Annotated in this window: 44 protein-coding genes (1 of these 44 cut by a window edge); 24 read left to right on the top strand and 20 right to left on the bottom strand. The window is 58.5% G+C overall.

Features of this window, described 5'->3' with window-relative positions:
• Together ACTD9P_RS02260 and ACTD9P_RS02265 are read left to right on the top strand one after the other, a co-directional pair.
• Positions 1-30, top strand: the 3' portion of a protein-coding gene (locus ACTD9P_RS02260) for a TIGR02647 family protein (RefSeq protein WP_438866505.1). The gene continues 219 nt to the left of window position 1, outside the view; 30 of the gene's 249 nt are visible here — the last part of the coding sequence; its start codon lies beyond the left edge, outside the window; the stop codon is at positions 28-30.
• Positions 31-198: 168 nt separating this feature from the next.
• Positions 199-3039, top strand: coding sequence for a class I adenylate cyclase (locus ACTD9P_RS02265; RefSeq protein WP_438866506.1), 2841 nt, complete (start codon positions 199-201; stop codon positions 3037-3039).
• 11 nt (positions 3040-3050) lie between these two features.
• Here ACTD9P_RS02265 and rnk read toward each other — a convergent pair whose 3' ends face one another.
• The 3 genes from rnk to cyaY form a co-directional block, all read right to left on the bottom strand.
• Positions 3051-3461: a nucleoside diphosphate kinase regulator gene (gene rnk, locus ACTD9P_RS02270; RefSeq protein WP_438866507.1), complete on the bottom strand. Its 411-nt coding sequence runs from the start codon at positions 3459-3461 to the stop codon at positions 3051-3053.
• A gap of 131 nt (positions 3462-3592) precedes the next feature.
• A complete protein-coding gene (locus tag ACTD9P_RS02275; protein WP_438866508.1) occupies positions 3593-3811 on the bottom strand; it encodes a DUF1289 domain-containing protein in 219 nt (72 codons plus the stop codon).
• A gap of 2 nt (positions 3812-3813) precedes the next feature.
• The gene (gene cyaY, locus ACTD9P_RS02280; RefSeq protein ID WP_219270018.1) at positions 3814-4146 is read right to left on the bottom strand and encodes an iron donor protein CyaY; all 333 of its coding nucleotides are present in this window, start codon (positions 4144-4146) and stop codon (positions 3814-3816) included.
• A gap of 239 nt (positions 4147-4385) precedes the next feature.
• On the opposite strand from cyaY, the gene lptM reads away from it, so the two are divergent.
• Genes lptM through ACTD9P_RS02310 form a run of 6 tightly spaced genes read left to right on the top strand, consistent with a single transcriptional unit; the run spans position 4386 to position 8974 of the window.
• Positions 4386-4553: an LPS translocon maturation chaperone LptM gene (gene lptM / locus ACTD9P_RS02285; RefSeq protein WP_017134995.1), complete on the top strand. Its 168-nt coding sequence runs from the start codon at positions 4386-4388 to the stop codon at positions 4551-4553.
• A 9-nt stretch (positions 4554-4562) separates the two neighbouring features.
• Positions 4563-5810, top strand: a complete 1248-nt coding sequence (gene lysA / locus ACTD9P_RS02290; protein ID WP_200433110.1) for a diaminopimelate decarboxylase — start codon at positions 4563-4565, stop codon at positions 5808-5810.
• Between the two features lie 3 nt (positions 5811-5813).
• Complete coding sequence (gene dapF / locus ACTD9P_RS02295; RefSeq protein WP_200433111.1) at positions 5814-6644, top strand: diaminopimelate epimerase; 831 nt, start codon at positions 5814-5816, stop codon at positions 6642-6644.
• 13 nt (positions 6645-6657) lie between these two features.
• Entirely contained in the window at positions 6658-7374 is a 717-nt protein-coding gene (locus tag ACTD9P_RS02300; RefSeq protein ID WP_056860805.1) for a DUF484 family protein, read from the top strand.
• Between the two features lie 2 nt (positions 7375-7376).
• Positions 7377-8276: a tyrosine recombinase XerC gene (gene xerC, locus ACTD9P_RS02305; protein ID WP_438866509.1), complete on the top strand. Its 900-nt coding sequence runs from the start codon at positions 7377-7379 to the stop codon at positions 8274-8276.
• Positions 8273-8974 carry an HAD family hydrolase gene (locus ACTD9P_RS02310; protein ID WP_438866510.1) on the top strand — a complete coding sequence of 234 codons (702 nt, stop codon included), beginning with the start codon at positions 8273-8275 and terminating at the stop codon, positions 8972-8974. Before xerC ends, ACTD9P_RS02310 begins: the two co-directional genes overlap by 4 nt.
• Before the next feature lie 125 nt (positions 8975-9099).
• Here the strand turns inward: ACTD9P_RS02310 and sutA are convergent, their stop codons facing one another.
• From sutA to glnK, 4 genes are all read right to left on the bottom strand, one after another.
• Positions 9100-9426 carry a dormancy-specific transcriptional regulator SutA gene (gene sutA / locus ACTD9P_RS02315; RefSeq protein ID WP_003208791.1) on the bottom strand — a complete coding sequence of 109 codons (327 nt, stop codon included), beginning with the start codon at positions 9424-9426 and terminating at the stop codon, positions 9100-9102.
• Positions 9427-9527: 101 nt separating this feature from the next.
• Positions 9528-9953, bottom strand: coding sequence for a secondary thiamine-phosphate synthase enzyme YjbQ (locus ACTD9P_RS02320; protein WP_200433115.1), 426 nt, complete (start codon positions 9951-9953; stop codon positions 9528-9530).
• A 209-nt stretch (positions 9954-10162) separates the two neighbouring features.
• On the bottom strand, positions 10163-11503 hold the full coding sequence (locus ACTD9P_RS02325; RefSeq protein WP_438866511.1) for an ammonium transporter: 1341 nt from the start codon (positions 11501-11503) through the stop codon (positions 10163-10165).
• 35 nt (positions 11504-11538) lie between these two features.
• Positions 11539-11877, bottom strand: a complete 339-nt coding sequence (gene glnK, locus ACTD9P_RS02330) for a P-II family nitrogen regulator (RefSeq protein WP_002555808.1) — start codon at positions 11875-11877, stop codon at positions 11539-11541.
• Between the two features lie 422 nt (positions 11878-12299).
• Between glnK and ACTD9P_RS02335 the strand changes: the two genes are divergently transcribed.
• The 5 genes from ACTD9P_RS02335 (at position 12300) to ACTD9P_RS02355 (ending at position 18836) form a co-directional block, all read left to right on the top strand.
• A complete protein-coding gene (locus ACTD9P_RS02335; RefSeq protein ID WP_438866512.1) occupies positions 12300-12563 on the top strand; it encodes an accessory factor UbiK family protein in 264 nt (87 codons plus the stop codon).
• A 371-nt stretch (positions 12564-12934) separates the two neighbouring features.
• Positions 12935-13468 (top strand): BRO-N domain-containing protein, encoded by a 534-nt coding sequence (locus ACTD9P_RS02340; RefSeq protein ID WP_438866513.1) that lies wholly within the window; start codon positions 12935-12937, stop codon positions 13466-13468.
• A gap of 171 nt (positions 13469-13639) precedes the next feature.
• On the top strand, positions 13640-14617 hold the full coding sequence (locus tag ACTD9P_RS02345) for an AAA family ATPase (protein ID WP_438866514.1): 978 nt from the start codon (positions 13640-13642) through the stop codon (positions 14615-14617).
• A 21-nt stretch (positions 14618-14638) separates the two neighbouring features.
• Positions 14639-17050, top strand: a complete 2412-nt coding sequence (locus ACTD9P_RS02350; protein ID WP_438866515.1) for a S8 family peptidase — start codon at positions 14639-14641, stop codon at positions 17048-17050.
• 289 nt (positions 17051-17339) lie between these two features.
• The gene (locus ACTD9P_RS02355) at positions 17340-18836 is read left to right on the top strand and encodes a YifB family Mg chelatase-like AAA ATPase (protein WP_438866517.1); all 1497 of its coding nucleotides are present in this window, start codon (positions 17340-17342) and stop codon (positions 18834-18836) included.
• 3 nt (positions 18837-18839) lie between these two features.
• Here the strand turns inward: ACTD9P_RS02355 and ACTD9P_RS02360 are convergent, their stop codons facing one another.
• Entirely contained in the window at positions 18840-19418 is a 579-nt protein-coding gene (locus ACTD9P_RS02360; protein WP_138813329.1) for a TetR/AcrR family transcriptional regulator, read from the bottom strand.
• Positions 19419-19530: 112 nt separating this feature from the next.
• On the opposite strand from ACTD9P_RS02360, the gene ACTD9P_RS02365 reads away from it, so the two are divergent.
• The gene (locus ACTD9P_RS02365; RefSeq protein ID WP_200432390.1) at positions 19531-20445 is read left to right on the top strand and encodes an ABC transporter six-transmembrane domain-containing protein; all 915 of its coding nucleotides are present in this window, start codon (positions 19531-19533) and stop codon (positions 20443-20445) included.
• Positions 20446-20448: 3 nt separating this feature from the next.
• Here the strand turns inward: ACTD9P_RS02365 and ACTD9P_RS02370 are convergent, their stop codons facing one another.
• Entirely contained in the window at positions 20449-22425 is a 1977-nt protein-coding gene (locus ACTD9P_RS02370; protein ID WP_438866518.1) for a methyl-accepting chemotaxis protein, read from the bottom strand.
• 166 nt (positions 22426-22591) lie between these two features.
• Positions 22592-23512 (bottom strand): LysR substrate-binding domain-containing protein, encoded by a 921-nt coding sequence (locus ACTD9P_RS02375; RefSeq protein ID WP_438866519.1) that lies wholly within the window; start codon positions 23510-23512, stop codon positions 22592-22594.
• Between the two features lie 136 nt (positions 23513-23648).
• Here ACTD9P_RS02375 and ACTD9P_RS02380 point away from each other — a divergent pair, with 136 nt between their 5' ends.
• Positions 23649-25052: a NorM family multidrug efflux MATE transporter gene (locus tag ACTD9P_RS02380; RefSeq protein WP_438866520.1), complete on the top strand. Its 1404-nt coding sequence runs from the start codon at positions 23649-23651 to the stop codon at positions 25050-25052.
• 20 nt (positions 25053-25072) lie between these two features.
• Here the strand turns inward: ACTD9P_RS02380 and ACTD9P_RS02385 are convergent, their stop codons facing one another.
• Complete coding sequence (locus ACTD9P_RS02385; RefSeq protein WP_438866521.1) at positions 25073-26737, bottom strand: putative bifunctional diguanylate cyclase/phosphodiesterase; 1665 nt, start codon at positions 26735-26737, stop codon at positions 25073-25075.
• Between the two features lie 255 nt (positions 26738-26992).
• Here ACTD9P_RS02385 and rep point away from each other — a divergent pair, with 255 nt between their 5' ends.
• Together rep and ACTD9P_RS02395 are read left to right on the top strand one after the other, a co-directional pair.
• A complete protein-coding gene (rep, locus tag ACTD9P_RS02390; RefSeq protein WP_438866522.1) occupies positions 26993-29002 on the top strand; it encodes a DNA helicase Rep in 2010 nt (669 codons plus the stop codon).
• 58 nt (positions 29003-29060) lie between these two features.
• Positions 29061-29633 carry a xanthine phosphoribosyltransferase gene (locus ACTD9P_RS02395; RefSeq protein ID WP_003195447.1) on the top strand — a complete coding sequence of 191 codons (573 nt, stop codon included), beginning with the start codon at positions 29061-29063 and terminating at the stop codon, positions 29631-29633.
• A gap of 149 nt (positions 29634-29782) precedes the next feature.
• Here the strand turns inward: ACTD9P_RS02395 and ACTD9P_RS02400 are convergent, their stop codons facing one another.
• On the bottom strand, positions 29783-31705 hold the full coding sequence (locus ACTD9P_RS02400) for an acetyl-CoA hydrolase/transferase C-terminal domain-containing protein (protein WP_438866523.1): 1923 nt from the start codon (positions 31703-31705) through the stop codon (positions 29783-29785).
• A 328-nt stretch (positions 31706-32033) separates the two neighbouring features.
• Here ACTD9P_RS02400 and ACTD9P_RS02405 point away from each other — a divergent pair, with 328 nt between their 5' ends.
• The 3 genes from ACTD9P_RS02405 (at position 32034) to ACTD9P_RS02415 (ending at position 34509) form a co-directional block, all read left to right on the top strand.
• Positions 32034-33368: a saccharopine dehydrogenase NADP-binding domain-containing protein gene (locus ACTD9P_RS02405; RefSeq protein WP_438866524.1), complete on the top strand. Its 1335-nt coding sequence runs from the start codon at positions 32034-32036 to the stop codon at positions 33366-33368.
• A gap of 194 nt (positions 33369-33562) precedes the next feature.
• Positions 33563-34156, top strand: coding sequence for a hypothetical protein (locus ACTD9P_RS02410; RefSeq protein WP_438866525.1), 594 nt, complete (start codon positions 33563-33565; stop codon positions 34154-34156).
• A complete protein-coding gene (locus ACTD9P_RS02415; RefSeq protein ID WP_438866526.1) occupies positions 34153-34509 on the top strand; it encodes a hypothetical protein in 357 nt (118 codons plus the stop codon). The genes ACTD9P_RS02410 and ACTD9P_RS02415 overlap by 4 nt, the downstream gene beginning before the upstream one ends.
• Before the next feature lie 74 nt (positions 34510-34583).
• Here ACTD9P_RS02415 and ACTD9P_RS02420 read toward each other — a convergent pair whose 3' ends face one another.
• The 5 genes from ACTD9P_RS02420 to dadA form a co-directional block, all read right to left on the bottom strand.
• A complete protein-coding gene (locus tag ACTD9P_RS02420) occupies positions 34584-35000 on the bottom strand; it encodes a c-type cytochrome (RefSeq protein WP_285684959.1) in 417 nt (138 codons plus the stop codon).
• A gap of 181 nt (positions 35001-35181) precedes the next feature.
• On the bottom strand, positions 35182-35730 hold the full coding sequence (locus ACTD9P_RS02425; RefSeq protein WP_017135864.1) for a cupin domain-containing protein: 549 nt from the start codon (positions 35728-35730) through the stop codon (positions 35182-35184).
• Between the two features lie 116 nt (positions 35731-35846).
• On the bottom strand, positions 35847-36920 hold the full coding sequence (alr, locus tag ACTD9P_RS02430) for an alanine racemase (RefSeq protein WP_438866527.1): 1074 nt from the start codon (positions 36918-36920) through the stop codon (positions 35847-35849).
• 79 nt (positions 36921-36999) lie between these two features.
• On the bottom strand, positions 37000-37353 hold the full coding sequence (locus ACTD9P_RS02435) for a RidA family protein (protein WP_438866528.1): 354 nt from the start codon (positions 37351-37353) through the stop codon (positions 37000-37002).
• Positions 37325-38629, bottom strand: a complete 1305-nt coding sequence (dadA, locus tag ACTD9P_RS02440) for a D-amino acid dehydrogenase (protein WP_438866529.1) — start codon at positions 38627-38629, stop codon at positions 37325-37327. Before dadA ends, ACTD9P_RS02435 begins: the two co-directional genes overlap by 29 nt.
• Positions 38630-38785: 156 nt before the next feature.
• Here dadA and ACTD9P_RS02445 point away from each other — a divergent pair, with 156 nt between their 5' ends.
• Entirely contained in the window at positions 38786-39274 is a 489-nt protein-coding gene (locus ACTD9P_RS02445; protein WP_003176896.1) for an Lrp/AsnC ligand binding domain-containing protein, read from the top strand.
• 131 nt (positions 39275-39405) lie between these two features.
• Here the strand turns inward: ACTD9P_RS02445 and ACTD9P_RS02450 are convergent, their stop codons facing one another.
• The gene (locus tag ACTD9P_RS02450; protein ID WP_438866530.1) at positions 39406-39759 is read right to left on the bottom strand and encodes a YkgJ family cysteine cluster protein; all 354 of its coding nucleotides are present in this window, start codon (positions 39757-39759) and stop codon (positions 39406-39408) included.
• A gap of 115 nt (positions 39760-39874) precedes the next feature.
• Here ACTD9P_RS02450 and ACTD9P_RS02455 point away from each other — a divergent pair, with 115 nt between their 5' ends.
• Positions 39875-41167, top strand: a complete 1293-nt coding sequence (locus tag ACTD9P_RS02455) for an NAD(P)/FAD-dependent oxidoreductase (RefSeq protein ID WP_438866531.1) — start codon at positions 39875-39877, stop codon at positions 41165-41167.
• On the opposite strand, the gene ACTD9P_RS02460 is transcribed toward ACTD9P_RS02455, so the two are convergent.
• Positions 41168-41392 (bottom strand): DUF1127 domain-containing protein, encoded by a 225-nt coding sequence (locus ACTD9P_RS02460; protein ID WP_438866538.1) that lies wholly within the window; start codon positions 41390-41392, stop codon positions 41168-41170.
• Positions 41393-41558: 166 nt separating this feature from the next.
• On the opposite strand from ACTD9P_RS02460, the gene ACTD9P_RS02465 reads away from it, so the two are divergent.
• The gene (locus ACTD9P_RS02465; protein WP_438866532.1) at positions 41559-42983 is read left to right on the top strand and encodes an aminotransferase-like domain-containing protein; all 1425 of its coding nucleotides are present in this window, start codon (positions 41559-41561) and stop codon (positions 42981-42983) included.
• Positions 42984-43041: 58 nt separating this feature from the next.
• Positions 43042-44613, top strand: coding sequence for a phospholipase D family protein (locus tag ACTD9P_RS02470; RefSeq protein WP_438866533.1), 1572 nt, complete (start codon positions 43042-43044; stop codon positions 44611-44613).
• Positions 44614-44737: 124 nt separating this feature from the next.
• On the opposite strand, the gene ACTD9P_RS02475 is transcribed toward ACTD9P_RS02470, so the two are convergent.
• Positions 44738-45880 (bottom strand): MFS transporter, encoded by a 1143-nt coding sequence (locus ACTD9P_RS02475; RefSeq protein WP_058421142.1) that lies wholly within the window; start codon positions 45878-45880, stop codon positions 44738-44740.
• Between the last annotated feature and the right edge of the window lie 111 nt (positions 45881-45991).

Below are 45991 nucleotides of genomic sequence, written 5' to 3' on the forward strand. Positions count from 1 at the left end.
ATTCTGACGACCAGCAAAGAAGCCGCCTGACACCTCGTATCGCCCACGGGATCCTCTTTTCACGGATTCCGCGGGCATTTCTGCGCCTGGGATAAAATTCTGGCGCCAAAAACAAAATCGCGCTAAACCTCCTACGCTACTGGCTGTAAACTCCTACACGGCCGCCCATGTCGGGCTCTGCGAGCCAACGACTCAGACATGACCCGCACCCATGAAATCCGCCCCGACCTGGACGAAGGCATCGACCGCAAGGTGCTGGCCCAGTTGCGTGCGCGCTTCATGGCCCTCAATGCAGGCCGCATGGCGCGAGCCGTCGAAGGGCTGACGCCGCGCCAACAGAGCGTGCTGACCCTGCTGCCGTTGTTTTTCCACGTCAACCACCCGTTGTTGCCCGGCTATGTCTCCAGCAGCACGCCGGCAGGGTTGTCGAGTTTCGAACCCGACGCCCAGGCTCTGACGGAAGCCCAGCGCCTGACCCGCTCGTTCTCCTACAAACCGCGCCATGGCAACCCGCCGCAGCCGATCCATGGCCTGTTCCTGATGGGCAGCCTTGGCACCTTGGCCCAGGCGGACCAGAGCGACATGGACGTGTGGGTCTGCCACGCGCCAGACCTTGGCGAGAACGAACTGGCCGAGCTGCGCAAAAAGTGCCAGTTGCTGGAAGCCTGGGCGCTGACCATGGGCGCCGAGGCGCATTTCTTCCTGATCGAGCCGACGCGCTTTGTGTTAGGCGAGCGCGACACCCAACTGAGTTCCGACGACTGCGGCACTACCCAGCATTACCTGTTGCTGGATGAGTTCTACCGCACCGCCATCTGGCTCGCCGGGCGCACGCCCATCTGGTGGCTGGCGCCGGTCTATGAAGAAACCCGCTACGCCGAATTCACCCACGCGCTGATCTCCAAACGTTTTATCCGCGCCGATGAAACCCTCGACCTCGGCCACCTGGCGCACATCCCGCCAGGCGAATTTATCGGCGCCGGATTGTGGCAACTGTTCAAGGGCATCGAGTCGCCGTACAAATCGGTGCTCAAGCTGCTGCTGACCGAGGTGTACGCCAGCGAACACCCCAACGTGCACTGCCTGAGCCTGCGCTTCAAACGTGCGGTGTTCGCCAACCAGATGGACCTGGACGAGCTGGACCCGTACATCGTGGTTTACCGCCGCATCGAGGAATACCTCAAGGCGCGCAATGAGCCCGAACGCCTGGAGCTGGTACGCCGTGCGCTGTACCTGAAGGTTAATCGCAAGCTCAGCGCCGGTCAGCGCAGCACCAGCTGGCAGCGACTATTACTGGAGCGTCTGGCCCACGAATGGGGTTGGGGCCAGCGTCAACTGGCCTTGCTGGACAGCCGCAGCCAGTGGAAAGTACGCCAGGTGGCTTCCGAGCGCCGCGCGCTGGTCAACGAGCTCAATTACAGCTATCGATTTCTCACCCAGTTCGCCCGCACCGAGCAGACCGTCAGCCTGATCAATAAGCGCGACCTCAATGTGCTGGGCCGGCGCCTGTATGCCGCATTTGAGCGCAAGGCCGGCAAGGTTGAGTTCATCAACCCCGGCATCGCTCCGGACCTGGCCGAAGACACCCTCACCCTGGTGCAATCGCCCAACCGCAAAGAGCCTGGCCAGCATCATTGGGGCTTGTACAACGGCAACCTCACGGCGCTGGAATGGGAGCACTTCGCGCCGATCAAGCGCAGCCGCGACCTGTTGGAAATGCTCACCTGGTGCCATCGCAACGGCGTGATCGACAGCAGCACGCGCCTGGCCCTGCATCCAGGCGTCAGCGACGTGACCGAGTTCGAGCTGTTCAACCTGCTGGGCTGCCTGCAACAGACCATCGCCCTGCCCCTGGCCAGCGTCGATGAGGACCGCCTGTTGCGCTCGGCGGTGCCGGAAGAGGTGCTGTTGCTGATCAACGTCGGCGTCGATCCGCTCAAGCATCACCGCGATTTGAATATCCTCATGACCACCGAACGCACTGACTCCCTGAGCTACGCCGGTGTGCGCGACAACCTGGTGCTGACCCTGGATCAGGTCACGCTCAACAGTTGGAACGAGGTACTGGTCAGCCGCTACGACGGCCCCCATGCACTGCTCGACTGCCTGCGCGACTACCTCAACCAACTGCCGCCGAACCACCTGCCACGCCTGAGGGTGCGCTGCTTCTGCCACAACCGTGCGCAGTTCATTGCCCAGCGTGTGGAAGAAATCTTCGATACCGTGCAGAACCTACTGCTTGGCCAGTCCAATCACCGCTATCTGTTGCAGGTGCAGCAGCATTATCACGTGATGGAACTGACGCCGGGCCAAGCCACTCACGTGCCACTGCCCACCCAGGATGCACTCATCGCCTACCTCAGCGAGGAGCTGGCCAGCTATAGCCCGCTGCACCTGGACGCCATGGCGCTGGAAGACCACGACCTGGCCCTGCTGCTGCCCATGGGCCTGGCTGATTGTGTGCAGGTGTTCTACCGGGTCAATGAAGGCTTCGCCGAGCTGTATGTGTTGGATGAGTTCAACGCGCTGTGGCAGCAACGCTTGCCGTTTCATGATGAGCAAAGCCTGTTGGCGCCGCTGCAGCGCTTCCTGCAGTCGATCATCTACCGTCGCGAAGCCCTGGCGCCGCTGGATACACAGCAACCGCTGGGTGAAGTGCAAACTTTGTATTACCAACTGTTGCCGTCAGGCAGCCAGCGCGCCCGCGGCATCGAGCCTCGGCCGGCGCCGCAGAACCCGGCCAACAAACCGTTTTATGACGTGCAGGCGATTATCGGCAAGGCCGCACCGGGCCAGGTCGGCATCACGCTGTACTGCAATCAACGGGAGTTTTCCGAGCTGGAGTTCGGCGACCAACTGTTTGCCGTGGTGGCCCAGGAAATCGTCGGGCAACGCCGGGAGACCGAGCGTTACCGCTGCTACATCACCGACCTGGACCTGTCCGGCCTGCTCGGTGATGTGCAAAGCCCGAGCAACTTGTATCTGCGATACAAGGCCGAGCTGGAGTTGTCGCTGAATGCGGCGCTGAGCCAGATTTAAGCGGCTCTTGCTTAGATGGAAAATGCGCCGCCATCTTTGGGCTGGCCTTCGACGCTGAGCAATTCAAGCTTCAACGTCTTGCCGCCCGGAGCTGGCCAATCGATGTGCTGACCCACTTGCAGGCCCAGCAACGCGCTGCCTACCGGTGCCAGGATCGAAATTTTACCTTCGTCGGCGTTGGCATCCTTGGGGTAAACCAGGGTCAGGTGACGCTCCTTACCACTGCTTTCTTCACGGCAATGAACGCGGGAGTTCATGGTCACGACGTCTTCCGACACTTCATCGTGGCCGACTGTTTCTGCGCGATCGAGTTCGGCTTGCAACGCTTCGGCACCGGGAAACTCATCGCCCAAGCGGTCGATCAATTGCTCCAGACGCTGCACGTCAAGACGGGTGAGAATGATGGACGGTGCGGTGGTCATGATTCAGGCAGACTCCTTTTTTCTGCACAAAAAAGCAAAACCCCGCCAGGAAAAGGCGGGGTTCTCGCGGGCCTCGATGAGTTGAGGCGTACCCGGACACTACCACAGCGTCACAAATAAACAAGACGGCCTCAGGCGCGCGCCCTGCGCTGTTCGGCCTCGGCGCAAATCACCCGGCGCCGGGCATCGTCGGCGGAGCGCCATTCACGGATGTCTTCCACGTGACGGTGGCAGCCGAGACAGACTTTATGCTCGTCCAGGCGACACAAACTGATACAAGGTGACGGCACCGCCGGGCTGACATTGCTGAACAGCGGCTTGGGCGGGCGTACAGGTGCAGGCTGGGTCACGATCAGATCTCGTCGAAGTCCAGCTCAACGCCGGCTTGTTCCTGGACGAGGCGTGCGAGCATTTCGCTTAACAGCTCATCGCTGGTATCGCACTGCCAGTTGTTGTCTTCTTCGTTGTAGTCGAAGTGAAAACCACCCGAACGCGCCGCCAGCCACAGCTGACGCAGCGGCTCCTGACGGCTGAAGATCAGCTGGGTGCCGTTTTCAAACTTGACGGTCAGCACGCCAGCCGAGTTTTCCAGGTCCACGTCCAGGCCGCTGTCGTCGAAAATATCTTCCAGCGCCTGCTGGGTCGAATCCACCAGGTCGTGAAAACGGGCTTCGGTCAAACTCATTGTGGGAACCTCGAAAAGTGTCTGGTCACGCTCAAGCGGCGCACGATACGGACGCGCCATGATGAATGCAAAGAATACCGATTTCATTACCCGCAGCCGCGTGAAATATCGTTATTTACCGTAGGCCGAATCGCGGCATGCTCGGCAAACCCCCGCCGGACGGGTATTACGGCGCATAGGCAAGCTGGCGGGTGGTCGGTATACTCGGGCGCAATTAATGCATATTCAAGGATTTCGCCATGAAGCGCCTGATCTCTTCCCTTGCTGCGCTCGTCGCGGTCGCTTGCCTCGTTAGTGCCTGTGGTCAAAAAGGCCCGCTCTACCTGCCCGATGACAGCAAAGACCCGAACGACCAGGCACAGTCGTCGCAAAAAGCTGCAAAAGCGCATAAGCACGACACTTACTAAGGGACCATCATGGACGCTTTTAACTACCGGGACGGCGAGCTGTTCGCGGAAGGCGTGGCGCTGTCCGCGATTGCCGAGCAGTTTGGCACCCCGACCTATGTGTACTCGCGTGCGCACATCGAAGCCCAATACCGCTCGTTCACCGACCCACTGGAAGGCGTTCCACACAGGGTGTGCTACGCGGTCAAGGCCAACTCCAACCTGGGTGTACTGAATGTCCTGGCGCGTCTTGGCGCTGGTTTTGACATCGTTTCCCGTGGCGAGCTGGAACGTGTTCTGGCTGCCGGCGGCACGGCTGACAAAATTGTCTTCTCCGGTGTCGGCAAAAGCCGTGAAGACATGCGCCGCGCCCTCGAAGTCGGCGTGCATTGCTTCAACGTCGAATCCACCGACGAGCTGGAGCGCCTGCAAGTGGTCGCCGCCGAGATGGGCGTTCGCGCGCCGATCTCCCTGCGCGTAAACCCGGACGTCGATGCCGGTACGCACCCGTATATCTCCACCGGTCTCAAAGAGAACAAGTTCGGCATCGCCATTGCCGACGCCGAGGACGTGTACATCCGTGCCGCACAGCTGCCGAACCTGGAAGTGCTGGGTGTCGACTGCCATATCGGCTCGCAACTGACCACCCTGCCGCCGTTCCTCGATGCGCTCGACCGCCTGTTGGCACTGACCGAGCGCCTTGGCGAGTGCGGCATCTACCTGCAACACATCGACCTTGGCGGCGGCGTGGGTGTGCGTTATCGCGATGAAGAACCGCCGCTGATCGCCGATTACATCAAGGCTGTGCGCGAGCGCACCGAAGGCCGCGGCCTGACCCTGATGTTCGAGCCGGGCCGTTATATCGTCGCCAACGCCAGCGTGCTGCTGACTCAGGTGGAGTACCTCAAGCACACCGAGCACAAGGATTTCGCCATTGTCGATGCGGCCATGAACGACCTGATCCGCCCGGCGCTGTACCAAGCGTGGATGGACGTCACAGCCGTAACCCCGCGCGAGGGCGAAGGCCGCGCCTACGATATCGTCGGCCCGATCTGCGAGACCGGCGATTTCCTGGCCAAGGACCGTCAGCTGGCCCTGGAAGAAGGTGACCTGCTGGCCGTGCATTCGGCCGGTGCCTACGGGTTTGTCATGAGTTCCAACTACAACACCCGCGGCCGTGCGGCCGAGGTGCTGGTGGACGGTGATCAAGCGTTTGAAGTGCGTCGCCGCGAGACGGTAGCCGAGTTGTATGCTGGCGAAAGCCTGCTGCCGGAGTAAGCCATGCTGCTGCGTTTTACCAAGATGCACGGGCTGGGTAATGATTTCATGGTCCTTGACCTGGTCAGCCAGCACGCGCATATCCTGCCCAAGCACGCTAAACAGTGGGGCGACCGCCACACCGGCATCGGTTTCGACCAATTGCTGATCGTCGAGGCGCCGAGCAACCCGGAGGTGGATTTCCGTTACCGGATCTTCAACTCCGACGGCTCCGAAGTGGAACAGTGCGGGAACGGTGCGCGCTGCTTTGCGCGCTTTGTGCTGGACAAGCGCCTGACCGCCAAGCGCCAGATTCGCGTCGAAACCAAGAGCGGCGTGATCGAGCTGGATATTCGCAGCGACGGCCAGATCAGCGTCAACATGGGCGCGCCACGCCTGGTGCCGGCGGATATTCCGTTTCAGGCCACCGAGCAGGCCGCCAGTTACGCGCTGGACGTAGAAGGCAAAATCGTCGACATCGCTGCCGTCTCCATGGGCAACCCCCATGCCGTGCTGCGGGTCAACGACATCAATAACGCCCCAGTGCATGAGCTGGGGCCGAAGATCGAGCATCACCCGCGCTTTCCGGCACGGGTCAATGTGGGCTTTTTGCAGGTGATCGACCGTACCCGCGCGCAGCTGCGTGTGTGGGAACGCGGCGCCGGCGAAACCCAGGCGTGCGGCACCGGTGCTTGCGCCGCAGCCGTCGCCGCGATCAGCCAGGGGTGGATGGATTCGCCCCTATTGATCGACCTGCCTGGTGGACGCTTGTCCATCGAATGGGCAGGGCCTGGCCACCCGGTGCTGATGACCGGGCCGGCCTCGCGTGTATACGAAGGACAGGTCCGTCTATGAGTGAGCCAAGCTAATGACCGATAAGCCTCAAGTACCCGCCCAAGCAACCCCAAGCGAAAGTCTGGAGGCCGCTGCTGTCGCGGCGTACCTTGAGGCTAATCCGGACTTCTTCGTCGAGCACGAAGAACTGCTGCCCGCCCTGCGCATCCCCCACCAGCGTGGCGATACCGTGTCGCTGGTGGAGCGGCAGATGAAGATCCTGCGCGAGCGCAATATCGAGATGCGCCATCGGCTTTCCCACCTGATGGATGTAGCCCGCGACAACGATCGCTTGTTCGACAAGACCCGCCGCCTGATCCTGACCCTGATGGACGCCAACAGCCTGGAAGAAACGGTGATTGCCGTGGAAGACAGCCTGCGCCAGGACTTCCAGGTGCCGTTTGTCAGCCTGATTTTGTTCAGTGACAACCCGATGCCGGTGGGTCGCTGGGTCAGCGGCAGCGATGCGCAAACTGCAATCGGCGGCCTGCTTTCGGAAGGCAAGACCATCAGCGGCACCTTGCGTGAACACGAGCTGGACTTCCTGTTTGGCGCCGAACAGCGCAAGCAGATCGGCTCCACCGCCGTAGTCGCCCTCAGCCATCAAGGCCTGCACGGCGTGCTGGCGATTGCCAGCCGCGATCCTGCGCACTACAAAAGCTCGGTGGGCACGCTGTTTTTGACCTACATCGCCGAAGTGCTGGGCCGCGTCTTGCCCCGCCACACCACCACCCTGCGCGCGGTGCGCTAGCCATGGAACGGCAACTGGACGCTTATTGCGCTCACCTGCGCAACGAGCGCCAGGTGTCGCCTCACACCCTGGAAGCCTATCGACGGGACTTGAACAAGGTCCTGGCGTACTGCGAAAAACAACAGATCAGCAGCTGGAAGGCCCTGGATATCCAGAGCCTGCGCAGCCTGATCGCGCGCCTGCACCAGGCGGGCCAGTCTTCGCGCAGCCTGTCGCGCCTGCTCTCGGCGGTACGCGGCCTCTATCACTACCTCAACCGCGAAGGCCTGTGCGACCACGACCCGGCCAATGGCCTGTCGCCGCCCAAGGGCGAGCGGCGCCTGCCCAAGACTCTCGACACCGACCGCGCCCTGCAATTGCTGGACGGCGCCGTTGAGGACGACTTCCTGGCCCATCGTGACCAGGCGATTCTGGAGCTGTTCTATTCCTCAGGCCTGCGCCTGTCGGAGGTGACCGGCCTGAATCTGGATCAATTGGACTTGGCGGACGGTCTCGTGCAAGTGCTCGGCAAAGGCAGCAAAACCCGTGTGCTGCCGGTGGGCAGGAAGGCCCGCGAAGCCTTGCAGCTGTGGTTGCCGCTGCGCCTGTTGACCAACCCGGCCGACGATGCGGTGTTTGTCAGCCAGCAAGGCCGACGCCTGGGGCCGCGGGCGATTCAGCTGCGGGTCAAGGCGGCCGGCGAACGCGAGCTGGGGCAAAACCTGCACCCACACATGCTGCGACATTCTTTTGCCAGCCATATGCTGGAGTCGTCCCAGGACCTGCGTGCCGTACAGGAGCTGCTCGGCCACTCCGATATCAAGACCACGCAGATCTATACCCACCTCGACTTCCAGCACCTGGCGACGGTATACGACAGCGCCCATCCACGGGCCAAACGCATCAAGGGCGGCGACTCATGAGTATCAAGCTGATCACCTTCGACCTGGACGACACGCTCTGGGACAACGTACCCGTCATCATCAACGCCGAGGCGTCGATGCGCGAATGGCTGGCGGTTAACGCCTCCAAGGTGGGCGACTTGCCTCTGGAGCATTTCGCCAGCCTTCGCCAACAGGTGTTGGAGCACCATCCCGAGCTTAAATATCGCATCAGCATCCTGCGCCATAAGGTCCTGATGCACGCGTTTGAAGAGGCCGGTTACCCACAGCCTGAGGCCACGCAGATGGCAGACGTGTGCTACGAGGCGTTTATTCTCGCCCGTCACCAGCTCACCCCGTTCCCGGAAGCGGAGCCCATGCTACAGGCGCTGCGCCAGCACTTCCTGCTGGGCGTGATCACCAACGGCAATGCCGATGTGCAACGCGTAGGGCTGGCGGATTACTTCCACTTTGCCCTGCGCGCCGAGGATATCGGCATCGCCAAACCGGATGCGCGGCTGTTTCAGGAAGCCTTGCAACGCGGTGGCGTGGATGCAAGTCAGGCCGTGCATGTTGGCGATCATCCTGGCGATGACATCGCCGGGGCGCAGCAGGCCGGGCTTCGCGCAGTGTGGTTCAACCCGACGGGCAAGGCGTGGGAAGCGGATAAGCAGCCGGATGCCGAGATTCGCAACCTGACGGAATTGCCGGAGCTGCTGCGTAGCTGGCAGTCACGCTGAGGAATCAATGTAGGAGCTGGCTTGCCTGCTCCCACAGGGCTATGTAGTGAATTTTAGGAATTTGTTTCAGGCATGAAAAAGCCCGCAGCGACGGCGGGCTTTTTCTTACAAGCGGGCTGCTGACCTCAGATAGGTCGGCTGCCGTACTTGTTATCCGGCTTCTTCGGTGGGTCTGCCACCACGTTGGCCTCGACTTCCTGCACTTTGCCGCCTTTAGCTAGGAATTCTTCCATCGCACGGGCCAGCGCATCGCGCTCTTTGTTCTTGGCTTCAACGCTCGGCAGTTCGTCAACCGACACCGCAGCCTTGGCCTTGCCCTTGGCTGCCGGGACCGGTGCATCGTCGCCACCGTCGTCGTCAGCCACGTCTTCGGCAGCCGCCTCAAGACCTTCTTCGGTTTCGTCGTCGTCGCCTACTTCAAGGTCGTCGTTTTCCAGATCATCGTCGCTCATGTTCTACCTCATGACTTGCGAAAAGCAGATTAGTTATAGCCCAGCTTCATCCTCTGTCGAGGCCGCCGGAAAAAAATCACATCCACTGGGTTTCCAGTGGCTTATGCCCCGTCACCGTGCAACGTGGCGAGGACTTTACGAGCACCGCCGAGATCTCGGTGCTCGCCCAGATAAACACCTTGCCAGGTCCCTATCGCCAAGCGGCCGGCCTTGACCGGCAAACTCAGCTGGCACCCCAGCAGACTGGCCTTGAAGTGCGCCGGCAGATCATCCGGACCTTCGTCGTTGTGTTCGAACCCTGCACGCCCTTGCGGCACCAGCGAGTTGAAAAAACGCTCGAAGTCACGGCGAACCGCCGGGTCGGCATTCTCGTTGATGGTCAACGAGGCCGAGGTGTGCTGCAGCCACAAATGCAACAGGCCTACGCGACACGCCTTCAATTCAGGCAGGCCGGCAAGCAACTCATCCGTTACCAGGTGAAAGCCCCGGGGCTTGGCCCGCAGGGTAATCAGGGTCTGTTGCCACATACAGTTCTCCGCCCATCGGCGCGCATTCTAGCGCGGTCTGGGAAAAAACAAAGTGTCGAATACGCCTACATGCATGTAAGACTTTCGCACCCTCAAAAGTGCCGTGTGGATCCCATCACAAACTCGGCAAAAAACCCATCCGCCTTTAGCCACAGACAAACCTCAGACAAAAAAATGCCCGGCAAGCCGGGCATCTTTTTTTCGCGTACTTACAAGTTGTAGCCGCGTTCGTTGTGTTGCGCCAGGTCGAGGCCCACAGCCTCTTCTTCTTCGGTTACCCGCAGGCCCATCACCATGTCCAGCACCTTGAGGATGATGAAGGTCACGATGGCCGTGTAGATCACGGTAAAGCCCACGCCTTTGCACTGGATCCAGACTTGCGCCGCGATGTCAGTGGTGGCCGCGTTGAAGCCGCCCAGCGAAGGCGCAGCGAACACGCCGGTGAGGATCGCGCCGAGGATACCGCCGATACCGTGCACGCCGAAGGCGTCCAGGGAGTCGTCGTAGCCCAGTTTGCGTTTCAGGGTAGTGGCGCAGAAGAAGCACACCACGCCCGCCGCCAGGCCGATGATCAGCGCGCCCATCGGGCCCACGGTGCCGGCAGCCGGAGTAATTGCAACCAGGCCGGCGACTACGCCTGAGGCAATGCCCAGTGCGCTTGGCTTGCCGTGGGTGACCCACTCGGCGAACATCCAGCCCAGTGCGGCAGCAGCGGTAGCAATTTGAGTCACCAGCATCGCCATGCCGGCAGTGCCGTTGGCCGCCGCAGCGGAGCCGGCGTTGAAGCCGAACCAGCCCACCCACAGCATGGCTGCACCGACCAGGGTGTAACCCAGGTTGTGCGGCGCCATTGGCGTGGTCGGGAAGCCTTTGCGCTTGCCAAGTACCAGGCACGCCACCAGGCCAGCCACACCGGCGTTGATGTGCACCACGGTGCCGCCGGCGAAGTCCAGCACGCCCCAGTCGCCCAGCAACGAGCCCGGACCGCCCCACACCATGTGGGCAATCGGCGCGTAGACCAGGGTGAACCAGACGCCCATGAAGATCAGCATCGCGGAGAACTTCATACGCTCGGCGAACGCACCGACGATCAGCGCAGGGGTAATGATCGCGAAGGTCATCTGGAAGGTGACGAACACCGCCTCAGGGAACAGCGCCGCAGGGCCGGTGATGCTCGCCGGGGTTACGCCCGACAGGAACAGTTTGGACAGGCCGCCCACGAACGAGTTGAGGTTGACGACGCCTGCTTCCATACCGGTGGTGTCGAACGCCATGCTGTAGCCGTAAACGAACCACAGGATGGTGATCAAACCGGTGATGGCGAAGCACTGCATCATCACGGAAAGAATGTTTTTGGAGCGAACCATGCCGCCGTAGAACAGCGCCAGGCCCGGAATGGTCATGAACAGTACCAGCGCGGTGGATGTGAGCATCCACGCCGTGTCGCCGGAATTGAGGACTGGAGCGGGGGCTGGGTCCGCCGCCAATGCCAGGGCCGGCATTACGAGGGACAACAGGGCTCCTAGCCCTGCGAACTTACGCAGAGTCATATTGTTTTCTCCTGGGGCGTTGGGGGTTTGGCGGCTTAGATTGCGTCGGTATCGGTTTCGCCGGTACGGATGCGAATAGCCTGTTCCAGATTGACCACGAAGATCTTGCCGTCACCGATCTTGCCGGTGTTGGCCGCCTTGGTTATCGCCTCGATAACCCGGTCAAGATCCTTGTCGTCAATGGCGACATCAATCTTCACCTTTGGCAGGAAATCGACCACGTATTCCGCGCCGCGATACAGCTCGGTGTGACCCTTCTGCCGACCGAAGCCTTTGACCTCAGTAACGGTAATGCCCTGCACGCCGATCTCGGACAGTGACTCGCGTACATCGTCCAACTTGAACGGCTTGATGATGGCAGTGACTAGCTTCATGAAAACTCTCTCCCGAATTGGTGGACTTGCCCCAGGAAAACAAACCCGTCTCAAGTCTAAGCGCAGTGCCTGGCTTTGTAACGCGTCGTCGCCTCGGCATTTGCCGTTGCGACGCCAGCGAACCACTGGTGACGAAACCTGTACCCCTGATCCGTCGGCGCACTGCATTCGTCACAGCGACTGCATCAGTGCATGGGTCATGATCGTCTAAGCAGAAACCTTGCCAGCTCCGTAAAAATCACTGAAATCAGGCCTTTGCCCACTTATGCCCACCTGCGGGGCGTTTTGGCGGCGCCAATGCGCACAAAAACAGTGCGTAGCCGCCCGACCCCCTGCGCGAAAAGCGTGCGCTCGCGGCCGTGAAAAAGACTATAGACGCTGCGTGATACACTGCCGGCCAACAGTTTTCCGGAATATTTCCCATGCTCGCGCCCAAAGACCTCCTCGACGCCCTGAGCGGCCACGCCTCTCGCCTGTTCAGCGGCGAAACCCCGCTGCCCCGCAACGAAATCGAAAGCCAGTTCAAGGCCTTGCTGCAAAGCGGCTTCAGCAAACTCGACCTGGTGAGCCGGGAAGAGTTTGACAGCCAAATGGTCGTACTGGCCCGCACCCGTGCGCGGCTGGAGAGCCTGGAAGCGAAGGTGGCAGAGCTGGAAGCGCGGTTGGCGCCACCTGCTGCTGAATAAACAGATTTTTTGAAACTGATGGGAAGGCTGCAATGGCCTTCCTGCTATCGTCTTCCAGCGAATATCTTCAGGAATCTTCCTACGACATGCGCTGACGCTTTCCGATAGCATCGCCACGCCCCATCTCTTTAGGCTGCTCGCTGCTGAACATTCAGCGCTGGGTTTGGCGACCCGGAAAGCTTGCGACGCACAGCGTCCACCATCCGATACCGGGCATTAGCCCCGGCTCGTTTTATGGCGGCTGCGTGTGGGAGACCTCAGGGTCTGCCGGTATTCGCTTGCACCGGCTCGCCAACCCGCACGCAGCTGCCACCCTTATCGTTTGGCGACGGTAAACGGCAGTCCTCTCAAGCGAATATGGGTACTGCACCATGGAAGACGATCACCTCATTCCTCATGTGTTTACGCGGCACAATCTGCACCTTCATGCGCTTTTGTTGGAGAACCAAGCTTGGTTCAGCGCACGTGATTTGGGTCGGTTGCTGAGGCTTTATTTGGATGAGCGAGCGTTGCGTAAGCTTGATCCGGATCAACGTCAGTACCGCAAGGTGCTCCATCATGGTGCCGTTGAACGGACGCTACTGATCAGCGAATCCGGCATCTATGCGCTGCTGGTTTACCACTACTGTCCTGAATATCGAAGCCTTCGTGAATGGTTGACCCATGATGTGATCCCTGCCCTAAGGGACGCAAAAACAACTGCCTGCTATGAGCGTCCAGCACTCAGCCTAATAAAATGGCCTCAAATGTCCCTCAGTCTTCTGCACTGGAATAATCAAGCATGGATCAAGTTGCAAGATGTGCCGCACATGCTTCCTTCGCCAGAAAGCCCCGGGAAGCCCCAAGCGCCTACCTGGTGGAAATGGATCTGGCGGCGGCGGCGGCGGCCATACCAGCTAGAATAATTGTTTACAGGTATCTGATCGGGTCCTAGGGACAATGGCTGCGATCCTGTGTCAGACTCATCACTATTAGAAATATTCAATAGACGAGTCTTGCGACTCGTCTAGATTGGTTGAAGAAAACATAACCGTCCATTCCAGACGGCTCAACCAATTCGACAATTGGGTGAAAACATGGCAAGCGGGAAAATACTCAGACAGCTCATAAAAGCTGGAACTGCAGGAAACAAGGATGACTTCCACCGTGCTTCTGAAGCCATTATTGAAGAAGAAAGGCAGAAACAACATCATTTATTAGCCAATGATCTGGAAAAAATACTGTATTCCAGCTCATCACCGATGGTGCTCCCGTCGAGTTCACGACTTATCGGGCCTGTTCCGGTAGACAAAGAGCGCGGCCTACCGTTACTTGATATCAGCACGCCTAAACGATCGCTGGATGAGCTTGTTTTACCAAAAAACAAGATCGGCATGATCGAAGAATTTTTAGAAGAACATCGCCGTAGTGATGTACTTAGATCATACGGAATGCAGCCTTCTAACAAAGTGATATTTTTTGGCCCTCCGGGATGCGGAAAAACTCTAACAGCGGAAATCATCGCATTCGAATTAGACATGCCGCTTGCAGTAGTTCGTCTAGACACACTAGTCTCATCGTATCTTGGCGAAACCGCTACAAACTTGCGCAAGATATTCGACTATATTAGCTCGACGCCACTGATAGTACTTTTTGATGAGTTTGATGCTTTAGGCAAAGAGCGCAGTGACAACTCCGATCACGGGGAGCTACGCAGAGTAGTAAATGCAGTGCTACAAATGATCGATTCCTATGACGGAAAAAGCATAATCGTAGCAGCTACCAACCATGAGCACATACTTGACTCTGCTATATGGCGCAGATTTGATGATTCGATAGAGTTTGGACTACCCAACAAAGAAACAATAACAAAAATTCTTAAGCTTAAGCTACGCGGAGTCCGTAGGCAATTTGAAGTCGACATACCCGAAATTATAGAATTATTCGAAAACCTAAGTGGTGCGGACATAGAAAGAATTTGCAGGCGAGCAATAAAACGAATGATCTTGCGCAACAATGAATTTCTATCGATCAATGATATTGAGCATGCAAAAGATCGAGAGTCTCGACAATAATTAAAACCAGGATGCGCAAGGATGCCTCAAGACTATAAACATCTGCCTATCTCTAAAGAAAATCTAACTAATGATAGGCGAACACGGCAATTTAACCCCCCGAAACCCGAGCGCGGGGATATACGGATTCACGGGCAAAAACTGGGGGTAGGATTAAGAAATGCCATCGCCAGCTCGCGTTTACAACCAAGGTCAGATGACAGCCGCTTAGTATTGAAAATACGATATTCCGGCATGTTTGACTTTACAAAAATGAAAAAGCACGGAGTCGAATTTGTAAGTCAAGAAGACAATAACATCTGTATCGTATTTGCCTCAGAAAAAGGGTTAGCAGAATTTGCTGACCACCTAGCTCGGCTTGGCATAAATGATGACAATATGTCTTATAGGTCGATATTAGAAGCATTAGACGGGATCGACAATTGGACGTCCGAAGACCGTAAGAGCTGGGCAATTAATTCGTTTGGACTTCCCACCTCAGAACGCTTCAAGCTAGATATTGAGCTATGGCCAATTCAATACCCCCAACATCCTGAGCGAACTCGCCTTATCGACTTATTTGATAAATGGCTAGCTAAAAATAGCATTGGCATATCAGATAAGGTGAATTTGGATAGCCTCCTGATGTACAGGGTAGATGTCAACTTGACTCAAGCAAACCTTCTTCTATCTCATCAAGATGTTAGGCTAGTTGACCTCCCACCAAGGACCGGCATAGATTTCAAAACTCTTGACCTAGACATCAATGAAATACCAACCTCAATACCTCCGCCGCCGAATGGAAGCCCCAATATATGCATATTGGATAGCGGAGTGAATACAAATCACCCACTGCTAAAATCCTGTATTGGTGAGGCCGTGAGTTTCATTGACGGGGAATCACCCGAAGACATATCAGGCCACGGTACAGCTGTAGCAGGCATCGCCGCTTATGGAAATCTAGAGGAATGTATAACAAGCGGATATTGGCAACCTTCGGCTTGGATACTTAGTGGGAAAATCCTTAAACATGACGAGCATACCGGCGAGCCAATATTTGATATAAATACCATAGAGAGAACACTAGACACCGCGATTCAATATTTTGCTGTGGAATATGACTGCAAAATATTCAACCTCTCCATAGGAAATCTAAACGCCCCCTACAACAATCGCCACGTCCGTGGAATGGCTTATATTTTGGATCAACTATCGAGGAAATATGGCATTCTTTTTATTGTATCTTCGGGTAATTTTTCGGGTTCAGAAAACCCACCAATACCCATAAAAAGCTGGAGAGAAGAGTACCCCGACTACTTAATGTGTGTTCAATCAACCATTATTGATCCCGCGCCAGCGATGAATGTGCTTACCGTTGGAAGCTTAGCTAAGCACACTGCCACAACGAATGCTCAGCGCTATCCTGAAATTAACGAACTCTGCCCTGCATCAGAGGATCAACCTTCTCCTTTCACCAGGCATGGACCCTCAGTTCGTGGAGCCCTTAAGCCAGAGGTCATTGCTATAGGCGGTAATATCGCAACAACGATGCGCCGCAAAGATGAACAATGGAAATCAATTCCATCAGGACTAGGTGTTTTAACGCTGAACCATAACTTCGTCGGTAGGACACTCCTCTCGGAAATGTCAGGAACTAGTTTCGCTGCTCCATATGTTACCTATTTGGCAGCACGATTAGCTACAGAGTATCCAAATGCAACCGCCAATACGTTAAGAGCAATACTGATTAACCATGCTCGCATACCAAACAGCTGTATATCAACATTCCCTGAATCTTGGCGAGAACAGTATAGAAAAGAACATGGCTGGCGCGAATTGCCTAGAGAAGTCTGCGGATACGGAAAGATTGACGACGATATTCTTTACCGTTCCAGTGACGCTGCCGTTGTTCTAATGGCTGAAGAAACGATAGAGAACAATTCACATCAATTTTTTGAACTTCCATTGCCATCAAATTTCCTAAGAAGTAAACGTTCAACCCGCGAACTGAAAGTCTCACTTGCCTTCTCACCACCCGTTAGAACTACACGTATCGAATATTTGGCTACGCGAATGTTCTTTAGACTAGTGCGTGGAAGCTCACTTGATGACGTCCAAAAACACTTCAATCACGACATACAAGATGATCACGAGCCTGTAAGCGATACGATAGATGGAGAGCGAAGATCGATTTCTACCACTATTCGCGACAAGGGTACTGTCCAAGCTAGCACATGGACATTTAAACAATTGCAACCCAATACTAAGTGGTTCGTCGTTGTCACACGAAACGACCGTGATTGGGGTACCGTGCATTGTGAGGAGCGCGAGAGTTATTCACTAGTCGTAACCGTGACGGATCACGAAAATATGGAGGCCACATTGTACGCAGATATCCAATTGCGCTTACAGGAAATGGTACGAGAGCGAGAACGCGTCCGTCTACCTCTGTGAGAGTAACCACTAGCTGACCCGCCTGCGTACACAGCTGGAGAGCACCGCGGCGGAGCTGGAAACCTAATTGACGCCACCCGCTGCGGAATAAACCCGGTCCATGTGGGAGCTGGCTTGCCTGCGATAGCGGTGTCGGATTCATTGCCGCTATGCAGGCAAGCCAGCTCCCACATGTGTTTTTACATCGCTCTTTGGATACGTTCTGTAAACACTCCCCCGTTTCGCTCCTCCCCACCTCGTCTACCCTTGAAAAGCCCGCAGGAAGCGGCCTCCCACTCAAGGAACGAGCATGTCCCTCGCCATCGTCCACAGCCGTGCCCAAATTGGCGTAGAAGCCCCCTCCGTCACCGTCGAAGTGCATATGGCCAATGGTCTTCCCTCGCTTACCTTGGTGGGCCTGCCGGAAACCGCCGTCAAGGAAAGCAAGGACCGCGTGCGCAGCGCCATCCTCAACTGCGCCCTGCAATACCCGGCCCGTCGTATCACCCTCAACCTCGCGCCCGCCGACCTGCCCAAGGATGGCGGGCGGTTTGATTTGGCGATTGCCCTGGGCATCCTGGCCGCCAGCGTGCAGGTGCCGGCATTGATGCTCGATGACGTGGAGTGCCTGGGGGAACTGGCTCTGTCCGGTGAGGTGCGGGCGGTCAAAGGTGTGCTGCCGGCCGCACTGGCCGCACGCAAGGCCGGGCGCACCGTGATAGTGCCCCGGGCGAATGCCGAGGAGGCGTGCCTGGCCTCGGGGCTCAAAGTGATTGCAGTGGACCACTTGCTGCAAGTGGTGGCGCACTTGAATGGGGTTGTGCCGATTGAGCCGTATAAATCCGATGGCTTGCTGTACTTGAACAAGCCTTACCCGGACTTGAGTGAGGTGCAAGGCCAGCTGGCCGCCAAGCGCGCGCTGCTGATTGCGGCGGCGGGCGCACACAACCTGCTGTTCAGCGGGCCACCCGGCACCGGCAAGACCTTGCTCGCCAGCCGCCTGCCTGGTTTGCTGCCGCCCTTGAGTGAGCAGGAAGCCCTGGAAGTGGCGGCGATTCAGTCGGTGGTCAGCCTGGCGCCGTTGAGCCATTGGCCGCACCGTCCGTTTCGCCAGCCGCACCATTCGGCGTCCGGGCCTGCACTGGTGGGCGGCGGGTCAAAACCGCAGCCGGGGGAAATCACCCTGGCCCATCATGGCGTGCTATTTCTCGATGAGCTGCCGGAGTTTGATCGCAAGGTGCTGGAAGTGCTGCGCGAACCGCTCGAATCCGGGCATATCGTGATCTCCCGCGCTCGCGACCGGGTGAGTTTTCCGGCACGGTTTCAATTGGTGGCCGCGATGAACCCCTGCCCTTGCGGCTACCTGGGCGAACCCAGCGGGCGCTGTCGGTGTACGCCGGAGCAAATCCAGCGCTACCGCAATAAGCTCTCGGGGCCGTTGCTGGATCGGATCGACTTGCACCTCACTGTTGCCCGCGAAGCCACCGCGCTGAACCCGCTCCAACAGGACGGCGACAACACTGCAACAGCCTCGGCGGAGGTTGCCGAGGCCCGTGAGCGCCAGCAAAAACGCCAAGGCTGCGCCAATGCCTTCCTCGACCTGCCAGGGCTGCGCAAGCACTGCCAACTGGCAAAGGCTGATGAAGGCTGGCTGGAAAGCGCCTGCGAACGGCTGACCTTGTCCCTGCGCGCGGCCCACCGTTTGCTTAAGGTGGCGCGCACCCTGGCGGACCTTGAGCGGGTTGAACATATTGCCCGGCATCATTTGCAGGAGGCCTTGCAGTATCGGCCTGCCGCAATGAGTTGAGCCTTATGCGGGAAAACCCAACAGCAGCTGCGCCACTTCCAGGACCTCATCCAGCACCGCCTCGGCAGACTCCGCAGACGGCTTGAGCATCAGGTCATCGGCATACCCCATCGCCAACGCGAAGATTTGCCGGGCCGCGCGTTCTGGCGAGTCGCAGCGGAAAACACCCTCAGCCACGCCTCGCTCAATCACCTCGGCGAGCATGCCTTGCCACTGCGCGTTGATCACCAGATACGCCTGGGCCATTTGCGGGTCGTGCATGGCTTCGTCCCAGGCATCCAGCCACAACGCCCAGCCGGCATCAGCGGTGCTCGGCAGGCAGTCACGTAAAAAACCCACCAGCGCCTCAAGCGGCGGCGCATCTGCCAGAGGCTCGCGCACTTCATCCAACTGCTCATTGGCAAAACGCACAAAGGCTTCGCGACGCAGTTCGTTCCAGTCGCTGAAGTAGTGATAGACGTGGCTGCGCGACAGGCCGGCATGCTCGGCCAGGTCGCGGGTGGACACATCGGCAAAACCCTTGCTGCGAAACAGCTCCAGGGCGGCGGCGATAATCTGGTCTTTACGGTCGATACGCGACATGGGCAATTCCTTCGGGCGCCGGCAGATAAGCGGCGCTTGCTTTTTGAGCGATCGCTCAAGGATACTTGAGCAGTCGCTCAATAATAGCGTCTATCACTCCTTTGGTGCACCCATGTCATCCGTGACCCCGCAAATCCTGATTGAAGAAAGCAAGAAAATCGGCCAGCAGTCCGCCGGCCAAACGCTCAAGGCGATTGCCAAGGCCTACCCCGGCAAGCTGTTTTGCACGCTGTCACTGGTGGCGCTGGAAAATGCGCTGCTGCTGGCCTACCCGCTGTTTGCCGGGTTTGCGGTGGACTCGATTATCCGTGGCGATGCCACCAGCGCATTGTTCTACGCCGCGGTGGTCATGGCGTTCTGGGTGGTCGGCGCAGCGCGGCGGGCGCTGGATACGCGCACCTTTACACGGATCTACGCCGACCTTGCGGTGCCGGTAATTCTCAACCAGCGCCAGCAGAACCACAGCACCTCGAAGTCCGCCGCCCGCGTGGTGCTTGCGCGCGAATTCGTCGACTTCTTTGAAAAACACGTGCCGATTATCGCCACGGCGCTGGTCTCGATTATTGGCGCGGCGGTGATGCTGATCGTGATTGAGCCGTGGGTCGGCCTGGCGTGCCTGGCCGCCCTGCTGCTGTGCGTGACGCTGCTGCCACGCTTTGCCCAGCGCAACCAGGAACTGCATGAGCGCCTGAATGATCGCCTGGAGAAAGAAATCGGCCTGGTAGAAAAAGTCGGCGCACCGACCTTGCGTCGCCACTACCACGTGCTGTCACGCCTGCGCATCTGGCTGTCCGACCGCGAGGCCGCCGCGTACCTGTTTCTCGGCACGCTGGCAGCCCTGCTGTTTGTGGTCGCGATCAGCCAGTTGGCCTTGTCGCCAGCGGTCAAGGCCGGCCACATCTACGCGGTCATGACCTACCTGTGGACCTTCGTCACCAGCATGGACGAGGCGCCCGGGATGGTCGACCAACTGGCGCGTCTCAAGGACATCGGCAAACGTGTGGACCCAGGCCTGGGCGAGCATTAAGCCTTAACGAAAACGGTCGACCTCATGCCGCAGGCCGGCCGCCAGAGTTTCCAGTTCCTTGGCGGTAATCGCCAGGTTGGACACCACTTCGCGCTGTTCGCTGTTAGCCAATGCGATGCTTTGCAAGTTGCTGCTCAGCACGTTGGCCGTGCTGCTCTGCTCCTGGGTCGCGGTGGTAATGGCAGCAAATTGCTGGCCTGCCGAACGGCTTTGCTCGTCGATGCGTGCCAGGGCCGAGGCCACGTCGGCGTTACGCGACAGGCCTTCCTGCATCAACTCGTTGCCGTGCTCCATGGTGCTGATGGCGTTGCCGGTTTCCTGCTGGATGCTCTGGATCATCACCGAGATTTCGTCGGTGGCCTGGCGCGTGCGCGAGGCCAGGTTGCGCACTTCGTCGGCAACCACCGCAAAGCCCCGGCCTTGTTCACCCGCCCGCGCCGCCTCGATGGCGGCGTTGAGCGCCAGCAGGTTGGTTTGCTCGGCAATCGAGGTGATCACACCGACGATCCCGCCAATTTCCTGAGAGCGCTGGCCCAAGGTGTTGATCACCGTGGCCGTACTGTTCAGGGCGGTAGCGATATGCTCCAGCGACGACGACGCCTCTTGCATAGAGTTGCGGCCAATACGCGTCTGCTGGGCGTTTTCCTGGGCCAGTCGCTCGGTATTGCCCATGTTGTCGGCAATGTTCAGCGAGGTGGCGCTGAACTCTTCCACTGCGCCAGCCATGCTGGTGATTTCGCCGGACTGCTGCTCCATGCCCTCATAGGCACCACCTGACAGGCCGGACAATGCCTGCGCCCGGCTGTTGACCTCTTCGGCCGCTTTACGGATATGCGAGACCATGGTCGACAGCGCCTCACCCATCTGGTTGAAGCTGCTCGCCAACTGGCCGATTTCGTCATGGCTGGACACATTCAAGCGTGCGCTCAAATCGCCGGCGCCCAAGGCTTCGGCCTGGCGCACCAAGTCGCTCAAAGGCTGCAATTTGCTGCGCAGCAACCACACCGCCGCGCCTACTGCCAGCAACATCGCCAGCACGCTGCCGATCACCAGGCGAATGCCGACCGCCCAGGTGACTGCACGTATTTCGGACTTCGGCATACTCGCCACCACCGACCACGGGCCGCCTTCGAACGGCACCGCGACGCTGTAGAAATCTTCGTTCTTGTCGCTCCAGAAGCGGCCTTTGCCTGGGCTCTTGGCCAGATCAAGCATCACCGGGACCGCCTGGTCCAACGCCTGCACACCGGCCGGTGGCACCAGCCAGTGCTTCTGTTCGTCCAGCAAGGCAAGCGAGCCAGTCTGGCCGATACGGAAGCGCTTGAGGTTGTCGAACTGGGCCTTTTGCTCATCGGTGTAATCAAAGCCGATAAACAACACGGCGATCACCTTGCCGGCGGCATCGCGCACGGGGCTGTACTGGGTCATGTAGGAGCGATCAAACAGCACCGCCCGCCCGATGTAATTCTGCCCGGCCAAAAGGCGCTGGTAAGCCGGATGCTGGTGGTCCAGCACAGTCCCGATGGCGCGATTGCCATCTTGTTTGGTCAGGGAGGTGCTGATGCGGATGAAGTCTTCGCCACTGCGCACAAACACCGTGGCCACGCCACCGGACATCTGCTTGAACTCGTCCACCTCTGCGAAGTTGTTGTTCAACACCTCATCGCCCAGGAGCAGGCTTGGAGTCTGCACACCGGCCACGGCGACTTGCTGGTCCGGGCGCACACTCAGCCCGGCACCAAAGCGCTTCTCAAACAGCCCGCTCAATCGCTGAGTGCTCTCGCGCAAGGTGCTGTGGAAGGTGTTGAGTTGGTCGGCCAGCAAGCGTGCCTCGCTGGCCAGATGTTCCTCGCGGGTGTCGAGGTTGGCCGAGTCGAGGGAACGCAGGGCAAAAACCGTACTGCCGCTGATGACGACCGCCAATATGACGGCCAAGGCGAGGCCTAACTGAGAGGCGATCCGAGCGCGAGGTTGAGACATGACAGCTCCTGGCCGAGGCCAGGATCATCCTGATCTCTTAGCGCAGCTCGGCAAATTATCTGTTGGGAAACGCTGGAAACGGGGGTTCCAACACACCTTCTTCGGCAAGCGCGGGCAATACTTGAGCAATTCACAAGGGCATCGCGCAAACGATTGCACCGAAGGGCTAGGCAAGGCGTTCAACCTGGGGCAATTCCATGGCCTTGACTTCGCCTTGAAGAAACTCCGCCAATCGCCGCAAGCGCTCGCCACCGGGGCGGGTTTTCGGCCATACCAAATAGTAATTTTCCCCACTGGCCACCGCCGTCGGCCACGGCAGGCTCAAACGGCCCTGGGCCACATCTTCGGCCACCATCAGCAAATCACCCATGGACACGCCGTAACCCCGCGCGGCGGCGATCATGCCCAGCTCCAAGGTATCGAACACTTGCCCGCCCTTGAGCGACACCTGGGACGACAACCCCATGCGCTCCAGCCAATTGCGCCAGTCTCGGCGGTCGGGTGTGGGGTGCAGCAGTTCGGCGCTCGCCAGGCGTGAGACATCCCAAGGCCCGTCATTAAGCAGGTTGGGCGCACCCACCGGGATCAGCAATTCGGGAAACAGGTAGCAGGCCTCCCAATCCGCCGGAAAGTGCCCGTAACTGAGCAATACAGCGCAGTCGAAGGGTTCCTGGTTGAAGTCCACTTCGTCCACGCTCATCCATGCGCTGGTCAGTTGCACCTCATTGCCCGGCTGCAAGGCGCGAAAGCGACTGAGCCGCGCCAGCAACCAGCGCATGGTCAGGGTCGACGGCGCCTTCATGCGCAGGATGTCGTCTTCGGCGTTCAGGGTGTGACAGGCGCGCTCCAGCGCCGCGAAGCCTTCGCGCACCCCGGGCAACAGCAGGCGCGCCGCTTCAGTGAGCTGCAGGTTGCGGCCACTGCGCTGGAACAGGCGGCAGGCGAAGTGCTCTTCGAGCGTGCGGATGTGCCGGCTGACGGCACTTTGCGTGATGGAAAGCTCATCCGCCGCGCGGGTGAATGAGTTATGCCGGGAGGCCGCTTCAAAAGCACGCAAGGCATACAACGGAGGCAGACGGCGTGGCATGGAAGAACCTCCTCAGAGCAATGCCCAACCCTAGCATGAGTTTTAATCATGCGAGTGATCGCTTTTATCCTTTTGTGTAATGCGTCAGGAGCGCCGAGAATCAACCCTTTCCCAACCCTCTGACTTTTTGAGCGTGATGATCATGCAACATCCGGTGCGTACTGAACTCTGGGCCATTCTGCGGCTGTCAGGGCCGTTGATTGCCTCACAGTTGGCGCACATGTTGATGGTGCTGACCGACACGCTGATGATGGCCCGCCTGAGCCCCGAGGCGCTGGCCGGTGGCGGCCTGGGCGCGGCGAGTTATTCGTTTGTGGCGATTTTCTGTATCGGCGTGATTGCCGCCGTCGGCACGCTGGTCGCCATCCGCCACGGCGCCGGAGACATCGAAGGCGCCACCCGGCTGACACAGGCCGGGTTGTGGCTGGCGTGGCTGATGGCGTTGGTGGCCGGCTTGCTGCTATGGAACCTCAAGCCAGTTCTGCTGATGTTCGGCCAAACCGAAACCAACGTGCAGGCGGCGGGGCAATTCCTGACCATCCTGCCCTTCGCCCTGCCCGGCTACCTGAGCTTCATGGCCTTGCGCGGTTTCACCAGCGCCATCGGCAAGGCGACGCCGGTGATGGTGATCAGCCTGGGCGGCACCGTCATTAACTACTTGCTCAACCATGCGCTGATCGAGGGCATGTTCGGTTTGCCAAAGCTCGGCTTGATGGGCATCGGCCTGGTCACGGCGATCGTCGCCAATTGCATGGCCCTGGCGTTGATGTGGTACATCCGCAGCAACCGCGCTTACGCGGCCTACCCGCTCGGCACGGGCCTGTTGCGCCTCAACACTCAGTACCTGCGTGAGCTGTGGCGCCTGGGCCTGCCGATTGGTGGCACCTATGCAGTGGAGGTCGGCTTGTTTGCCTTCGCGGCGCTGTGCATGGGCACCATGGGCAGTACGCAATTGGCAGCGCATCAGATTGCCCTGCAAATCGTTTCGGTGGCGTTCATGGTGCCGGCGGGGATGTCGTATGCGATCACCATGCGCATCGGTCAGCATTACGGTGCCGGGCAATTGCTGCAGGCACGCATGGCCGGGCGGGTCGGCATCGGTTTTGGCGCGTTGGTGATGTTGGGATTTGCCGTTGTGCTGTGGCTGTTTTCCGATGCGCTGATCGGGCTGTTTCTGGACCATAACGACCCCGCTTTCCACGATGTCATCGTGCTGGCGGTCAGCCTGTTGGCCGTGGCGGCGTGGTTTGAATTGTTCGACGGCGTGCAAACCATTGCCATGGGCTGTATTCGTGGGCTTAAAGACGCCAAGACTACCTTCCTGGTTGGGCTCGGGTGTTACTGGCTGATCGGCGCGCCGTCGGCGTGGCTGATGGCGTTCACGCTAGGTTGGGGGCCGACCGGTGTCTGGTGGGGTTTAGCGCTGGGCTTGGCCTGCGCGGCAGTCAGCCTGACCTGGGCGTTTGAGGCGAAGATGAAGCGGATGATTCGGCAGGAGCCGGAAATACATCCTGCATTTCATGCCGCACAGACAGAGTAAAAGCCTTGGGTTTACATCCTTCAGCCCAGCAGCGCCTGCTGGCTCTTGCCGAACGTCAAATACTCCACCAGCTCCGGCAACGGCAACGGCTTGCTGATCAGGTAACCCTGGGCCTGATCACACCCAAACAGCCGCAACAACGCCAGCTGTTCAGGGGTTTCCACGCCCTCGGCCACCACTTCCAGGTTGAGGTTGTGGGCCAGGTTGATCATGGCATGCACCAGCTTGCGGTTTTCTTCGCGCTCTTCCATGCCGCCGACAAAGCTCTTGTCGATCTTCAGCAAGGCAATCGGCAAGCTGTTGAGGTGCACGAACGAGGAAAACCCGGTGCCGAAATCATCCAGGGAAAACCGCACACCCAGGCGGCCAAGGGCGTCCATGGTCTGCTTGACCAGATCACTGCGGCGCATCACGGCGGTTTCGGTCAGCTCGAACTCCAGCCACTGCGCCTCCACGCCACGCTCGGTAATCAGCCGGCTCAATGTGGAAAGCAGCTGGCTGTCCTGAAACTGGCGAAACGACAGGTTGACCGCCATGTGCAACGCCGGCAGCCCGCGTTCGCGCAGGTCTTGCATGTCGCGCAAGGCACGCGAGATCACCCAGTAACCCAATGGCACAATCAGGCCACTCTGTTCGGCCAAGGGCACGAACTCACTGGGCGGCAACAGGCCACGCTCGCCGTGGCGCCAGCGCACCAGGGCTTCCAGGCCGACGATATGCCCGTCGTCCAGATCCAGACGCGGCTGGTAATGCAGCTCCAGTTCGTCGCGGCGCAAGGCGCGGCGTAGTTCACTCTCCAGGTCGGCCAGGCTGCGGGCGTTGCGGTTGATGCGTTCGTTGAAGATGTGAAAGGTGCAGCCCTGGGTGCTCTTGGCCTGCTGCATGGCGATGTGCGCGTGCCACATCAGCGGGTCGGCCCCGGCGCGGGCGCGGGCATGTGCCACGCCCAGGCTGCAGCCGATCAGCAGGCTTTCGCCGTCCACCCAATACGGCTCGGCCATGGCTTCGGTAATGCGCTCGGCCATCCACTCGGCGCGCTGGGGCGCACGGCGGGTGTCGATCAGCAGGGCGAATTCGTCGCTGCCCAGGCGCGCCAGTTGGTCACCGGCTTCGAGCTGGCTCTTGAGCCGCGAGACCACTTGCAGGATCAAGCGGTCGCCAGCCTGATGGCCCAAGGCATCGTTGGCGTGACGGAAGTTGTCGAGGTCCAGATGGCCGAGGGCCAGGCCACGGCCTTCGTTTTCGGCCAGGCGCGCCGCGAGCAAGGTCTGGAAACCCTGGCGGTTGGCGATACCGGTAAGCGGGTCCTGTTCGGCCAGGCGCTGCAGGGTGTTCTCCAGCACGCCACGCTCGCGAACGTGGCGCAGGCAGCGGCGCAATGTATCGGTATCCAATGAATCAAGGACCAGCCAATCGCTCACACCCAACGGTGAAACCAGCGGTTCCTGCTCCAGCAGCAATATGCACGGCAAGCTGCAACGGCCTGGGCCGGGTTGCAGGCTGGGGGTGGTCAATAACACGGCACTGTGGTCGTCATCGAACAGACGACTCACCGAGTCCCAGTTGGGCGCGCTGACCAGCACAGCCCCATCGCCCATCGGCGCCAGGCACTCGCGCAACAACGCTGCCCACGCTGGCTCATCGGCCAGTAGCAGCAAACGCAAGGGTTCGACAGGCGTAGACAAGCTAGCTCCCTAGACTCTGCAAAATTGTGTTGGCGGCGGGCATTATGACGTGCTGCCTGATAATCACCAATGATAAGGGTTATCAAATACGACAGCTGCAAGCATTCGTCGTACAAGTGCCCACATCCTGCGGCAAAGTATCAAAACCGGCAAATTTAGATCGAGTGGTACGTCACACCGTCGTTCTAAAGCAGCAGAATCTTGCCAGCCTGTTAAAATGCCCGCCCTTTTGAACAACGACTCCCGAATTTCTGTATGTCCCGACTCAATCCCCGGCAGCAAGAAGCCGTGAACTACGTCGGCGGCCCTCTATTGGTGCTCGCCGGTGCCGGTTCCGGCAAGACCAGCGTGATCACCCGCAAGATCGCGCACCTGATCCAGAGCTGCGGCATCCGTGCCCAGTACATCGTCGCCATGACCTTTACCAACAAGGCCGCGCGCGAGATGAAAGAGCGTGTCGGCACGCTGCTCAAGGGTGGCGAAGGCCGGGGCCTCACCGTGTGTACCTTCCACAACCTGGGGCTGAACATCATCCGCAAGGAGCATGCGCGGTTGGGCTACAAGCCGGGTTTCTCGATCTTTGACGAGACTGACGTCAAAGCCCTGATGACCGACATCATGCAAAAGGAATACGCAGGCGACGACGGCGTGGATGAGATCAAGAACATGATCGGCGCCTGGAAAAACGACCTGATCCTGCCTGCCGAAGCCCTGGAAGCCGCGCGCAACCCCAAGGAGCAGACCGCCGCCATCGTCTACACCCACTACCAGCGCACGCTCAAGGCGTTCAACGCGGTGGACTTCGACGACCTGATCCTGCAGCCGGTCAAGTTGTTCCAGGAACACGCCGACATCCTCGAAAAGTGGCAGAACAAGGTGCGCTACCTGCTGGTGGACGAATACCAGGACACCAACGCCAGCCAATACCTGCTGGTGAAGTTGCTGATCGGCACGCGCAACCAGTTCACCGTGGTGGGCGACGATGACCAATCGATCTACGCCTGGCGTGGCGCGCGCCCGGAAAACCTGATGCTGCTCAAGGTCGACTACCCGTCCTTGAAAGTGGTGATGCTGGAGCAGAACTACCGCTCCACAAGCCGTATCCTGCGCTGCGCCAACGTGCTGATCTCCAACAACCCCCACGAGTTTGAAAAACAACTGTGGAGTGAGATGGGGCATGGCGACGAGATCCGCGTGATCCGCTGCCGCAACGAAGACGCCGAAGCCGAGCGCGTGGCTGTCGAGCTGCTGACCTTGCACCTGCGTACCGACCGGCCCTACAGCGATTTTGCAATTCTGTATCGCGGCAACTACCAGGCCAAGCTGATCGAGCTGAAGCTGCAACACCACCAGATTCCTTATCGTCTGTCGGGCGGCAACAGCTTTTTCGGACGCCAGGAAGTGAAAGACCTGATGGCCTACTTCCGGCTGATCGTGAACCCGGATGACGACAACGCCTTCCTGCGCGTGATCAACGTGCCGCGTCGGGAAATCGGTTCGACGACCCTGGAAAAGCTCGGCAACTACGCCACCGAACGCAAGATCTCGATGTATGCCGCCACCGACGAAATCGGCCTGGGCGAGCACCTGGACACGCGCTTTACCGATCGCCTGTCGCGCTTCAAGCGCTTCATGGACAAGGTGCGCGAGCAATGCGCCGGCGAAGACCCGATCAGCGCCCTGCGCAGCATGGTCATGGACATCGACTATGAAAACTGGCTGCGCACCAACAGTTCCAGCGACAAGGCTGCGGACTACCGCATGGGCAACGTCTGGTTCCTGATCGAAGCGTTGAAAAACACGCTGGAGAAGGACGAAGAAGGCGAGATGACCGTCGAAGACGCCATCGGCAAGCTGGTGTTGCGCGACATGCTTGAGCGCCAGCAGGAAGAAGAAGACGGCGCCGAAGGTGTGCAGATGATGACCCTGCACGCGTCCAAAGGCCTGGAATTCCCCTACGTATTCATCATGGGCATGGAAGAGGAAATCCTCCCGCACCGCTCCAGCATTGAAGCTGACACCATCGAAGAAGAACGGCGCCTGGCCTACGTGGGCATTACCCGCGCACGTCAGACACTGGCTTTCACCTTTGCCGCCAAACGCAAGCAATACGGCGAGATCATCGATTGCGCCCCCAGCCGGTTCCTGGATGAACTGCCGCCGGACGATCTGGCCTGGGAAGGCAATGACGACACCCCGACCGAGGTGAAGGCCGTTCGCGGCAACACCGCCTTGGCGGACATACGCGCGATGTTAAAGCGCTAGAATCGACTACTTTTTAATCTACTTTCGGCGCACACCGCGCCATTAGAGGAAGCTTTCCGTGGAAGCACTGCACAAGAAAATTCGCGAAGAAGGCATCGTGCTTTCCGATCAGGTCCTCAAGGTTGACGCCTTTTTGAACCACCAGATCGACCCGGCGCTGATGAAACTGATCGGCGACGAATTCGCCGCGCTGTTCAAGGACTCGGGCATCACCAAGATCGTCACCATCGAAGCCTCAGGCATCGCCCCGGCGATCATGACCGGCCTGAACCTCGGCGTGCCGGTGATCTTCGCGCGTAAGCAACAGTCCCTGACGCTGACCGAAAACCTGCTGTCGGCAACGGTGTACTCCTTCACCAAGAAAACCGAAAGCACCGTGGCCATCTCCCCGCGCCACCTGACCAGCAGCGACCGTGTGCTGGTGATCGATGACTTTTTGGCCAACGGCAAGGCGTCCCAGGCGCTGATTTCGATCATCAAGCAAGCCGGCGCGACCGTGGCCGGGCTGGGGATTGTGATCGAGAAGTCGTTCCAGGGTGGCCGTGCGGAGCTGGATGCGCAGGGTTATCGAGTTGAGTCGCTGGCGCGGGTGAAGTCGTTGGCGGGTGGTGTGGTCACTTTCATCGAGTAATTTGCAGCACTGCAAACTACATGTGAACAGCGATCAAAATGTGGGAGCGGGCTTGCTCGCGAATGCGGTGTAACAGTCAATAAATGAGTCGACTGATACACCGCTTTCGCGAGCAAGCCCGCTCCCACAGTTGGTTTTGTGTGGAGCGGTTAGTGCGCAGTGGCTTGGAGGCCGGCGAGCAGCAAGCGCTGATACAAATCCTCTTTCAACCCCTCCGGCTGATCCAGCCGCATCCGCTTCAAATGCTCGGGAAACGCCTCCGGCTCCGGTGCATCCAGCGCCGCCCGGCCCAATTCCAGAATCTCCGTCAGCTTGAATTTGCTCTTGAGCCAATTCAGTGCGCGCAACAGATCCCGCTCCTCATCGGTAAAATCAGTGCCTAACGGATACTCGGGGAACAACCGGCGATGCCGCGCCTGAATGCCCTTGAGCCGCTCCGGCGTATTCTCAGTAAAACGTGGGTCCAGTTCGAAGTCGTTGGCCAGCTTGCCAGCCTTTTGCGCCTGTTCGATCAGGTAGCTTTGGAAGCGCGAGTCGGTGATATTCAGCAGCGCCTCGATCACCTTCGCATCCGTCTGCCCACGCAAATCGGCAATCCCATACTCGGTAATGACAATATCTCGCAGGTGCCGCGGGATGGTGCAGTGCCCGTACTCCCAGACAATATTGGAACTGACCTCACCCGCAGATTCGCGCCAACTGCGCAGAATCAGGATCGAGCGCGCGCCCTCCAGCGCATGGCCTTGCGCAACAAAATTGTACTGCCCACCCACGCCGCTGAGTACGCGGCCGTCTTCAAGCTGATCGGCCACGCCCGCACCGAGCAGCGTCACCATGATCGCGCTGTTGATAAAGCGCGCATCCAGGCGTTGCAGACGCTTGAGCTCTTCCTGGCCGTACAGCTCGTTGATGTAGCTGATGGCGGTCATGTTGAATTCGAGGCGTTTGGCGTGATTCATTTCCTGCAAACGCCGGTAAAAGCTGCGCGGCCCGAGGAAGAAACCGCCGTGAATGGAAACGCCGTCAGGCTGCGCAGCGTCATCCAGGGTGCCGGCGTTGGCCTGCTGCTGGGTCGCCACATCCGGGTAGACCTTGCGCCGAATAATCCCGGCATCGGCCAGCACCAGCAGGCCGTTGACGAACATTTCGCTGCAGCCATACAGGCCACGCGCAAAGGGCGCGACCCCGCCCTCGTGGCTGATCAACGGCGCCCACTGGTACACATCCAGGTCCGTCAGCAGCAACCGATAGGCTTCGTTATCGGCCTGGCGCGCCAGCAAGGCCGCGGTCAGCGCATCGCCCATCGAGCCGATGCCAATCTGCAACGTGCCGCCATCGCGCACCAAGGTGCTGGCATGCAAGCCGATAAAGTGGTCCTGGAAACCCACTGGCATATTCGGCGTGGAGAACAGCGTAGTGCTGTCCTTCTCGTCGATCAGGTAATCGAAGGCATCCATGCCCAGCTCGGCATCGCCGGGCATATAGGGCAAATCGCTGTGGACCTGGCCGACAACGAGGATGGTTTCGCCTGCTTCGCGGCGCTTGGCGATCATGGGCAGCAGATCGAGGGTGATATCGGGGTTGCAGCTCAGGCTCAGCCGGTCGGGGTGCTCGGCGCTGCTGGCAACCAATTGCGCCACCAGGTTCAAGCCGGCGGCGTTGATATCGCGGGCGGCGTGGCTGTAGTTGCTGCTGACGTAGTCCTGCTGGGCCGATGCGCTGTGCAGAAGGCTGCCGGGCTGCATGAAGAATTGCTGCACTCGGATGTTCTTTGGCAGGCTGTCCTTGTGCAAATCCGCCAGGAAATCCAGCTCGGGATAGTCGCCGAATACCCGCTCGATAAAGGGTTCGAGAAAGCGCTTCTGCAACCCGTCACCCATGGTCGGGCGGCCCAGGGCCAGTGCGGTGTAAATCGTCAGCTCGCGCTCCGGCAGCTTGGCAATACGCCGGTAGAGCGCGTTGACGAACAGGTTGGGCTTGCCCAAACCGAGCGGCATGCCCATGTGGATATGCGCCGGCAGGCGCGCCAGTACGTCGTCAACTGCTTGCTCGATTGAACACAACTGCACCATCCGACCCTCCTGAACATTCCGTGATTAGGGGTTGGACCGAGCTTGCCGGGTCTTTGCTGCAATGAACAGCAATCAATTTGATAAGGCCATCCCTGTGCGCATGAAGAAACTGCCAAATAAAAACCTAATTAAAATAGAAACATATCATAAAGGTTTAACCCGAGATTACGACCAAAGAAAAGCCTTACGACTCGTTGAATAAAAGCCCTACGTTCATTTAGGACAAGATCAAAACACCAATTATATCCACGCACTAATATCGATTTCAGTATGAAACCATCTTCAAAAGGCTATACACCTAACGAATACAAATACCCAAGGAAGCGCAATGAAAAATATTAATCATATAATAATTATCGGTTTCGGAAGCGTCGCACAAGGCCTGCTCCCACTATTTTCAAGGCATTACAATGGAGTGAGCGTGACAATTTTTGAGAAACACCTAAACGAGAGCCTTATCGAAATCACCACCGAATTTTCAGCCACCCTGGAAGAAAAGGCCATAACCGCTGAAAACTTCAAACCCATACTCTCGCCGTACTTAAACGGAAATACTTTTTTAGTGAACCTCGCAGTATCTGTCTCAAGCCTGGAGCTTTTAGAGCTGGCTCAAAAGTATGACTCACTTTATCTAGACACCTGTATAGAGCCGTGGGCCTACAAAGACGAAAAATACCAGGCGCTTATCACAAACTATCAGCTTCGCGAAGTAATTAAAACGTATCAACAGAAAACTACTGGCCCAACCGCTGTTGTCGCCCATGGCGCAAATCCTGGCTTCATCTCAATTTTATTAAAGAAAGCTTTAGTAGAAATGGCCGCAGCAAACAACATAGTAGCAGAACCGAAAAACCAGATTGAATGGGCAGCGCTTGCCAACATCCTTGAAATACAAGTCATACAAATCTCCGAGCATGACTCCCAAGTCAGTGCATCAGCCCGCGCCCCCCAAAACTTCGTCTCCACATGGTCTGTGGACGGTCTCGTTACCGAATGCCTGCAAGCAGCAGAATTGGGCTGGGGCACACACGAAACAGAAATTCCTTACGGCGCAAGAAAAAATGGATATGAACTAGAAATGCTAGAGCAAGGGTGTAACGTTAGAGTTAAAAGCTGGTCACCTAACTATTTTGAATTTTCTGCCTATTTACTAACCCATAACGAAGCACTGTCAATTGCTGAATATTTGACTTTAGGCGACCCCGAGAATCCTACCTACCGCCCAACTGTTTACTATGCGTATGAATCTTGTGATCAGACACTAGATTCAATGCAACTTTTGGGTCAGAGTGAGCAATCAGAAAAAATCAAAAAAACGATTTTAAAAGACGAGATTATTTCGGGAATAGATGAGCTTGGCGTTTTCCTAATCAGCAAAAAATTCCGCGCCTTCTGGTTAGGGTCAAATCTATCAATTGGTAAAGCCAGGAAAATGGCCAAATACAACAGTGCGACAAGCTTACAAGTTGCCTCCAGCATAATTGGCGGCATGAAATGGGCAGAATACTTTCCAAACGCTGGCGTCATAGAGTCCGAAAACTTGGATTGGCGTTACGTATACGACATCACTGTTAACTATTGGGAACCCATCGTCAGTCAACAGACAGACTGGAAACCATCGGATGTCGACCACACGCTGTCTTTCAGTAACTTTTTAGTATGAAGCCGTCTACCTGAAAAAACTTTACCAAAGGGCCGCTATCATGAATAACATTCAGAGCACCTCTAATACGCCGAAAAAATCAAGCAATGCATCTTCAATTCTCAAGGATTTTTGCTTTCCTCCGTTAACACTTAGCAAGGCAGAGAAGGCTACTTGGAAAGAAATTTTCTTCGACTCAATAATTACCGAATACGATGCAAGGAGGCTTTATTGGTATATCGCTGATCAGAATCCAGCTTGCATCTCTGAATTGGGAGTTTTCCCCATACTTCGTGCAATATTTAGACTTATGGTTTTTAGATGAAAAAAATCATGCCGACGGCTTTATAGAACTGAATCGTTTGATATTTAATACAGGCGAAGAAGCTCTCTTGGACAATTTAAAATCAAGAAACAGCGACTTTCAACCCTTTGAAGAAATTTTATCAAACGAATTAAGCTTACTTACTGTGTTTGCGTACGATGAATACACCTCAGTCAAAACATACAAGAAAGATACGTTCTATAATCAGTTTGGGCACTCGGGCTTCGACACATGGATTTGCAACTTAATCGCCGATGAAGCAACCCATTTCGCAAACACTATAAAATTATTAAGAAACAACCACTCATCCTGTCTAGAGCTGATTGAAAAAACCTTAAACCGTATTATTCAACTTGAAAGTACCCCTTACAGAAATACTTTCTTGCTCGATCATGACGGGCCACACTTTCTTCTAGGCAATAGTGATTATGCGGAAGCTGCCGCGAGTGAAATACTAGACATCCTAACTAGAGATAAACAATGAAAAACAGTCACTATTTAATAGCCTCCATGGTGCTCATGGTGTTTGGCGAAATCCTAACTATCTATAGTGAAGTGTATGCCTCAAAACTTTCTGGACGAGTTATAGAAAATCCTGAACTTTTTATAAAACCTATTTTACTCATATGCATTGCCGGCATAAGTCTGATATTCGCTTATTGGTTAGGTTACCAAGGCACAGGGAATATATGGATCGTGACAGTGGCGTCACTCACACTACTGCTTATATTAGAACCCATCGTCATTTATGCGATGCTAAAGGAACTACCGGGGCGCGGGGCACTCATCGGACTCATTCTTGGAGCCGTAGGGCTACTGGCGACCTTGGTACTTTAAAATATGCGAAAGCGCTCTTGTTACCCAAAGGTTAGCCCACTTTGCGGGCTAACCTTTTGTAAAGGCTTAACTTTTTACTTCAATCCAGACATCTTCTCGATTGCGCCCTTAAGCTCGGCATCCGAGCAATCGGCGCAGGTGCCTTTAGGCGGCATGGCATTCAGGCCAGTGATGGCCTTGGCCAGCAAGCCGTCGAGGCCGCCCTGGTGGTCGGCACGGTCTTTCCAGGCCGCGGTGTCACCGATTTTCGGCGCGCCCAGCAAACCCGTGCCGTGGCACGCGTTGCAGTGCTTGGCAATCACCTCATCCGGCGTCTTCGCCCCGCCGCCGCCGCCCGCAGCCACGGCAACTTCCATCCCTTTGCATTCCTGGCCCTGGACACACACCTGGCCGACAGGCTCCAGGCGCTTGGCAATCTCATCATTGGTCGCAGCTTGAGCGCTGACAGCCCATAGGGCCAGTACGGTTGCTGGTGCAGCCAGCATTTTCATAATTAGGTTCACGCGTTCACCCTCAATGGTGGCTATTCACGCCTGCGGCCACGGTTTCGCAGGCGGCGAAAGTATAACGGTTAGCCCGTCAGGCCGAAACAACCCTATTAAATAAAGGGAGATTCGGCCGCACGGTTACAGCGACGGGTGTGTCTGCAACGCTGGCAGCACGCCTCTTCTGTCAAAAGTTCGCGGGTGTGGCTGCGCTGATTAGTCGCGCCGGCACATCGAACGGGTTGCGAAAACGATGCGGCTTGGTGCTTTCAAAGTAGTAGCTATCGCCAGCTTCGAGCACAAAAGTTTCAAGGCCGACCACCAACTCCAAACGACCTTCCACCAGAATCCCGGTTTCTTCGCCTTCGTGGGTGAGCATTTCTTCGCCCGTGTCGGCGCCCGGCGGATAGATCTCGTTGAGAAACGCGATCGCCCGGCTGGGGTGCGCGCGACCCACGAGTTTCATGGTGACGGCACCGTCCGAGATGTCGATCAGCTCATTGGCTTTATAGACGATCTGCGTCGGTTTTTCCTGGAGGATTTCCTCGGAAAAGAACTCGACCATGGACATGGGGATGCCGCCCAGCACCTTGCGCAAGGAGCTGATCGAGGGGCTGACACTGTTTTTTTCGATCATCGAAATGGTGCTGTTGGTGACACCCGCGCGCTTGGCGAGCTCACGCTGGGAAAGACCTTTGAGTTTACGGATGGATTGCAGTCGTTCGCCGACGTCCAATGCAGGAGCCTCCTAGGATTCAGGCTTTGTTGTAATTGAGCGTTATCATGGCGACAGCGTTCAGTATTTACAACACTTGGGCCTAAATCCCGCAGGGCTCTACTCGTAGGCGCTGCTTAAGCCCCGCAATAGAGCCTTGGCACGCGGCGCAGGTTGCAGAAAATCTGGTAGGGGATAGTCTCGGCAGCCGCCGCGACGTCACTGGCAAGGATATTTTTGCCCCACAGCTCCACGGTGGAGCCAAGCCCGGCCTGTGGCACGTCGGTGAGATCAACGCAGAGCATGTCCATGGACACGCGGCCCAGCAACTGGCTGCGTTGGCCCGCCACCAGCACCGGCGTGCCGGTCGGTGCATGGCGCGGGTAGCCGTCGGCATAGCCCATGGCAACCACGCCGATGCGCATCGGTTTTGGTGTGATGAACTTGGCGCCGTAACCGATCGGCTCACCGGCCGGCAGTTCACGCACGCAAATAACTTTCGATTCCAGGGTCATCACCGGCTGCAAACGTGCGGCAATGGCCTGGTCTTCACCAAACGGCGTGGCGCCGTAAAGCATGATGCCCGGGCGCACCCAGTCGCTGGACATATTCGGCCAGCCCATCACCGACGGCGAATTACGCAGGCTGACCTCGGCCGACAACCCTCGGCGCGCCGCTTCAAACACTGCCACTTGCTCGTCACTGCGCACGCAATCGAGTTCATCGGCGCGGGCGAAGTGGCTCATCAGTACGATCCTGGCCACTTTGCCGCTGGCGAGCAGGCGCTGGTACGCCTCGTGGTAATCCTTGGGGTGCAGGCCCACGCGGTGCATGCCCGAGTCGAGCTTGAGCCAAATGGTCAGCGGTTTGCTCAGCCGGGCTTGTTCAATGGCTTCCAACTGCCACAACGAATGCACCACGCACCAAAAATCATGTTCGATAATCAGCGGCAGTTCGTCAGCTTCGAAAAAACCTTCCAGCAGCAATACCGGCGCACGAATCCCGGCAGCCCGCAGCTCCAATGCCTCCTCGATGCACGCCACCGCAAACCCATCCGCCTCGGCTTCCAGCGCTTGGGCCACACGTACGGCACCATGGCCATAGGCATCCGCCTTGACCACGGCGAGGGCTTTGGCTCCCGTGACTTCACGGGCCAGTTGGTAGTTATGGCGCAGGGCCTGGAGGTCGATCAGGGCACGGGCAGGACGCATGGCGGCAGGCTTCTAGGCGGTAAAGTGAAGAAAAACCGGCACCGACTATCAGCCACGGCACCGGGGGGAAAAGCTATGTTTAGGGCAGCGCAGCCACCACGGACAGCTCTACCAGGATCTCAGGCTCGCACAGCTTGGCTGCAACCGTGGCACGGGCCGGGGCCACGCCTTTAGGCAGCCACTTGTCCCACACCGCGTTCATGCCGGCGAAATCGGCGTCGATGTTTTTGAGGTAGATCGTCACCGACAGCAACTTGGTTTTGTCGGTGCCGGCCAGGTCCAGCAAACGCTCGATATTGGCCAGGGTTTCGCGGGTCTGCTGTTCAATCCCGGCACTCATGTCGTCGCCGACTTGCCCTGCCAGATACACGGTACCGCTGTGAACAACGATCTGGCTCATGCGCTCATTGGTGAGCTGGCGCTGGATTGACATGTTTTGCGGACTCCTGGTGGTTGCTGCCGTAACGGGAAATATCGAGACCTTCTGCGCTGATCTGCGGCGTTTTTTTCGCCATCAGGTCAGCCAGCAAACGGCCAGAGCCGCACGCCATGGTCCAGCCAAGGGTGCCGTGGCCGGTGTTCAGGAACAGGTTCTTGAACGGGGTAGCACCGACAATCGGCGTGCCGTCGGGCGTGGTCGGGCGCAGGCCGGTCCAGAAAGTGGCTTCGGACAAATCGCCGCCCTGAGGATAAAGGTCGTTGACGATCATCTCCAGGGTTTCACGTCGACGAGGGTTCAGCGACAGGTCAAAACCGGCTATTTCAGCCATGCCGCCGACGCGGATGCGGTTGTCGAAACGGGTGATAGCGACCTTGTAGGTCTCATCCAGAATGGTCGAGGTCGGCGCCATTGCCGGGTTGGTGATCGGCACGGTCAGCGAGTAACCCTTGAGCGGGTACACCGGCGCCTTGATCCCCAGCGGTTTGAGCAGCTTGGGCGAATAGCTGCCCAGGGCCAGCACGTAGCGGTCGGCGGTTTCCAGCTTGCCATCGATCCATACGCCATTGACGCGGTCACCGGCGTAGTCGAGGCGCTGGATGTCCTGTTCGAAACGGAACTCCACGCCCAATTGCTTGCACATGTCCACCAGACGCGTGGTGAACATCTGGCAGTCGCCGGTCTGGTCGTTGGGCAGGCGCAGGGCGCCGGCGAGGATATCGGTGACGCTCGCCAGGGCTGGCTCAACGCGGGCAATGCCGGCGCGGTCGAGCAGCTCGAACGGCACGCCGGACTCTTTCAATACGGCGATGTCTTTGGCCGCACCATCCAATTGCGCCTGGGTGCGGAACAACTGCGTAGTACCCAGGCTGCGGCCTTCGTAGGCGATGCCGGTTTCGGCGCGTAGTTCGTCAAGGCAGTCACGGCTGTATTCGGACAGGCGCACCATGCGCTCTTTGTTCACCGCGTAACGGCTCTGAGTGCAGTTGCGCAGCATCTGTGCCATCCACAGGTACTGATCGATATCGGCGGTGGCTTTGATCGCCAATGGCGCGTGGCGTTGCAGCAACCACTTGATGGCCTTGAGCGGCACGCCTGGCGCGGCCCATGGCGAGGCATAACCCGGCGACACTTGGCCTGCGTTGGCGAAACTGGTTTCCATGGCAGCGGCGGGCTGACGGTCGACCACAACCACTTCAAAGCCGGCCCGCGCCAAATAGTAGGCACTGGTCACCCCAATGACGCCGCTACCCAAGACCAGAACGCGCATTTTTATATCCTCATCACGGGCTTAGCCGCTGACGTGTGTTATTCGAGCAATGATGGGCGCAGTTTAAAAAACAATGACCAGTGCATTTCACTATATAAATGCCTATATTTGGCGACAATTCTCGGCAAAAACCCTTTTCACAGAGGCGTATCCCCTATGCGTACCAACACCCAGACCAAGCGGGAGCTGGACAAGATCGACCGCAATATCCTGCGCATCCTGCAAACCGATGGGCGCATCTCGTTCACCGAGCTGGGGGAAAAGGTCGGGCTGTCGACCACGCCGTGCACCGAGCGGGTACGCCGCCTGGAGCGTGAAGGGATCATCATGGGCTACAACGCGCGGCTCAACCCGCAGCATTTGAAGGGGAGTTTGCTGGTATTTGTCGAGATCAGCCTCGATTACAAGTCGGGCGACACCTTTGAGGAATTCCGCCGCGCCGTGCTGAAGTTGCCCCATGTGCTGGAGTGCCACCTGGTTTCAGGCGACTTCGACTACCTGGTGAAAGCACGTATTTCCGAGATGGCCTCGTACCGCAAATTGCTCGGCGATATCTTGCTCAAGCTGCCGCATGTGCGCGAGTCCAAGAGCTATATCGTGATGGAAGAGGTGAAAGAGAGCTTGAACCTGCCGATCCCCGACTGACCAAATGGCACAACTCGGTCAAATGTGGGAGCGGACTTGCTCGCGAATGCGGTGTGTCAGATAAAGCATTTTTTACTGATCCACCGCATTCGCGAGCAAGCCCGCTCCCACATTTTGATCCGGTACATCCGTCAGACCAGTACTTGCCGAGTGCTCACCATGTACTCATGGATCTGTTTTTCCACCCGAGGGTGAATCAACTCCACCGGCCGCCGCCCATTGGGGCACGGCAACGTCTTGGTCGTGCCAAACAGCCGGCAGATCAGCGGCCGCTCGTCATACACGGTGCAGCCATTCGGCCCCAGGTGCACGCAGTTCAGCTCGTCCATGGCCGCATCCTGCTCGGCGGCAGTCTTGCGTGGCAGGCGCGACATTTCCTCGGGCGAGGTAGTCACCGGCCCACAGCAGTCGTGGCAGCCGGGGACGCACTCGAACGAAGGAATCTGCCGGCGCAGCGCGCTGATTTTATGGCTGTTGCAACTCATCGAAACACTTACCGAACGGCGAATAGGCGTGGATTCTGACGCAAAACGCCCTGCGCAGACAGCGTCGTCCGTCCGCTGTATCCTGCGTCAAATTTTCCAAACAGGGATGCTCCCCATGACCGCCAGCGCCCGGCACGCCGCTTCCTACTACGCCGCCAGCAGCGTTTCACAGCCCGATTACCCGGCGTTGATGGGTGAAGTGCGCGCCGATGTGTGCGTGATTGGCGGCGGCTATTCCGGCCTGAACACAGCGCTGGAGCTGGCAGAGCGTGGCTTTAGCGTGGTGCTGCTGGAAGCGCGCAGGATCGGCTGGGGCGCCAGCGGCCGCAACGGCGGGCAGTTGATTCGCGGCGTTGGCCACGGCCTGGACCAGTTCAGCAATGTGATCGGCAGCGACGGCGTGCGCCAGATGAAGCTGATGGGCCTGGAAGCCGTCGAGATCGTGCGCGAGCGCATCGAGCGCTATCAGATCCCCTGCGACCTGACCTGGGGTTACTGCGACCTCGCCAACAAACCCCGCGACTTGATCGGCCTGGCCGAAGACGCTGAAGAACTGCGCAACCTCGGCTATCGCCATGAAGTGCGTGTACTGCAAGCCAGTGAAATGCGCAGCGTGATCGGCTCCGAGCGCTATGTGGGCGGCATGGTCGACATGGGCTCAGGCCACTTGCACCCATTGAACCTGGCCCTCGGCGAAGCCGCCGCCGCGCAGCAACTGGGCGTTAAGCTGTTCGAGCAGTCCGAAGTCACGCGCATCGACTACGGCCCAGAGGTCAACGTGCACACGGCCAATGGCAACGTGCACGCCAAGACCCTGGTGCTGGCCTGCAACGCTTATCTCAACGGCCTTAACCCGCATTTAAGCGGCAAGGTGCTGCCCGCCGGCAGCTACATCATCGCCACCGAACCCTTGAGCGAAGCCCAGGCCGCCAGCCTGCTGCCGCAGAATATGGCGGTGTGCGATCAACGCGTGACCGTGGATTACTTCCGCCTGTCCGCCGACCGCCGCCTGCTGTTCGGCGGTGCCTGCCACTATTCCGGGCGCGATCCCCAGGACATCGGCGCCTATATGCGCCCCAAAATGCTCAAGGTGTTCCCGCAACTGGCGGACGTGAAGATCGACTACCAATGGGGCGGCATGATTGGTATCGGCGCCAACCGCCTGCCGCAGATCGGCCGGCTGGCCGATCAACCCAATGTGTATTACGCCCAGGCGTACGCCGGCCACGGCCTCAACGCCACGCACCTGGCAGGCAAGCTGCTGGCCGAAGCGATCAGCGGCCAACAGCAAGGGCGCTTTGATTTGTTCGCCCAGGTGCCGCACATCACCTTCCCCGGCGGCCAACATCTGCGTTCGCCGCTGTTGGCGCTGGGAATGCTCTGGCACCGCTTCAAAGAACTGCTCTGATCAGTCGCGCCAGAAGGGTTTTAAACCTTCCTGGCGCGCTTGTTCGGCAGTCAACCCGACGTCACGCAGTTGCTCGCGGGTCAGGTGCAGCAAGGCTTTGCGCGTGTGGCGGCGGTGCCAGAACAGACTCCAGCGGCTGATATCGCGCGGCGCCTTAGCCCGCTCCTGCCCTGCCTGCAATTCCTGGCTGTGTAACATCAGCCGCACATCGCTCATGCCGTTCATCGTGTTGCCCCTCATTTGCCTGTTGCCATGAGTGACTAGGATGGGCGCGCGGGCAAAACCATTACAGATTCAACCTACCTTTATTAAATCCATACAGATACTGCCTACGAAGGGCTGAATCCTGTATTTTACACCTATCTGTACTGGTCCCTTCGGAGCGATCACCATGACCCTTTACGTCAACCTCGCCGAATTACTGGGCACGCGCATCGAGCAGGGCTTCTATCGCCCCGGCGACCGCTTGCCGTCCGTGCGGGCCTTGAGCGTGGAACACGGGGTGAGCCTGAGCACCGTGCAACAAGCCTATCGCTTGCTGGAAGACAACGGCCTGGCGATGCCCAAGCCCAAATCGGGCTATTTTGTGCCGGTCGGACGCGAGTTGCCGGCGCTGCCGGAAGTCGGCCGCCCAGCACAGCGCCCGGTGGAAATCTCGCAGTGGGACCAGGTGCTGGAGCTGATTCGCGCCGTGCCGCGCAAAGACGTCATACAGATGGGCCGTGGCATGCCGGATGTATTGTCGCCAACCCTGAAGCCTTTGCTGCGCAGCCTGGCCCGCGTGAGCCGACGCCAGGACCTGCCGGGTCTGTACTACGACAATATTCTTGGCTGTATGGAGTTGCGTGAGCAGATCGCCCGACTGTCTCTGGATTCCGGTTGCCAGCTGACTGCCGAAGATATCGTCATCACCACCGGCTGCCATGAGGCGCTGTCCGCCAGCATCCACGCAATTTGCGAGCCTGGGGATATCGTCGCCGTCGACTCGCCAAGCTTTCACGGTGCGATGCAGACCCTCAAAGGTTTAGGCATGAAGGCCCTGGAAATCCCCACCGACCCCATCACCGGCATCAGCCTCGAAGCGCTGGAGCTGGCACTGGAACAGTGGCCGATCAAGGTCATCCAGCTGACGCCCAACTGCAATAACCCGTTGGGCTACATCATGCCCGAGGCACGCAAACGCGCATTGCTGACCCTGGCCCAGCGATTTGACGTGGCGATTATTGAAGACGATGTGTACGGCGAATTGGCCTACAGTTACCCACGCCCGCGCACGATCAAATCCTTCGACGAAGATGGCCGTGTGCTGCTGTGCAGCTCGTTCTCGAAAACCCTGGCGCCCGGCCTACGCATCGGCTGGGTCGCGCCAGGGCGTTATCTGGAGCGGGTGCTGCACATGAAATACATCAGCACCGGTTCCACGGCGACGCAGCCGCAGATCGCCATCGCCGAATTCCTCAAAAACGGCCATTTCGAACCGCATTTGCGGCGGATGCGCACGCAATACCAGCGTAATCGCGACTTGATGCTCGATTGGGTCAGCCGTTATTTCCCCGCCGGCACTCGTGCCAGTCGGCCCCAAGGCAGCTTCATGCTGTGGGTGGAGCTGCCGGAAGGCTTTGATACCTTGAAACTCAACCGTGTGCTGGTGGAACAAGGCGTACAGGTGGCGGTGGGCAGCATTTTTTCCGCCTCCGGCAAATACCGTAATTGCCTGCGCATGAACTACGCTGCCAAGCCAACGCCGCAGATCGAAGAGGCAGTGCGCAAAGTCGGGGCCGCCGCGATGAAGATGCTCGCCGAAGTGGCCGACTGACCTTTCCCCGTAATCTGCCGTCATATCCCACAACCGCCCTGACCTGGAAGCAGTGCCCTTGAAGATTCGACGGCTTTTACCGTTTTTGCTGCTGGGCGCCCTGACGCTGAGTGGCTGCGCTACGGTCAATGCACCGCGCATTCCCAGCGACGTCCTGCCCGCGGCGCAATCCTCGTTCGGCCGCTCGATCCAGGCCCAGGCGGCGCCGTACCAGGGCCGTTCGGGCTTTCGCCTGCTGCCCAACAGCAGCGAAGCCTTCATGGCTCGCGCCGAGCTGATTCGCAACGCCCAGAGCAGCCTCGACCTGCAGTACTACATCGTGCACGACGGCATCAGCACGCGCATGCTCGTGGATGAACTGCTCAAGGCCGCCGACCGTGGCGTGCGCATCCGCATCCTGCTGGACGACACCACCAGCGACGGCCTCGATCAGGTTATCGCCACCCTCGCCGCCCACCCGCAGATCCAGATTCGCCTGTTCAACCCGCTGCACCTGGGCCGCAGCACCGGCGTGACGCGGGCGATGGGCCGGCTGTTCAACCTGTCGCTGCAACACCGACGTATGCACAACAAGCTGTGGCTGGCGGATAACAGCGTGGCCATTGTCGGCGGGCGCAACCTGGGCGACGAGTATTTCGATGCAGAGCCCAACCTCAACTTCACCGATATCGACATGCTCAGCGTCGGCCCGGTTGCGGAGCAGCTCGGCCACAGCTTTGATCAGTACTGGAACAGCGCGCTGAGCAAGCCTATCGATGATTTCGTCTCAAGCCCTCCGTCCAAGGGTGACCTGAACGCCGCCCGCGCACGCCTGCAAGATTCGCTGGCCGAGTCGCGCCAGCAGAACCACGCTCTCTACAACCGCTTGCGCACCTACCAGACACAACCGCGTATGGACATCTGGCGCCGCGAGCTGATCTGGGCCTGGAACCAGGCGTTGTGGGATGCGCCGAGCAAGGTGCTGGCCAAGGCCGATCCCGACCCTCGCTTGCTGCTGACCACCCAACTGGCGCCGGAGCTGGAAGGAGTGAGCCATGAACTGATGATGATTTCGGCATATTTCGTACCGGGGCAACCCGGGCTGGTGTACCTGACCGGCCGCGCCGATGCGGGCGTGTCAGTCAGCCTGCTGACCAATTCCCTCGAAGCCACTGACGTACCTGCCGTACACGGCGGCTACGCACCCTATCGCAAGGCGTTGCTGGAGCACGGCGTGAAACTCTACGAGTTACGCCGCCAACCGGGCGATACGGGCGGTGGCAGTGGCCCGCACCTGTTTCGCCGAGGTGCTTTCCACGGCTCGGACTCCAGCCTGCACAGCAAGGCAATGATCTTTGATCGGCAAAAGTCGTTTATCGGCTCGTTCAACTTCGACCCGCGCTCGGTGCTGTGGAACACCGAAGTCGGTGTACTGGTGGACAGCCCCGAGCTGGCGGAACACGTGCGCAACCTGGCGCTGCAAGGCATGGCGCCGGCGTTGAGCTATGAGGCGAAATTGCAGAATGGCCAGGTGGTGTGGGTGACCGAGGATAACGGCCAGTTGCACACCCTGACACGGGAGCCGGGCAGTTGGTGGCGCAGGTTTAATGCGTGGTTCGCCACCAGTGTTGGCCTGGAACGCATGCTGTAAGAACGCAGAATATCCAATGTGGGAGCGGGCTTGCTCGCGAATGCGGTGTATCAGTGACAGATGTATTGGCTGACACTCCGCCTTCGCGAGCAAGCCCGCTCCCACATTTTGATCGCATTTCAAGTCAGGCAGGCTGTGCGGCGCCGAATGCGCCCTGGCGCAGCAGCAACACCACCAGCCCCAGCGCCCCGGCCGCCATCAACAGCGGCAGCGCATGCCCGCTGATCCATTGACTGCCCGCCCCCGCCACCAGCGGCCCGATCAGGCAACCGATGCCCCACAGCTGCGCTACGTGAGCATTGGCGCGCACCAGCGCATCGTCGCGATAACGCTCGCCGATCAGGATCAGCGACAAGGTGAACAACCCACCGGCGCTCGCGCCAAAGATCACCCACACCGGCCAGATCAACTGCGTATGCAGCAGCAATGGAATCGCCAGGCTTGAGGCCAGCAGCAACACCGCGCAACTCAAGAACAAGGTGCGTCGTGGCAGGTAGTCGGCCAAAGCGCCAATGGGCAATTGCAACAGCGCATCACCGACCACCACCGTGCTGACCATCGCCAAGGCAATCTCGGCGGTGAAACCTTGTTGCAGGCAATACACCGGCAACAGCGTCAGAATCATCGCCTCGAACGCGGCGAACAAGGCCACGGCCCAGGCAATTGCCGGCAGGGTCAGGCAGAAGCGCCAGAGGTCACTGAACGTCACACTGAAGGACTCGGCGGTTGGTGCGCCGGAACGCCCCAGCAGCAATAGCGGCGCGACCACCAACAAGCCAACGCCCACCCAGAAGCCATAGTCATGGTCAGTGCCCAGCACGCCCAGCAGCAGTGGGCCCGACAATTGGCTCAATGCATAACTGCAACCGTACAGCGCCACCAGGCGGCCACGCCACTGCTCGACCACCAACTGGTTGATCCAGCTTTCACCAAGGATAAACACGATGGTCAGGATCACGCCGATCATCAGCCGTAGCACCAGCCACACCGGATAGCTGGGCAGTATTGCCAGCAAGCCGATGGAGATGGCACCGGCCCATAGGCACAGGCGCATCAGGTTGGCGGTGCCCAGCCACGAGGCCATCCGGCTGGAGACCTTCGCTCCGAGCAGTACGCCAAAAGCCGGCATGGCGGCCATCACGCCAATGGCGAAGCTGCCGTAGCCCCAGCCTTCGAGGCGCAGGGACACCAGCGGCATGCTGACGCCCAACGCCAGGCCGACGCTGAGGACAGAGGCCAGCACGGCGAAATAAGTCGCCCAACGCATTTCCACGCTCCTGTGGATAATTATCAAGATCACACAAAACAGTGTGGGAGCGGGCTTGCTCGCGAATGCGGTGTGTCAGTCAAAACAACTGCGACTGTCATACCGCATTCG

The organism is Pseudomonas onubensis (assembly GCF_965653655.1).
Lineage (GTDB): Bacteria > Pseudomonadota > Gammaproteobacteria > Pseudomonadales > Pseudomonadaceae > Aquipseudomonas.

Excerpts from the sequence above, each read along its gene's own strand:
- ACTD9P_RS02265 (WP_438866506.1), top strand. The coding sequence starts at position 199 with ATGACCCGCACCCATGAAATCCGCCCCGACCTGGACGAAGGCATCGAC.
- rnk (WP_438866507.1), bottom strand. The coding sequence starts at position 3,461 with ATGACCACCGCACCGTCCATCATTCTCACCCGTCTTGACGTGCAGCGT.
- cyaY (WP_219270018.1), bottom strand. The coding sequence starts at position 4,146 with ATGAGTTTGACCGAAGCCCGTTTTCACGACCTGGTGGATTCGACCCAG.
- lptM (WP_017134995.1), top strand. The coding sequence starts at position 4,386 with ATGAAGCGCCTGATCTCTTCCCTTGCTGCGCTCGTCGCGGTCGCTTGC.
- lysA (WP_200433110.1), top strand. The coding sequence starts at position 4,563 with ATGGACGCTTTTAACTACCGGGACGGCGAGCTGTTCGCGGAAGGCGTG.
- dapF (WP_200433111.1), top strand. The coding sequence starts at position 5,814 with ATGCTGCTGCGTTTTACCAAGATGCACGGGCTGGGTAATGATTTCATG.
- ACTD9P_RS02300 (WP_056860805.1), top strand. The coding sequence starts at position 6,658 with ATGACCGATAAGCCTCAAGTACCCGCCCAAGCAACCCCAAGCGAAAGT.
- xerC (WP_438866509.1), top strand. The coding sequence starts at position 7,377 with ATGGAACGGCAACTGGACGCTTATTGCGCTCACCTGCGCAACGAGCGC.
- ACTD9P_RS02310 (WP_438866510.1), top strand. The coding sequence starts at position 8,273 with ATGAGTATCAAGCTGATCACCTTCGACCTGGACGACACGCTCTGGGAC.
- sutA (WP_003208791.1), bottom strand. The coding sequence starts at position 9,426 with ATGAGCGACGATGATCTGGAAAACGACGACCTTGAAGTAGGCGACGAC.
- ACTD9P_RS02320 (WP_200433115.1), bottom strand. The coding sequence starts at position 9,953 with ATGTGGCAACAGACCCTGATTACCCTGCGGGCCAAGCCCCGGGGCTTT.
- ACTD9P_RS02325 (WP_438866511.1), bottom strand. The coding sequence starts at position 11,503 with ATGACTCTGCGTAAGTTCGCAGGGCTAGGAGCCCTGTTGTCCCTCGTA.
- glnK (WP_002555808.1), bottom strand. The coding sequence starts at position 11,877 with ATGAAGCTAGTCACTGCCATCATCAAGCCGTTCAAGTTGGACGATGTA.
- ACTD9P_RS02335 (WP_438866512.1), top strand. The coding sequence starts at position 12,300 with ATGCTCGCGCCCAAAGACCTCCTCGACGCCCTGAGCGGCCACGCCTCT.
- ACTD9P_RS02340 (WP_438866513.1), top strand. The coding sequence starts at position 12,935 with ATGGAAGACGATCACCTCATTCCTCATGTGTTTACGCGGCACAATCTG.
- ACTD9P_RS02345 (WP_438866514.1), top strand. The coding sequence starts at position 13,640 with ATGGCAAGCGGGAAAATACTCAGACAGCTCATAAAAGCTGGAACTGCA.
- ACTD9P_RS02350 (WP_438866515.1), top strand. The coding sequence starts at position 14,639 with ATGCCTCAAGACTATAAACATCTGCCTATCTCTAAAGAAAATCTAACT.
- ACTD9P_RS02355 (WP_438866517.1), top strand. The coding sequence starts at position 17,340 with ATGTCCCTCGCCATCGTCCACAGCCGTGCCCAAATTGGCGTAGAAGCC.
- ACTD9P_RS02360 (WP_138813329.1), bottom strand. The coding sequence starts at position 19,418 with ATGTCGCGTATCGACCGTAAAGACCAGATTATCGCCGCCGCCCTGGAG.
- ACTD9P_RS02365 (WP_200432390.1), top strand. The coding sequence starts at position 19,531 with ATGTCATCCGTGACCCCGCAAATCCTGATTGAAGAAAGCAAGAAAATC.
- ACTD9P_RS02370 (WP_438866518.1), bottom strand. The coding sequence starts at position 22,425 with ATGTCTCAACCTCGCGCTCGGATCGCCTCTCAGTTAGGCCTCGCCTTG.
- ACTD9P_RS02375 (WP_438866519.1), bottom strand. The coding sequence starts at position 23,512 with ATGCCACGCCGTCTGCCTCCGTTGTATGCCTTGCGTGCTTTTGAAGCG.
- ACTD9P_RS02380 (WP_438866520.1), top strand. The coding sequence starts at position 23,649 with ATGATCATGCAACATCCGGTGCGTACTGAACTCTGGGCCATTCTGCGG.
- rep (WP_438866522.1), top strand. The coding sequence starts at position 26,993 with ATGTCCCGACTCAATCCCCGGCAGCAAGAAGCCGTGAACTACGTCGGC.
- ACTD9P_RS02400 (WP_438866523.1), bottom strand. The coding sequence starts at position 31,705 with ATGGTGCAGTTGTGTTCAATCGAGCAAGCAGTTGACGACGTACTGGCG.
- ACTD9P_RS02405 (WP_438866524.1), top strand. The coding sequence starts at position 32,034 with ATGAAAAATATTAATCATATAATAATTATCGGTTTCGGAAGCGTCGCA.
- ACTD9P_RS02410 (WP_438866525.1), top strand. The coding sequence starts at position 33,563 with ATGCAAGGAGGCTTTATTGGTATATCGCTGATCAGAATCCAGCTTGCA.
- ACTD9P_RS02415 (WP_438866526.1), top strand. The coding sequence starts at position 34,153 with ATGAAAAACAGTCACTATTTAATAGCCTCCATGGTGCTCATGGTGTTT.
- ACTD9P_RS02420 (WP_285684959.1), bottom strand. The coding sequence starts at position 35,000 with ATGAAAATGCTGGCTGCACCAGCAACCGTACTGGCCCTATGGGCTGTC.
- alr (WP_438866527.1), bottom strand. The coding sequence starts at position 36,920 with ATGCGTCCTGCCCGTGCCCTGATCGACCTCCAGGCCCTGCGCCATAAC.
- ACTD9P_RS02435 (WP_438866528.1), bottom strand. The coding sequence starts at position 37,353 with ATGTCAATCCAGCGCCAGCTCACCAATGAGCGCATGAGCCAGATCGTT.
- dadA (WP_438866529.1), bottom strand. The coding sequence starts at position 38,629 with ATGCGCGTTCTGGTCTTGGGTAGCGGCGTCATTGGGGTGACCAGTGCC.
- ACTD9P_RS02445 (WP_003176896.1), top strand. The coding sequence starts at position 38,786 with ATGCGTACCAACACCCAGACCAAGCGGGAGCTGGACAAGATCGACCGC.
- ACTD9P_RS02450 (WP_438866530.1), bottom strand. The coding sequence starts at position 39,759 with ATGAGTTGCAACAGCCATAAAATCAGCGCGCTGCGCCGGCAGATTCCT.
- ACTD9P_RS02455 (WP_438866531.1), top strand. The coding sequence starts at position 39,875 with ATGACCGCCAGCGCCCGGCACGCCGCTTCCTACTACGCCGCCAGCAGC.
- ACTD9P_RS02460 (WP_438866538.1), bottom strand. The coding sequence starts at position 41,392 with ATGAACGGCATGAGCGATGTGCGGCTGATGTTACACAGCCAGGAATTG.
- ACTD9P_RS02465 (WP_438866532.1), top strand. The coding sequence starts at position 41,559 with ATGACCCTTTACGTCAACCTCGCCGAATTACTGGGCACGCGCATCGAG.
- ACTD9P_RS02475 (WP_058421142.1), bottom strand. The coding sequence starts at position 45,880 with ATGCGTTGGGCGACTTATTTCGCCGTGCTGGCCTCTGTCCTCAGCGTC.